This is a genomic window from Kitasatospora sp. MAP5-34 (genome assembly GCF_029894335.1).
GTDB lineage: Bacteria > Actinomycetota > Actinomycetes > Streptomycetales > Streptomycetaceae > Kitasatospora.
Genome location: NZ_JARXZC010000017.1, coordinates 57492 through 114525 on the forward strand (window position 1 = coordinate 57492; position 57034 = coordinate 114525).

Consider the following 57034-nt stretch of genomic DNA (forward strand, 5'->3'; position numbering starts at 1 on the left):
AGCCAGACCGTCGGCCGGATGGAGCGCGACGGCCTGCTGCAGGTCGCGGGCGACCGGCACCTCGAACTGACGGGGGAGGGCCGACGGCTCGCCGTCCGGGTGATGCGCAAGCACCGCATCGCCGAGTGCCTGCTCGTCGACGTGATCGGCCTGGAGTGGGAGCAGGTGCACGAGGAGGCCTGCCGCTGGGAGCACGTGATGAGCGAGACGGTCGAGCGCAAGGTCCTCGCCATGCTCGGGCACCCCACCCAGTCCCCGTACGGCAACCCGATCCCGGGCCTGGACGAGCTGGGCGACACCAAGGCCGAGGGCGAGGGCTTCGACGCCGCCCTCGTCACGCTGGACGCCGTCCGGCCGGGCGATGCGGGCCTGGACGTGGTCGTCCGCCGGATCGGCGAGCCGATCCAGACCGACGAGGACCTGATGCGCACCCTCAGCCGGGCCGGTGTCCGTCCGGGCGCGACGGTCCGGGTGTCGGCCGGCGTCGCTGCCGGTGGCATCCAGGTCGGTGTGGGCGTGGGCGCGGCCGAGCTGGGCAAGGACATCGCGGTACACGTGTTCGTGGCCCGCGTCTGAAGCCTGAAACTGAAGTCTGAAGTCCGGAGCCGCTGACCCCGCACGGCCCGACCCGGAACGGCCGGGCGGCCCGGTGCGTCCCCACGCACCGGGCCTGCCGCCCCCTCCCGTTCCCTCCCCGACCCCCTCTTTCGCGACTCCGGCCGCCCCGAGCGCAACCGGTGTCACACCCTCCCCAGTCCTCCCCTGTCCTCCCCGCGCCACACTCGGCTTCCCCGTCCGAGTGCCCCTCCGGCTTCCCCCGGGTGTCCCCCGGTTCTGGTGAGTGCCGCTCCTTCCGTCCTGTTTTCGCCGTCCCCGCTCGGAGCAATTCCTCCCCTCGGCAGATCATGGCAATCCTTGAGCGTTGTCACTCGTACGAGGGGCTTTCGGAGTTGGCGATCGGGTAGACCGATCTCTTATTCCGTACATGCGTCTGACGGACCCCGCCTCCGGTGGGAGACAAGGCCCGTCAGCTTCCGCGCTGGGTTTCGCGCGGTGCCCGCCCTCACCCGATAGGCGTAGGGCGGCAACTCATGGGGATACGAATCGCCGTCAGCGAGCCACCACCGGTTGGCCCTGCGGAGCCCGGACCAGCGCGGGGGCCTCGCGGCCGCAGGCGTACGCCAGTGGGTTGATCAGCTCGGCGGCGTCCGGCAGCCAGCGGTTGAGCGCGGACGGCGGCCGGGCCCACTGCGCGAAGCTGTACGGGCCGACCCGGGACGGCGGGGCGACGATCCAGTCGCCCTCGCCGCGTGCCACCAGGTCGAGCCGGCCGGGCGCCCAGCCGAGCTTGCGGAGCATCTCCGGGAGCTTCGCCAGCACGCCGGGCAGGACCAGGAAGAGCAGCCGCCGCCCGGTCTGCCCCGCCGAGGCGGGTACCGCCACCACCGGGCCGAGCGTCAGGCCCATCCGCTCCATCCGGGCCAGCGCGAGGCAGCCCGCCGTCTCCGGCACGTCCAGCGCGTCGAACGAGCGGCCGGTCGGGAGCAGGATCGAGGAGCGCGGGTTCTCCGTCCACCACCGGCGCACCACACCGGGCCCGGCGCTGGCCTTGCGGTGCCAGTCCTCGGTGGTGGGGTGCGCGCCGGGCAAGGGGCAGCTCCGGTCGCCGCACGAGCAGCGGGCCGGGCCTTCGCCCTCGACCAGCCAGCTGCCGGGCGTGACCTCCCAGTGACGGTCCTCTGCGTAACTGACGGCTTCGACGAGCAGCGGGGGCAGGCCCTGCTCCTGGGCTCCGGGGGTGTCTTCCACGTGCTGCTCAACTACCGTCCGTGAGTGGGGTTACGGCCGGACGAGGGGGCGGTCACCGCGCGGGCCGCAATGTCACCCGTACCGGTGAAGACGGTCGCTCTCAGGCCGACCGGGGGTCGCGACCGGCGCAACAGGGGGCGCACGGGGGCATTTGGCAGGGCGCGTGGGGAGTGGGGTCGTCACCGTGGGTATCCCGCTGGTGGTGCTGATCGCTAACGTGGGGTCAGAAGCCCCAACCGGTCGGTACGTCGGCAACCGAGCAGCAGAATCGTCGCCCGCCGGTCAGGGCCGGGGGGCGTGGGGAGGCGAAGCCCATGGCCGCTAGACCACTCGTCGCACGACAGCCCAACGAGCGTCTGCAGCAGTTGATCCAGGAAGCGAGCTGCTCGAACGCGGGCCTCGCTCGCCGGGTGAATCTCTGCGGCGCCGAGCACGGGCTCGACCTGCGCTACGACAAGACGTCCGTCGCGCGTTGGCTGCGGGGACAGCAGCCGCGCGGACAGGCACCAGCAGTGATCGCCGAGGCACTCGGCCGCAAACTCGGCCGGGGCGTGACGGTCGACGAGATCGGCATGGCCGACGGCAAGAACGTCAGCTCCGGCATCGGCCTGCAGTTCGCCGCCACCCTCAGCGGCGCGCTCGACCAGGTCTGCGAGCTCTGGCGCAGTGACGTCGGCCGCCGCGAGTTCCTGGCCGGTGCCACCGTCGCCGCCTCCGCGCTGGTCGAGCCCAGCCGGGACTGGCTGATCACCCCGCCGGATCCGGTGGTGGCCCGGGCCGGCGGTGCCCGGGTCGGGATGGTGGACGTGGCCGCGATCCGCGCCACCACCCAGATGCTGGTCGAGCTGGACCACCGCTTCGGCAGCGGACACGTCCGTCCGGTCGTCGTGCACTACCTCAACAGCGTGGTCTCCGGGCTGCTCAGCGGTGCGTACCGGGAGGAGATCGGGCGTCAGCTGTTCGGCGCGGTGGCCCGCCTGACGGAGCTCGCGGGCTACATGGCGGTGGACACCGGGCAGCCCGGCCTGGCCCAGCGGTACTACATCCAGGCACTCCGGCTGGCCCAGGCGGCGGACGACCGGGGTTACGGCGGCTATGTGCTCGCCGCCTCGATGAGCCACCTCGCCGCGACGCTCGGCAACCCGCGCGAGATCGCCCAACTGGCCCGCGCCGCCCAGGAGGGCGCCCGCTCGGTGGCCACCCCGACGGCGATGGCGATGTTCTACGCGGCCGAGGCCCGGGGGCACGCCCTGCTGGGTGACGCCCGGTCCTGTGAGGCGGTCGCCGCCAAGGCGCTGGCCGCGATGGAGCAGCGCAACCCCGAGGAGGACCCGGACTGGATCGTGCACTTCGACGAGGCCTACCTCGCGGACGAGTTGGCGCACTGTCACCGCGACCTCGACCAGGCCGACCAGGCGGAGAAGTACGCCCGCACCGCACTCGAACTCCACCCGCCGACCCGAGTCCGGCGCCGCGCGGTGGACTTGGTGCTGCTGGCGACGGCTCAGCTCCAGCAGCGGGACGTGGAACGGGCCTGCGAGACGGGCGCGCAGGCGGCCCGGCTGCTCAGTGGTCTGCGGTCGAACCGTGGGGTGGAGTACCTGGACGACTTCCGCCGCCGCCTCGAGCCGTACCGGGACTACCGGGCGGTACGGGAGTTCCAGGCCCGTTCGGAGGTGGAGGCCGCGTGAGAGAACCCCGGCCCGCGTAGTCACCTGTACCGGTGAACGGGTAGCGTGGGCGTGATATTCGGCGTCACTGCGTTACCGAGGTTGCCGAGCAGTCGTGGTCCGCCGTCAACGAGCGCGCGGAAGAACCGAGGAAGGCCCGGGTGCGGACACGGGAGAGACGGTGCGGGCGGCCGCAGGCCGTCCGGTCGCTGTCCGCTGCCCTCGCACAGCCGGTGCCGTACACAGGTGAGGAATCGCGTTGAGCCAGCGCCGCTCGTACTCCAGCTCCAACGATTTCAACATGGACGACCTGTTCCGGCCGGAACCGGACGTCCAGCCCGGCGTGCCGCAGCCGGGGACCCAGCAGCCGGGAGCCCAGCAGCCCCCGCAGCAGCAGGCGGTCCAGACGGGCCAGTTCCAGGGTGCTCCGGAGTACCTGGGCCAGCCCCAGCAGTACGGCCAGCCGCAGGCCGACCCGGCGCCCGAGACGCAGTTCCTCCCGCCGTACCCCACCGGCAACCCGACCATGGGCGGCCAGCAGTCCTTCGGCGGGCAGCCGTCCTTCGACCCGCAGCCTTCGTACGGCGGGCAGCAGTCCTTCGGGGGCCAGCAGTCCTTCGACGCGCAGCCGTCGTACGGGGGCCAGCAGAGCTTCGGGCCCCCGCAGCCGCCGCAGCCGTCGTACGGCGGGCAGCAGAGCTTCGGTGCGCCGCAGCAGCCCTCGTACGGTGGCCAGCAGTCCTTCGGGGGGCAGCAGCAGCCGTACGGGACGCCGCCCGGGTACGCCCCCGCCGGTCAGGGGTACGACCAGGTCGGGCAGGGGTACGCCCCGGAGGGTGACGGGCGGCGCTCGAACAGCAAGATGATCATCGGTGGGGTGGTGGCGGGCTGCGCGGCCGCCGCGATCCTGGTCGGCGTGCTGATGAGCGGCGGTGGCGCCTCGAAGAGCACCACCACGACCCACCCCAAGACCACGCCGGTGGCCAAGACCGATACCTCCGCCCCGACCGCCACGGCCGGCGGCTCCCAGGTGAACCCCGCGATGCAGGCGCAGGCGCAGGCGCTCTCCGACCTGCTCGGCACCGCCAACGCCAGCCGGCAGGCCGTCGTCGGGGCGGTGGCTTCGGTCAAGAAGTGCGAGAAGCTGCCGGACTCTCAGCAGGCGCTCACTCAGGCGGCCTCCCAGCGCGGCGACTTGGTCACCAAGCTGGCCGCGCTCAAGGTCGACCAGCTGCCGGGCGGCCCCCAACTGGCCGAGCAGCTGCAGAAGGCCTGGCAGGCCTCGGCCAGCGCCGACCAGGCGTACGCGGGCTGGGCCGCCGACGCGGTGGCCGCCTGCGACCCGAACAAGCAGGACGACCCGCACCTCAAGGACGCCGACGCCGCGAGCGGCACGGCGACCCAGGCGAAGACCCAGGCGTCCAGCCTCTGGAACACCATCGCATCCCAGACCGGCCTGACGCCCAAGGCCCCCGGAGAGCTGTAAGCGAGCTGTAGGAGAGCACAACAGGGGCGCGAGGCTTCAGCCTCGCGCCCCTGTTGTGCTCTCCCGACCCCCCTGGAAAACCGCCCAGGGTCACGCCGGGGGTTTGCCGCCCGCCAGCACCCAGCGCACGTCCACGAAGGTGCTCTGCTGCTCGACCAGCCGCCCGCCGCGCACCTGCTGGAAGGTCACGGAGGTGTTCACCAGGCGGGGGGAGTCCGCGCTGGCCAGCATGTTGGTCATGGTCCAGCTCAGCGGCGGGGTGGCGCCCGAGGTGTCGATCGGGTCGCCCCGGTCCAGTACGGCGCGCAGCGACCTCGCGGTCAGCGGTGTGCCCGGGGCGATCCGGCCGGCGGCCTGGCGGAGCACCTCGTACGCGACCCAGGTGGTCTCCACCCCCGGGTCCGAGACGTCGATCACGTTGCCGTCGCCGTACCCGAGGATGGTGGCCCGCAGCGGGTCCCAGACGTGCGAGGGCTCGGGCGGGTACCAGCCGGTCGCGTACGCGCCGCCGAGCGGCCCGGAGTCGCCGCCGGTGGAGTCGACCACCGACTGCTGGACGCTGCCGATCACCGACGCGAACACGGTGTTCTTCGGTTGGAGCCGCCGGTACGGGTCGAGCAGGTTGGAGGTCGGCTCGGCGCCGAGCGCGCTGGACACGCAGTGGCCGGGCTGGTCGCTGCCGATCGCCTGCTGTGCAACGGCGGAGTAGTCGTTGGACTTCTCCGGTGCCTTGATGTCGGTCAGCTCGACGCCGGAGGGCGTCAGTGCCCCCGACAGGTAGCCGGCCAGGGTGTCCCCGGCCTGGGTGTTGGGGCGGATCAGGGTGACCGTCCGGCACCCGGCCGCGACCAGCTGGAGGCCGCTGCCCGCGATCAGCGCGGGAGTGCCGCCGGCCACCGGGTAGGAGAGCGGGCTGCTGAACTCCGGTGTGGAGAGGCCGTATCCGCCGATGTACGGGATGTCCGCGATCTCCAGGGCGGGCATGAAGCTGTCGGCGTACTGGCTGTACGCGCCGACCACCGCGATCACGTGCGCGGCGACGGCCTGGCGCACGCAGTCGGAGGCGCCCTCGGCGGTGTTGTGCTCGTTGCAGGTCAGCACCTGGACGTGGTGTCCGCTCAGGCCGCCCTTGGCATCGAGCTCACGGCCGATCGCGTCGGCCAGCCTGGTCATGCCCGGCCGGTCGGCCGACCCCGTCCCGGAGGGCGCCCAGGTCATCACCGTGACGTCGCCGTCCCCGGCGGCGGCGTCCGCCGGACCGGCGCACGCGGAGGCGGCGAGCAGGGCGGGCAGCAGCGCGGCGGCGGCCAGTCCACCCGCCGTCCGGCGGTGGCGGTGGCGCTGCGATCCCTGGAACCGTGCGGTGCTCGACTGCGGCTGATCCTCGCGTTCTCCGGTCGACCTCATGAGCTGAAATCCCTCCCCAGGCGCCTGGCCACATCGGTCGGCCACTCAGCCTCGACCGGGCCGGGTGCGGCGAGAGGGACGAAAGCTGAACGGCGGACCAACGTGGGTGGAACTCCGGTGCGGAACAAGTGTGTGACGCGTGTAGAAGACGCGGGTAGAGGGCAGTCGGCCCGGGAACGTACGATCGGACCTCATGTCGGCCAGTAGCGATTCCGCCAGTACAGGTTCTTCCGGTACCGATTCTTCGAATCGGTCTGCTCGAAACTCTTCTCGTGCCGGGCACCGCTCCAGCGCGACGGGCGGCCAGCCGCTCAACGACCTGCCCTGGTGGCGCTGGCGCGCCCGCCTGCGCTCGGCCCTGCACATGCTCTCCGACCCGGCGTTCCAGCAGCAGACCTGGCTGGCCGGGCGTCCGGGCTACGGCGACGCGACCGACGCCGTCTACCGCCTGGTCGAGGACACCTGGCTGGACCGCTGGCCCGCCGAGAAGTACGTGGGCACGGTCTTCCGGGACACGGAGGAGGCCGTCCTGGTGGACGCCGTGGTGCTGCGGGTGCTGCGCGTCCTGCACGAGGTCGGCGCGGACGCCTCCGCCGCCGCGTACCTGGACCACCCGGACTGGCCGGACGCCGTCCGGGCGGCCCGCGAGGCCCACATACGGTTGGCGGTCTCCGACGGGGACAGCCCGGACACCGAGCCGCACGCGCTGGAGCTCGTCCGCAAGCTGACGCGGATCAACTGACCCGCACCGGCCGGCCCGGCCGCAGGCCGTCCCGCAGTGCGGTCGGATCGGCGGGCGGTGTCCGGTATGTGAAACCCTGGACGCCCCCGCGCGACCCCCGACCCCAGAATGGACCCGCCCCACCGTGGAAGAGCAGACGGCCAGCGCCCAGTACGTCCTCACGCTGTCCTGCCCCGACAAGCAGGGGATCGTGCACGCGGTCTCCAGCTACCTGTTCATGACCGGCTGCAACATCATCGACAGCCAGCAGTTCGGGGACAGCGACAGCGGCCTGTTCTTCATGCGGGTGCACTTCTCGGCGGAGGGACAGGTCGGCACGGAGAAGCTGCGGGCCAGCTTCGCGGCCATCGGCGCCTCGTTCCGGATGGACTGGCGGATCCACCCGAGTGCCGAGCGGATGCGGGTGATCCTGATGGTCAGCAAGTTCGGCCACTGCCTGAACGACCTGCTCTTCCGCACCCGGATCGGCGCGCTGCCGGTGGAGATCGCGGCGGTGGTCTCCAACCACACCGACTTCCGCGAGCTGACCGAGTCGTACGGCATCCCGTTCCGGCACCTCCCGGTGACCAGGGACACCAAGGCCGAGGCGGAGCAGCAGCTGCTGGACCTGGTCGCGGAGCAGCAGGTCGACCTGGTGGTGCTCGCCCGCTACATGCAGGTGCTCTCGGACGACCTCTGCCGGGCGCTGTCCGGACGGGTCATCAACATCCACCACTCCTTCCTGCCCAGCTTCAAGGGCGCGAAGCCGTACCACCAGGCGCACGCCCGGGGCGTGAAGCTGATCGGCGCCACCGCTCACTACGTCACCGCCGACCTGGACGAGGGCCCGATCATCGAGCAGGAGGTCGCCCGGGTCACCCACGACGTGACCCCCGATCAGCTGGTCGCGACCGGACGGGACGTCGAGTGCCAGGCGCTGGCCCGCGCGGTGAAGTGGCACAGCGAGCACCGGGTGCTGCTGAACGGCAGCCGCACGGTCGTCTTCGCCTGAGCCTGAGCCTGAGCCTGAGCCCGAGCCCGGGCCCGAGTCCAGGCAACTGACAGCAGGAGCGCTACGGCCGCGACAGCAGTGGTGCGGCCCGCAGCACCTCGCGGACGGCGTCCCGGTCGCCGTACTCGCCGACCGGGACTCGGCCGGGGTCCCGGTGGGCGGCGGCGAGGTAGCAGAACTCCAGGCCGTCCAGCACCATCGAGGCCACCGGCTCGCCCGTCCCGGCCGGGCTGTCGGGTCCGTCGAGCGGGACGAGCCACTCACCGGCGGCCGGGCCTTCGACCACCAGCCTGAGCAGCCGCCCGGGCCGTGCCGGGGCCTGCGGTCCGCGCAGGGCGGCGAGCGCCGCCGGGAGCATCCGGGCGGCCAGGTCGATCATCAGCCGGAGGTGGGCCGGGGTGGGCGGCGGGTACGGGTAGTCGACCGCGCGGGCGACGTCGTCGCCGTGGATCCAGCACTCGAAGGCGCGGTCCACGAAGGCGTCGCGCAGCGGCAGGGCGGCGAAGCCGTAGTCGACCAGCACCGATCCGCCGGCACCCGACGCGGCGGCGCGGACCAGCCCCTGGCTCTGCCGCCGCCAGAGCGTCCGTACCACCGCCGGGGCGGACCCGGCGTGGGCGGCGGCCAGCGCCTCGGTCCGCTCCAATACCCCGTCCGGGCCGGGCGGCACGGTGGGGACCGGGTCGGGCAGGCCGAGCGGCCGGGCGAGGTAGCCGTCCACCGCCGTGAGGTGGCAGAGCACTTCCCTCGGGCGCCACCGCTGCACCCCGCCGTACCAGGGGAGTTCGGCGATCTCCTGCCACTCGGTGGGGCTCAGGTCGCGGAGCAGGTTGTCCAACTTGGCGCTCTCCGCCGCGTACGGCGCCGCCCAGGCCGGGAGCGGGAACACCGGCGTACGCCGGGTGAGGCAGTGGTTGAGCACCTGCCGTCGCAGGGTGCCGTCCGGGTCGATCGGGTCGTCGGCGTCCAGCCGGAGGTGACCGTTGCCGGGAGGCCGGCTCACCTGGTCCGGGGCGAGCCGGTGGGTCAGGGCTTCGAGCCGGCGGCCGAGCGGGCTCGGGCCGGACTCCTCGGGGCCGGACTCCTCGGGGTGGGCCCAGAGCCGGTGGAAGACCTCGCGGGCGAGGCGTTCGGCGGCCGCTGCGTCCGGCAGGAGTCGGCCGGCCAACTCGTGCACCGCAGGTGCGTACCGGTCGTACAGCTCACCGAGGGCGGTCTCCTCGCCGCGGGCCAGCCGGGCCCGGATGTCCGCGTCCCAGCTCGCGGCGGGACCGGCAGCCGACATCGGCCCTCCCTCGTCCGCAGGCCCGGAGCCGGGCGTCCCGGCCCACGCTATCCCGAGGTGTTTCGCGGTTGTGCGGAAATCGTACGAAGAAGGGAACAGAAAGTTTTTGATCGTCAGATCGGGATAAACGGAAGGCCGCTGTCGTTCGACTGCCGGTGGACACATGTAGGAAGGGTGGTTCGCTCGTGGCGGTGGCCCCTTGCGGGGTGGGGGGCGGTACGTTCGTTACGCTCGGGCCGCAGGGCGTAACGCCAGGCCGGACCGGGTAGCGGGACGATCGCCGGTGCGAAGCTCGGCAGGGTGAGCGGGACAGTATGCACTGCCCTGTCCCCCGATCGCTGGAATATGCCCGAAGCGCTTGCTCCGACCCACCCATCGGATCATCCTGAGGCGTATTCGTGACGAAGGCATGGGCAGTCATCAGAGACGGTCCGAATGAGCCGGTCGGCCGGCCGGACCGGCGAGATCAAGTCCCCGGTCGCCCCGGTTCGGGTGGTCGGGAGTATGGCCGAACTGCGAGTGCGGGTGGTGGAGCGGTGCAGGTACTTCAGGTGCAGCTGGCGGTCCAGGCGGATCCGGCCGAGGTCGCCCGGGCGCGCCGGTGGGTGCGGGCACGACTGCAGGGCCACGGACTCGCCCCGGACGCGCCGATCGCCGAGACGCTCGTCCTGGTGGTGTCGGAGCTGGTCACCAACGCGGTGGTGCACACCGGCTGTCCGGCCGTGCTGAGGCTGTCCATGCCGGTGGCCGGGCCGGGACCGGACCTGGGCTGCCGCCTGGTGCGGGTCGAGGTCGCGGACGCCAGCCGGACGGCCCCCGCGCCCCGGCACGCGGCCGGCGACGCGACCAACGGGCGCGGGCTGGAGCTGGTGGAGCTGCTCTGCGACCGCTGGGGCTGGTACCCGGACGGCTCCGGCAAGCGGGTCTGGTGCGAGATCGGCGCCGACCCGGCCGTACAGCTGTCCGTCGAGCAGGAGCCCGCCGCAGGCGCGTACGCCAGCTGAGGGCCGACTGAGGCCGGCTGAGGGTCGGCGGAGGGTCGGCTTCGCCGGTCGGCCGAGCGGCGCCGAGCGGGGGTCGACGCGCATCCCGGCCAGGGCGTACGCCGGTTGACGGGGGCGCATTCGGCGATCACATCTGAGCCCCTCGGGACGTAAGTGCGCGGCAACCATTCCGAATTTCCGACAACCCATTGACGTGACGTATCCGACTGATCACTCTTGGGTGCAGCTCTCCGTTGTGTGAGGGGACGTCGAGGCAACACCCGCACGGTGTCAGCATGGGGGACCTTCAGCTGCCGCCCGTGCCGAGGTGCGTCCTTGGCGAGTACGGAGCGCTCGCGCGCGGCTTCAGGGCCCGTGCGCAGGGGGTCCGGACGGTGGCTCGTCGCAGCGCGCTCGTGGCGCGTGCGGTGCGCCGCCGTCCGGATCGGGGGGTCGGGTCCGAGGTGCCGAAGTGGCGGAAGTGGCCCGATCCCGACGAAACCTGGCAGTCAGGCCACTCGTCCGCCGGGCCCGGCATCAGCAGACTCGGGCTGTGAACGAAGCTCCAGTGAACGAAGCGCCAGCTGACGCAGCGCCGGCAAGCGAAGCCGGAGCCCCAGCGGTCCCCACAGCCCCACCGATACCCATGACGACCAGGGCTCCCCGGCTGCACTACGCCTGGGTGGTCGCGGCCGTCGCCCTGCTCGTGCTGCTCGGTTCGGCGGGCTTCCGCTCCACGCCGAGCCTGATGATGGACGCCCTCAACAGCGAGTTCGGCTGGTCGCACGCGACCATCTCCGCTGCGGTCTCGGTCAACCTCACCCTGTACGGGCTGACGGCGCCCTTCGCCGCCGCGCTGATGGACCGGTTCGGCGTGCGGCTGGTGGTGGTCTGCGCGCTGCTGACCATCTCCACCGGCGCCGGGCTGACCGTGCTGATGACCCAGAGCTGGCAGTTGATGCTCTGCTGGGGCGTGCTGGTCGGCCTCGGCAGCGGCTCGATGGCGGGGGCCTTCGCCACCACCGTCAGCGGGCGCTGGTTCACGGCCCGGCAGGGCCTGGTCACCGGGGTGCTGACCGCCGCTGGAGCGGCGGGCAACCTGGTCTTCATGCCGCTGCTGGCCTGGCTGGTGGAGGCGCACGGCTGGCGGACGGCGGTCGTGGTGGTCTCGCTCTCTGCCACCGTGGTCGCCGTCCCGGTGCTGCTGCTGATGCGCGAGCGCCCCGCCGATCTCGGGCTGCTCCCGTACGGCGCGACCGAGGCGCCGCCGCTCCCGGAGACCCGGGGCAGCGCGCTGGCCCGCAGTCTGCGGGTCCTGCGGGACGCCGCGCACCACCGGGCGTTCTGGCTGTTGGTGGGTTCGTTCGCGATCTGCGGCGCGACCACGGCGGGCCTGGTCGGCACCCACTTCATCCCGGCCGCGCACGACCACGGCATGCCCGTCACCACCGCCGCGAGCCTGCTCGCGCTGGTCGGCGTCTTCGACGTGCTCGGCACCATCGCGAGCGGCTGGTTCACCGACCGCTTCGACTCCCGGGGCCTGCTGATCGCCTACTACGCGCTGCGCGGCATCTCGCTGCTCTTCCTCCCACAGCTGCTCTCCGGCTCGCTGAAGCCGCCGATCCTGGCCTTCGTGATCTTCTACGGCCTGGACTGGGTCGCGACCGTCCCGCCGACCGTAGCGCTCTGCCGCCAGCACTTCGGGGCCGACGCGCCGATCGTGTTCGGCTGGGTGCTGGCCGGCCACCAGATCGGTGCCGCCATCGTCGCCGGGCTGGCGGGCCTGGCCCGCGACCGCTTCGGCGACTACGACCTCGCCTGGTACTCGGCGGGCGGCCTCTGCGCGGTCGCCGTACTGCTCTGCCTCGCCCTGGGGCGACGACCGGGTGTTGCGCCGGTGGTCGCGTAGGGCGCTCGCAGGGTGTCCGAGCCGGGCCGAAGCCCGTCCGGGGCGCTGTTCCGGTGGGGCCTGCCGGAGCGCCGTGCCGGGCATGCTTCACTGGGAGACCCGCGCACCTCCCACCAGCGCCGTCGGCCGTACCCCTGCAGTAAGGACGTTCCCGTGAGCAGCAAGTCGCACGCCACGCTCCGCTACACCTCCATGCGGGCCACCATCTTCCTCGGCTGCCTGCTGGTCGCCGTGCTGCTGGGGCACTTCGGGATCATCCCGGTCGCGGGCGCGGCAGGTTACGTCTTCCTGGTCCTGCTCGCCGCGCTGGCCTCGGCGCCGCTCAGCTACGTCCTGCTGAGCAAGCAGCGGAACGAGATGTCCGCCCAGATCGAGGCGAAGCTCTCCGGCCTGCGCTCCCGTACGGCGGACCGGATCGCCGGCCAGAACGCCGAGGAGGACGCGGCCGACGACGCGGCCCGCGCGGCGGCGCCCCAGCAGAGCTGAACCCGTGACCCTCCCCGAGCCCTCCGCGCCCGAGCCCCCCGCACCGGGGCGCCGGCCCACCGGGCGGGACGTGGCGGCGCTCGCCGGGGTCTCCCAGGCGACGGTCTCGCTGGTCTTCTCCGGCTCCGAGGCCGGGCACCGGGTCTCCGAGGCGACCAGGCAGCGGGTCCGCGAGGCGGCCCGCAGCCTGGGCTACCGGCCGCAGGCCGCCGGGCGGCAGCTCCGGCTGGGCCGGAGCGGCATGATCCTGCTGGCCGTCCCCAACATCCTCGGGCCGTTCTTCGGGCGGGTGCTGGTCGGCGTCCACGAGGAGGCCGGGAAGCACGGCCTCGCGGTGGTGGTCAGCTCCGGCTGGGGCAGTTCGACGCTGGCCGAGGCCGCCACCACCAGCCGCTTCGACGGGCTGCTGATCTGCTCCCCGGACGACAGTCAGCTCGGTGAACTGCCCGCCGACACCCCGGTCGTCTTCCTGGACGCGGACCCGGCCGCCGCCCGCGCCAGGCCGACCGTCGAACTGGACGTCGCGGGCGGCATGCGGCAGGCCGTCGAGCACCTCGTCGTGCTCGGCCACCGCCGGATAGGCCACCTCCGCTCCACCCACTCGGCGTACACCTTCCGGGTCCGGCAGGCGGCCTTCGAGTCCGCCGCGCGCGGCCTCGAGGTGCTGGAGGTCGGCGTCACCCTGAACGAGGGGCGGCGCGCGGCCAGGACCGCCGCGTACCGGCTGCTCGACCGCCCGGACCGGCCGCACGCGGTGGTCTGCGACGACGACGTGGTCGCCTCGGGGCTCTACCAGGCCGCCGCCGAACTCGGGCTGCGCATCCCGGCGGACGTCTCCGTGGTCGGCATCGACAACATCCCGGTGGCCGACCTGCTCGCCCCGCCCCTGACCACCGTCGACCTGCCGGGTGAGGAGCTGGGCCGGGTCGGGGTGGCCGCGCTGGCGGCGCTGCTCGGCGGCGAGGCCGTCCCGCCGGTGGCGCCGCTGACGACGAGTCTGGTGATCAGGGCGTCGACGCGCGGCACCACCGGCTGACTTTCCGGCCCCGCGCCGCACCCGCACCCAGGCCTGGCGCAGTGATCTGTAGTGCTATCGGATGAAAGTCCGTCACTTCGAGTCGGTGCAACGTCATATGTGCAGCCCGCCGGGCTCAACTGTGAGCATGCGGAAGACCATCCCCCGGGGCCTGACCCGAACATCACGCGTGGTGACCGCCTTCGCCCTGCTCTGCGGCACACTGCTGAGTGGTTCGATCGCGGCACAGCCCGCTCAGGCGGCGACCACCTTCTCCAAAACGGTCGACAAGGCCAATCCTGCCCCGGGTGAGAACGTCACCTACACGCTCAGCTACACCTGCTCGGTGACGGAGTGCGACAACGCGAAGATCGTCGACGAGCTCCCGGCGGGCATGGAGTTCGTCGGCTGGACTCCGGACGCCGCCACAGTCGACGTGGCCGGATCGACCATCCCGACGCAGGGCACGCTCGGCGGTACCGCCACCATCAAGATGAAGAGCCCGATGGCTCCCGGCACCACGGCCTCCATCACGGTCGTCCTCAAGTACCCGAACTTCACCACCGCCAACGGCGCCAGGGCCGTCAACACCGCCACCCTGACGGCCGACGGCGAGCCGCCGAAGACCGGCACGGCGACCACGACGGCCGTCGTCCAGCCCGCGTACACCGTCACCAAGGGCGTGCAGACCAGCAGCGCGGACGGCCGTACGGTGACGTACCAGTTCAGCGCCTGCTCCAACGCCCCCGGGCCCAACGTCGACCTCGACGCCAGCCGGCTGGTGGACACCCTGCCGCCCGGCGCGGTGGTGGACACCGGCCGTTCGCCGGGGTGGACGGAGAACCCGCCGGGGAGCAACACCTGGGGCTACGACATCGGCGAGTTCCGGGCCGGGAACGGCCAGGCGGGCTGCCGCTACCCGAGCGTGCTGGTGGTCCACTACCCGGACCCGCCCTTCCCCAGCGGTACCACCTCGACCAACTCGGTGACGCTGAAGGGCGATCCGCTCGGCCCCTCGCCCGAAGAGGACCTCTCCACCGCCGACGCCAGGACGCCGGTCTTCCAGCCGCCCACTACGGGCATCGTCGTCGGTGTCCGCAAGACCTGGGGCCCGACCGTCACCTCGGGTGACATCAACGGCTTCAGCCTCTTCCCCGAGAACACCTCGGGCCCGGCGACCAGCCTCGTGATGACCGACCCGGGCGCCGGGACGACCACCAACCTCTACAACTGGCTCGAATTGCAGAGCATCCAGCTCGACGCGTGGGCCCCGACCAGCATTCTGATGACCCTCGAATACCGCCTGAACGGCGATCCGGCCTGGCAGACCTTCACCCCCGGCACCCCGTTCAACGGCTCCGCCGCCCGCCGGGTCTTCATCGACCACGGTGCCGGGGACCCGGCGAACGACCGGCTCGGCGTCCCGGTCGGCCGCTGGCCGGACGGCCTGCGGTTCAGCTGGAACGGGCCGATCCCGGGCGGTTGGAGCCCGGGCAACTCGATCCAGGTGCTGTCGCAGGTGCTCTACACCGGCCACGACGGCACCACCGCGCCCGACCCGCTGCACAACTGCGTCGACGCCGTCGGCACCAACGCGGCGGGCGAGCAGTCCAGCAGCAACGCCTGCGCCGACAGCAGGGTCACCGACGGAACCAACCTCGGTGCGGCCAAGACCACCACCGCCGGCGCCGTGCTCTCCCCGGGCGGCACCGCGACCTTCCAGGTCGTCCCCTACAACCGCACCGGCCACGTGCTCGACAAGCCGCTGGTCCTCTTCGACCTGCTGCCCCCCGGCATGGTCTACGTCGACGGTTCCGTCCGGACCGACCCGAGGTACCCGGACAGCAAGGCCCCGCAGGAGGTCGTCGTGCTGCCCGGCAGGGACGGCCGCCAGCTGATCCGGATGACCTGGGCCGCCCCGGCCCCCGACATGACGTACCTGCACGACGCGAACGCCAACCGCGTGCTCTTCGACGCCCAGGTGGCCGGCAGTGCCAAGTCGGGGATGCTCACCAACGACATCTTCGTGACCGTCGACAACCCGTCACCGCCGGTCACCTGCTTCTACTTCGGCACCGACACCGGCGTGCCGGACGCCTTCGACCTGAACGGCAACGGCAACACCACCGAGAAGCTCTGCAAGGCCAGCTCCCAGGTGCAGATCGACGCGCCCGCCGTGCTGCACGCGTACAAGGAGGTCAAGGGCGACAAGGACGCCGGCTTCGGCAGTACCGCCACCACCTCCCCGGGCGGGGACATCTCGTACCGGATGACCGTCCAGAACGACTCGCCCGAGGCCGTCACCGACTTCATCGCGTACGACCGCCTGCCCGCCCCCGGCGACGGCTACGTGCTGAACCCGGGGACCTCGCGCGGCAGCAGCTGGACGCCGTCGCTGACGGTGCCGCTGACCAGCAGCGACCCGTCGGTGGTCATCGAGTACGCGACCGACCCGAACCCCTGCCGCCCGGCCTCGCTGCCCACCACGCCCGCGAACGCGCCGTGCAACGCGGGTGCGCAGTGGAGCGCCACCTTCCCCGGCCCCGGGCTGGCGACCTGGTTCCGGGTGCGGCGGCCCGGGGCCCTGCCGCCCGACGGGACGTTCACCCTTGAGTGGCAGATGGTCGCCTCGGTCGACGCGCCCGACGCCGGGTTCGCCTGGAACAGCTTCGCCTACACCGCCACCGACAGCAGCGGCCAGCAGCTGCTGCTCGCCGAGCCCGCCAAGGTCGGCGTCGCGGTGGAGTGGCCGACCACGCCGTCCAACTCGCTGGGCGACTTCGTCTGGAACGACCTCAACCGGAACGGCCTCCAGGACCCGGGCGAGCCCGGCGTGCCCGGCGTCCGCGAGTACCTGATCGACGGTCAGGGCCGCCAGGTCCGGGACAAGAACGGCAAGCCGGTCAGTACCGTCACCGACAGCACCGGCCACTACCTCTTCGCCAAACTCCCGAACGGCACGTACGCCGTCCACTTCGACCTGACCACCGTTCCCGCCGGAGCCGTCGTCACCAAGCAGCACGCGCTGCGGGCCGTCGCCGACCCCGCCGGCGACTCCGACGCCGACCCGGTCACCGGCCTCACCCAGACGGTCACGCTCACCGGCGGCACCAGCTACCTCGACCTGGACATGGGCCTGATCCTCCCGGTCAAGCCCACCCCGCCGCCGTCGCCGTCGCCCACCGTGACTCCCACCGTTCCCCCGGCCCCCAGCCCGACCGGTGGCCTCCCCAGCACCGGCACCGACCTCCCGGCGGGCCCGCTCTCGGCCCTCGCCGCCGCCCTCACCACCTTCGGCCTGCTCCTCGCCCTGACTACCCGGCGGCGCAGGGGCCGCCACAGCTGACCTGAAGCGAACGACAGTGGAGCCCGCAGTGACACTGCGGGCCCCACTGGTTTTGGGCGGTCCGGCGGGTCAGCGTCCGTAGCGGGGCAGCCGGTCGGTCGTCAGCGTCAGTCCGTCGAGGGTGGGGAGGGTGATGTCCTCGCCGTACTTGCCGGGGAGGACCGTCCGGTACGCGCCCTTCTCGGGGTCGCTGTACAGCAGCCAGGTCCCGTTCCGGGGGTCGACGAGCAGGTAGACCGGGAGCCCGGCGGCGGCGTACCACTCGACCATGGTGACGGTGTCCTTCAGGCTGTTGCTCGTCGAGACGACCTCGACCACCAGCTCGACATCGGCGGGGTCGGCCAGCCAGTCGTCCGACTCGCCGAAGGCCTCGGGCAGGACGGCGAGGTCAGGGGTCGCGTAGTCGCTGTCGTCGTCGGGCATGGCGACGGACACCATCTGGAAGGGTTCCAGGTGGTGCGGAACGGCCGGTCGCAGTTGGTCGTAAATGCGGTTGATGGTTCCGGCGTGTGCCCCACGGGGGCTGGGCGACATCATCAAGACCCCTCGGATGATCTCAACGCGGAATCCGGTGGCCTGCTCGGCGAGCTCGGCGGTCTGCCGGAGAGAAGTCATCTGCTGCTCGGGGTGGGCGAGAGTCATGCTCAGCCTCCTTCGGGTGCCACCATCGTAGGCGCGAGGTGGGCTCAGGAGACGGATACCGGTTCCGCCACGCGATCGAGTGAGACGGCCGCCGCAGGCCGGAACAGGCCCCGGGCGCCGAACAGGAGCAGCCCGCCGAGGGTGATGCCGCCGACCGCGCAGAGGGCGACCGACTGCAGGGAGCCGGCGACCAGCGCGCCCGAGACGGCGTACCCGGCGGCGTTGCCGGTGGCGAAGAGGGTGACCAGCCAGGCGAAGGCCTCGGTGACCGTGCCGGTCGGGGCCAGTTCGGCGACCAGGACGAAGGCGGCGGCCAGCAGCGGCGCAAGCCCGATGCCGGAGAGCAGGGCCAGGCCGGCCATCGCGGCCGGGCTCGGGAGGAGCAGCAACGGCAGGTAGCTGACCGCCATCCCGAGGGCCATCACCCAGGTCCGGGTGGCGGTGCTGCTGCGCCACTTGACCGCGCCGTACGCGAGCGCGCCGAGCAGCCCGCCGAGGGCGGCGAGGGCGAGCAGCAGGCCCGCGCCGCCGGGGAGGGTGCCGTGGTACTGCTCGGCGTAGGCGATGAAGAGGACGTTCTGCGTGCCGACGGTCCAGCCCGCGCCCGCCAGCCCGATCAGCAGCAGCACCAGCCCGGGGGAGCGCAGCGGCCCGAGCAGCCCGGACGACTCGCCGCGCGCCGGGGCCCGCCAGGCCCGGGCGGGGGCGGTGGTGGCGACCACCAGCGCACCGGCGAGGCCGAGCCCGGCGGCCACCCAGAGGGCGCTGGCCGGGCCGAAGGCGGCCGCGATCCCGGCCACCGCGAGCGGCCCGGCGACGTACAGGATCTGCTGGGAGGCGGAGTCGAAGGCGTACGCGGTGTCGAGCTGCTCCTCCTCGACCACGGCGGGCCAGAGCGAGCGCAGGCAGGGTTCGAGCGGCGGCATGGCCAGCCCGGCTATCGCCGCGCCGAGCGGTGCGGCCAGCGGCGAGCCCGGGGCGAGCGCGAGCAGCGCGTACCCGAACCCGGTGACGACGGCCGCGCCGATCAGCACCCGGGGCTGCCCGGTGCGGTCGACGATCCGGCCGAGTACGGGACCGCCGACGGCGGCGGCGATCGCGTACGCGGCGGTGGCCAGGCCGATCCTGCTGTACGGGGTGCCGGCCTCGCGCAGCGCGAGGGCGATGACCAGCGCGGTCATGCCCGCCGGGAGGCGGCCGAGCAGGGTGCCCAGCAGGAGCCGGGTGACGTGCGGGGCGCGGAGCAGGGCGAGGTAGCCCATGGGGCGGTCTCCCGGAGGGCAGGGGGCGGCGAGGGGATCGTCAACCAAGTTATACGTATAACTTCTGGTCGGTCAATCGGGCCGCCGGTCGCTGCGGGCTCGGATCACACGTCGCGGCGTCGTACGACGAGCAGGGCGAGGCCGATCGTGGCGAGGGGCCAGATCGCGTACACGGCCCAGGATTCGGCGACCGTCGCGATGTGGACGGGGTTGCCGGGGAACTGTCCCCAGGTCTGGACCAGGCGCTTCCAGGCGCTGGTCACCATCAGCTGGAAGATGTCGGCGGACCACTGCTTGGACTGGGAGAAGACGGTGGGCAGCAGTAGCAGGATGAAGAGGGTGGTCACCATGCCGGCCGCGATGTGCCGGACCAGGATGCCGATGCCGAGGCCGACCAGTGCGCTGACCGGGGCCACCAGCGCGGACGCCACCATGGCCCGGAGTGCGCCGGGGTAAGTGATCGGGACGCCTGCGTGCTGTCCGCTCAGGATGGCTTGGGAGACCAGGAACGAACCGAGGGAGATGGCCGTCCCGACCACCGCCCAGATCGCCGCGACGACCACTGCCTTGGCCAGCATCACCGACTCACGGGCCGGTACTGCCACGGTGGTTGTGCGAATGAGGCCGCTGCCGTACTCGCTGACGACGGCGATCGTGCCGACGCTGCCGGCGGCCAGCACCAGTGTCATCCAGCCGGCCGGCGGATAGGCGTCGAAGCAGAGGAAGCCGTCGAGCCGCCGCGCGCCCGGGCCGGGATGCGCGAGGTTGTTGTAGTCCGCCATCGCCGCCAAGGCGGAGGAGCCGATGGCGAACAGGGCGGTGAAGGTGAGCGTCCACGGGGTGGAGCGCAGCGAGCGGATCTTGATCCACTCGGCGGCGAGCAGGTCGCCGAAGCGGGCGCGCGGTTCGGCGACGATGGGGGAGGGGTCGGCCTGGGTCGTTCCAACAGCGAGATCGCGGCGGAACTCTTCATCACGGTGGCCACCGCCAAGTCGCACCTGGCGCGGCTGCTCGCCAAACTGGACGCCCGGGACCGCGTCCAACTCGTGATCCTCGCCTACGAGATGGGGTTGGTCGCACCGAATCGCTGAAGTCGGTGTGCCAACTGCCGCTGCAACGAGAGACAGCAGGGGGCCTGCTCGCCGGGCGACTTGGGCCGGCGGCCTTCGGGTGCCGGACGCGGAGGTGGTGCCGGTTCCGGAAACCGGGAGGCTCGACCGGGCGTCAGTTAGTGTGCACGACTCGGGGAGTAGTAGTGCACGAACAGGGGTACGCGTGTGGATGATCTCTGGTTCTCGGTGCTCGGTCCGGTTCGTGGGGGCCGGGGTGAGGCCGCGCTGCGGTTGGGAAGTCCGCAGCAGCGGGCGACGCTGGCCGTGCTGCTCCTGAGGCCCGGCCGGTCGGCGGGCGCGGCGGACCTGGTCGACGCGCTATGGGGGGAGGAGCCGCCCAACGCGGCCGTCAGCACGATCCGCACCTATGTGTGGCGGCTGCGGAAGATCCTGCGGACCGCCCCCGATGCACCGGACACCGTGATCTCCCTCGGCGACGGCTACCGTCTCCAGCTGTCCGAGCTGTCGGTGGACTCCTTGTGGGCCGAGGAGTTGGCGGCCCAGGCCGATCGTACGAAGGCCGAGGGCAAGCCCGGCCAGGCCCGCGAACTGCTGAACCGGGCGCTGGCCCTCTGGGAGGGCGAACCGCTGGCCGGACTGCCCGGCCCGTTCGCCGAGCGCCAGCGCCGGCGCCTGGCCGATCTTCGGCTCACGCTCGCGGAGGAGCGGCTGGCGCTCGACCTGGCCCTCGGCGACTCCTCACGCTGTATCTCGGAGCTGACCGCGCTCACCGCCGAGCACCCGCTGCGCGAGCGGTCCTACGGGCTCCTGATGCGGGCGCTCTTCCAGGCCCAGCGGCCCGCCGACGCACTCGCCGTCTACCGCACGGCCCGGCAGTTGCTGATCGACGAGCTGGGGGTGGAGCCCGGGCCGGAGCTGGGCGTGCTGCACCAGCGGATCCTGGACGGGGATCCGGGGCTGCTGACACCGCCGCCGCACACCGCCGCCCTCCCGGCCGGCACCCGGGCGACGGTGCCGCCGCGAGCTGCGGAGCACGAGCCGCCCGCCGACGACCAGGTACTCCCGCGCCCGTCCCAACTGCCTCCGGACACGTCGGATTTCACCGGCCGTGAAGCCGAAGTGGACGCCCTGCTCGCCGTGCTGCGCGGCACCGGGCGGTCCGCGCTGGCGGTCGCGGCGGTGGCCGGTATGGGCGGGGTGGGCAAGACCGCGCTGGCCGTTCACGTCGCCCACCGGGCGCGGACGTCGTTTCCCGACGGGCAGTTGTACGCGGACCTGCGGGGTGGCGACCCGGCACCCGCCGCTCCGGAGGCCGTCCTGGCGGGATTCCTCGGCGCGCTCGGAGTCCCCGCCGAGGCCGTCCCGGACGGTCTGGACACCAGGTCGGCCCTGTTCCGCTCACTGGTCGCCGACCGCCGACTGCTGATCCTCCTGGACAACGCCAGGAACAGCGCCCAGCTCCGCCCGCTGCTCCCAGGAGCAGCGGGGTGTGCGGTGCTGGTGACCAGCCGTACCCGCCTGGCCGGGCCGTCCTGCGCCCTCCAGGTCGACCTGCCGGTGTTCCAGCCCGTCGAAGCCGTCGAGCTGCTCGGCAGGACCATCGGCGCGGATCGGCTCGACGGGGAACGCCACGCGGCCATCGGCTTGGTCTCGGCCTGCGGATTCCTCCCGCTGGCAGTGCGGATCGTGGCCGCCCGCCTGACGGCCCGGCCCAGCTGGACAATGCACGCCCTGACCGTCCGACTCGCCGACGAGCTGCGGCGGATCGACGAGCTGCGGATCGGCGACCTGGGGGTCGAGGCCGTGTTCGAGCTCGGCTACCGCCAGCTCGCGCCCGACCAGGCCGAGGCGTTCCGACTGGTCGCGACGGTGGACGGGACGGACATCGCGCTGGCCTCGGCGGCGGCCCTGCTGGCGATGGACGAACTGGCCGCCGAGGACCTGATGGAGTCCCTGGTGGACGCCGCGATGCTGCAGTCGCCGTCCCCCGGCCGGTACTGCTACCACGATCTGCTCCGGAACTTCGCCCGCCGCAAGTCCGCCGCCGCAGGGCCGGCCGCAGCCGTCGAGGCCCGGTCCCGGCTGCTGAGCTCCCTGCTCGGCACCGCCTGTGCCGCGTTCCAGCACGCGGTGCCCGGCGACCCGGTCGGCAGCGTGCTGGGCTCCGGGAATCCCGCCGGCCCGGGCTTCCCGGACCTCGGGACCGCTCGGGCCTGGGCGATCGGGGAGGCCGGGAACGCGGTGGCGCTCGCGGCCCAGGTCGCCCGGTCGGGTTCGGCGACGGGGCTGGAGGTGGTGGCCCACCGTACGTCCGGTGCGACGCCCGGTGCGACGTCTGACGGCGGCTCGGCGGCCGAGCCCGTCACGGCCTCGGGACAGCAGGACGAACTCCGGGCCGCGATCGACCTGCTCATCGCGCTCAGCCCGTTCGGCCCCGATCCCCGGCAGGGGCAACTAGTCGACACCGCAAGGGAGTTGGTGAACACCGCAGTACTCTGCGGGGACCGCCACGCCGAGGGGCGGGCCCGCTTCCTGTGCGGGAACATCGCCGTCCCCGCCACCCGGTTCGCCGAGGCCGAGGTCGAGACCCGGCTGGCCATCGAGGCGTGCCGCGAGGTGGGCGACACGGTCATCCTGCGCCAGGCCCTCAACGACCTGGGGCTGCTCACCCAGTACCTGGGCCGGTACGACGAGGCGATCGACCACTTCGACGAGGCCATCGCCATCGCCCGGCAACTCGGCCACCGCTCCGGCGGGGTGACCTCCACGATCAACGCCGCCCTGGCCCGGGTCCGCAGCGGACGGGCCGCCGAGGCGCTGCCGACCTGCCGGAGCCTGCTGGCGGGGCTCCGCGCCGAGGGCGACGAGGCCGGTACGGCGTACGCCCTGTACGTCCTCGGGCTGGCCTCGCACGAACTGGGCTGCTACCCGGCGGCGGCCGGCCACTTCACCGAGTGCCTGCGGCTGTCGGAGGAGGCCCGCCTCCCGCTGCGCGCCCTGCACGCCCGATACCGGCTCGCCGACACCCTGCGCGCTCTGGGCGAACCGGAGCAGGCTGTCGCCCAGGCCGAGCGGGCGCTGGAACTCTGCGACGAGATAGGGACCGAGCGGGACCGTGGGCACATCCTGCTGGCCCTGGGCCGGGCGCTCTCCGAGATCGGCCGCACCGAACCGGCCTGTCAGCGCCTCGGGCAGGCCCAGGCGGTGTTCGCCGCCCTGGGCCTGCCCGACGCGGAGGGGGCGGCCAGGTCCCTGGAGAACCTGACCGCCCCCTCCGTCGTACTCGCGTCCGCTCCAGCCGCCGGTTGAGCGCACAGGGCCCGAGGAGATGAGGGCCTGAGCGGCGGTCGGCGGGAGCCCTGCGATCCGTCCTCGGCCCGCTCGCCACGGCGACTGGCGTTCGGTCGGCGAAGCGGGCGAGGGCGGGTGTTCAGGAGCCGGTGTTGTTCCATTCCGTGATCTCGCCCGAGCGGTGGTGGTGAGTCACGGGATCCGCCCGAACACTGGTGTCCGCCGGCCCGCCGACCAGGGCCGCTGCCAGACCGATCAGCACGGCCGACAGGCCGAGGCCTCCGTGGACAACCCGAAGGCGGGTGCGGCGGCTCTGGTTACGGAACGTCATCGGATGCTCCCCTTGCTTGGTGCTGTGCCTGTGCGGCGAGCTTGCCAGGCCGGGATCAACAGCCGATCAACGCCCTCGGCCGCTGTCAGGCGGCACCTCTACGCGGGCTGGCCGTCCCAATAGGCGGTGACGAGTGTGGTGCTCCAGTCGCCGTTGGTCGCGACGACGAGCGTCAGCAGGCCGCCGTCCATCCCACGGCTGATCGTCCATATGCCCCGTCGGTCGCACGAGTGGTTACTGCCTCCTAGCGCCCTCTGGACCTCGTCCACGGAGATATTGCGCTCGGCCATGCGATCCCTGGCGTGCTGTGAGTAGTAGTCGATCGAAGTCGGTACACCTGCCGCGCAGATCTCCGCCGGAGTGATCGGGCAGTCGAAGTCGCAGTGAATCGGCGGGCCGAACGCGTTGGCGACGGCGGCGGGTGTGGCGGTCGGCGTGGCGGCCATGGCGGGCGTGGCGCCGAGTGCCAGTGCGGAGGCCGTTACGGCCAGCAGTACGAGGCGAGCGCTCTTACGGATGATCACGGGGGTTTCCTTCCGGGGACTGTGTGAACCAACAGGCGATCCGAACTGGCAGCAGCCTGCTCGAAGGCGATCGACGTTCGATGGACACGGGATCAACCCCGGAGCGGTCGAGGGCCATGCGCTCCCGCGAGCGGGTGAACGCACCCGTCGGCGAGAGGCAGAGCTGTCGGTGGGAGAGCCCGTCAAATCTCCCGAGTAGCAGGGCATTTACGCGGCCAGGACGGCTGCGAGCGGTCGGCCGTGCGGTGGTCGGGCCATCGTCGGGCGTATTGATCGCGCGGTGATCAGACGACGCTTCCGGTCCGGACGGCCCGCCGGGATCACGTCCGAGGTGCCGGTCCTGCCGGTTCCGCCGGCGGCGGGCCGGGGCTGGTCGCATCCTCGGCCTCGGAACGCCGCCCCCAGTGCTGGGCCAGGACGGTGCAGACCATCAGTTGGAGTTGGTGGAAGAGCATCAGCGGCAGCACCGTCAGGCCGACCGACGCGGCGGGGAAGAGGATGGTGGCGAGTGGGAGCCCGTTCGCCAGGCTCTTCTTGGAGCCGCAGAACTGGATGGTCACCCGGTCGGCCCGGTCGAAGCCGAGCCGCCGGGAGAGTACGCCGCTGAAGAGGAGCACGAACGCGAGCATCACCAGGCAGACGACCGCCAGCCAGAGGACCTGGCCGACCGTCACCCGGCCCCAGATGCCCTCCCGGACGCCCTCGCTGAAGGCGCTGTAGACGATCAGCAGGATCGAGCCCCGGTCCACCGCCAGGGTCACCGCGCGATGCCGGGTGACCCAGGGCGCGAGCCATCGGCGCAGCAGCTGCCCGATCGTGAAGGGCACCAGCAGTTGGAGCAGGATGTCCAGGATCTGCCCGCCGTTGACCTGTACGCCGGCGCCGCCGGTCAGCAGCCAGGTGGCGAGCAGCGGGGTGAGGACGATGCCGAGCAGGCTGGAGAAGGTGGCGGCGCAGATCGCGGCGGCGACGTTCCCACGGGCCATCGAGGTGAAGGCGATGGACGACTGCACGGTGGACGGCAGCAGGGTGAGAAAGAGCACGCCGGTGTAGAGCTGCGGTGAGAGCACGCTGCCGGGCAGGAAACGGGCGGCCTCGCCGAGCAGCGGGAAGAGGACGAAGGTGCAGCCGAGGATCAGCAGGTGCAGGCGCCAGTGCCGGGCGCCGGCCAGTGCCTCCTGGGGTGAGAGCCGCACGCCGTACAGGAAGAACAGCAGCCCGACGGCGACCTTCACGGACCAGGTCACGGCGGTGGCGGCGGGTCCGGTGGCCGGCAGCAGGGTGGCCAGGCCGACGGTGCCGAGCAGCAGCAGGATGAAGCCGTCGAGGCCGATCCGGTGCAGGGCTCGGTCGACGGACCCGAACGCGGTACGGAGGCGGGGCGGATCGGACATACCCACGATCATGCCGCTGGATGCCCCTGACGGAGAGTGCGGGGGGCAGAGGCAGGGGGCCCGGCCGCGTACGAGACGCGGTGGGCCCCCTTGGTGTTTCTCGTCATGCTCTCTGCGCCGGCCCGGACGGCCGTCGGCGGACCCTACTGGGGTCCCGAGCGATCAGATCATCAGAGGAGATGAACTCAGACCGGGGTGACGTTCTCCGCCTGCGGGCCCTTCGGACCCTGCGTGACGTCGAAGTTCACCTGCTGGTTCTCCTCCAGCGAGCGGAAACCGCTCGCGTTGATGGCGGAGTAGTGGACGAAGACGTCGGGGCCGCCGCCATCCTGCGCGATGAAGCCGAAGCCCTTCTCTGCGTTGAACCACTTGACGGTTCCCACAGCCATGCCGTTCTCCTTGCGAGGGACGTATTGGACACCACACCTCGTGGCATCCGGTCCGCTGCGCTGATCGCCCCGCCTCCGGAGTGGGTCCGGAGTTTTTCGATAAAGCTGAAAAACTACAAAAAGCCTGCGGTTACATGCTCCGCAGGCTTCAAGTACTGCAAGGGGAATCAAACTGCAACTGGGTGGAACGGTAGCACGCGAGCGCGGACCCGACCAGGGGTCACCAGAGGTGCGCCGGGAGTGTGTCGGCGGTGTGTCGCGGACCGGATGAAGGGTCATCGGAAGCACGGGCATACCCTGCGGAGAGAGTACGAACGGCAGGCAGAGGGAGCACGTGATGACCGGTCGGGATACGAGTCCAGCAGGGCCGAGAGGACACGAGGGAGCGGGACAGGACGGCACCGGCCAGGAGCCGGGTGGCCTGGTGGCGGTCCGGCCGAGGGTCGGCCACATCGAGTTCCTCAACTGCGTCCCCCTCTACTGGGGGCTGGCCAGGACCGGCAACCTGCTCGACCTCGACCTGACCAAGGACACCCCGGAGAAGCTCAGCGACCAGCTGGTGTCCGGCTCGCTCGACATCGGCCCGATCACCTGCGTGGAGTACCTGCGGCACGCGGACGAGCTGGTGGTCCTGCCGGACATCGCGGTCGGCAGTGACGGGCCGGTGATGTCCTGTGTGATCGTCAGCCGGGTGCCGCTCGCCGAGCTGGACGGGCGCCGCGTCGCCCTCGGCTCGACCAGCCGTACGTCGGTACGGCTCGCCCGGCTGCTGCTGGAGGAGCGTGAGGGCGTCCGGCCCGAGTACTTCAGCTGCCCGCCGGACCTCGACGCGATGCTGAGCCAGGCCGACGCCGCCGTACTGATCGGCGACCCCGCGCTCCGCGCCTCGCTGGAGCAGGCGCCGCTCCAGGGTCTCGCCGTGCACGACCTGGGCGAGATGTGGAAGGAGTGGACGGGCCTGCCGTTCGTCTTCGCCGTCTGGGCCGCCCGCCGCGACTTCCTCGCCCAGCGCCCGGAGGCCGTCGCCGCCGTGCACCGCGCCTTCCTGGAGTCCCGCGACCTCTCGCTCGCGGAGGTCGCCAAGGTCGCCGAGCAGGCGGCCCGCTGGGAGGCGTTCGACGCGCCGGTCCTGGAGCGGTACTTCAGCGAGGCGCTGGACTTCTCGCTCGGCGAGCGTCAGCTCGCCGGCATCGCCGAGTTCGCCCGCCGGGTCGGCCACGACAGCGGCTTCGCACCCGACGTGAGGGTCGGTCTGCTGGAGCCGGTGCCGGTCGGCTAGGGCCGGGCGCCGGGCGTCAGCCACGGACGGGGGCGCGGGGACTGCGCGGGTCGAGCAGAGCCCCGCGCCGCTTGCTGTGCTCACCCGCCTGCCCGGCGGCCCGAAGGGCCTGGCGTACGCTGGATCGGTCAAGTCGGCCGGGGCTGCCCCCGGCCGTGAGGCGACCAGACGTTGGAAAGAAAGAAGGCCCGACAGGTGTCCGAGCAGACCCTCCCCCAGCCTTCGGCTGGGGGGACCCCCATCTCCGCAGACCTGCAGGCCGTCCTCGACCGTGCGGCCGCCGGAGGCCGGATCACCCCCGCCGAAGCGCTGGAGCTGTACCGCTCCGCGCCGCTGCACGCGCTCGGGTCCGCCGCCGATGCCGTCCGCCGCCGCCGGTACGCCGGTACCGAGCACATCGCGACGTACATCATCGAGCGGAACATCAACTACACCAACGTCTGCGTGACGGCGTGCAAGTTCTGCGCCTTCTACGTCGCCCCGAAGAGCGACAAGGGCTGGTCCCGCGACCTCGACGAGATCCTGCGCCGCTGCGCGGAGACGGTCGAGCTCGGCGGCACCCAGATCATGTTCCAGGGCGGGCACCACCCGGACTACGGCGTCGAGTACTACGAGACCGCGTTCGCCGCGATCAAGAAGGACTTCCCGCAGCTGGTGATCCACTCGCTCGGCGCGTCCGAGGTCGACCACATGGCCCGGCTCTCCAAGGTCTCGGTCGAGGAGGCCATCACCCGGATCCACCGGGCGGGTCTGGACTCCTTCGCAGGCGCCGGCGCCGAGCTGCTGCCGGCCCGTCCGCGCAAGGCCATCGCGCCGCTCAAGGAGTCGGGTGAGCGCTGGCTGGAGATCATGGAGACCGCTCACGGCCTGGGCGTCGAGTCCACCTCCACCATGCTGATGGGCACCGGCGAGACCAACGCCGAGCGGATCGAGCACCTGAGCATGATCCGCGACGTGCAGGACCGTACGGGCGGCTTCCGCGCCTTCATCCCGTACACCTACCAGCCGCAGAACAACCACCTCAAGGGCTCCACCCAGGCGACGGTGTTCGAGTACCTCCGGATGATTGCCATCGCGCGGCTCTTCCTCGACAACGTCGCCCACATCCAGGGCTCCTGGCTGACCACCGGCAAGGAGGCCGGCCAGCTGTCGCTGCACTACGGCGCCGACGACCTGGGCTCGGTCATGCTGGAGGAGAACGTCGTCTCGGCAGCCGGTGCCAAGCACCGCTCGAACCTCACCGAGCTGATCCACCTGATCCGCGCCGCCGACCGCACCCCCGCCCAGCGCTCGACCACGTACGAACACCTGCGAGTGCTGGACGACCCGGCCAACGACCCGGTCGACCCGCGGGTGGCCTCGCACATCGCCTCCACCGCGATCGAGGGCGGCACGGCGCACCCCGAGCTGAAGATCCTCTCCACCACCTGATGCTCACGCTGCACCGCGCCGCGCTGCTGCTCGCGGACCCTGCCGCCCCGTCGATCACCGACGGGGCGGTGCTGGTCGACGGCGCCGTCGTCGTGGCGGTCGGGTCGTACGCGCCGGTCGAGGGAGCGCGGATGCGGGAGTGGGACGGGCTGCTGACGCCGGGCCTGCTGAACCCGTACGGGCACTGGCTGCTGGAGACGGCGTACCACCCGGACCCCCGGGAGGAGCTGGGCGTCGAGCCGCTGCTGCCGGACTTCGAGGTCGACGACCAGCGGCGCGGCGGCAGCGCCCGGCGCGGGCTGCAGCGGATGCTCGGGTACGGGACGACGGCGGTGGCCGGGCCGTTCTCGCAGGCGGCCGTCCGGACGGCGGTGGCGCGCTCCGGGCTGGTGGCGCTGCCGGGGGAGGGCTTGGCCGGCGGGCTGGACCCGCTGGCGTCGGCGGGGCCGACGAGGCCGGCGGGGCTGGCGGGTGCGGTGCATCGCCCGCTGACGGTCGGTGGGCGGGCCGACTTCGCGGTCTTCGACGTGCGGTCGGTGGCGGAGTTGGAGAGCGGCGGTGCGGGGAGCTGCCTGGCGACCGTACTGGGCGGAAGGCTGCTGTACCGGCGCCGATGAGCCATCGCCCGGGGAGCGGTTGTGGCGGCGGGGGACGGTGGCTGACGGGCCGTGGCGACTGGTGGGCCGTGGTGGTTGACGGGCCGTTGTCCGGAAGATGGCCGGTGGCGATACGGTGAATGGCTGAAACCACGGAACTTTTGGCAATGGTCATACAAACTGATAGATCCCTGCCGTGACCTGAGGCACCGCCAGCGGCTACGATCCGGACAGCCCACTCCGGTGACAGCCCGAGTCGGCGCCCTCACCACCGGCAAGCCAGGCAGGAACCATGCGACCCGCGATCATCCCCCGCCTGCGCGACACGCGCCTCGGCCGAGGCTGGTACCTCGCCGCCGTGCTCAGCGCGGCGCTGGCGGTCGGGATGTGCCTGCTCGGCTGGCGCCAGGCCGACCAGGCGGACCGGATCGCCGCCCACCCCGTCCGGGTCGAGGGCACCGTCACCCAGCTCCCCTCCGGCAGTGCCACCTACAGCGCCGTCAGCTACCGCGCCGACGGACAGCTCCGATCGGCGGCCGACCTCTGGCTGCCGCCGGACGTCAAGGTGGGCGACCCGATCTGTCTGGAGCACGCCGAAACGGACCCGGGCGCCGTCCGGGTCTGCGGCAAGCACTACCCGCAGCCGGTGGGCGTCAGTCTGGCGCAGACCAGCGTGCCGGTCGCACTGCTGCTCTTCGCCGCCTGCGTGGCCCGGATCTGGCGCTACCGCCGCAACCGGCCCGTCCGCAGCCGCGTCCGGGCCCGGATCCGCACCACGGTCGCCTTCGCGGCCGAGGGCATGCCGGCCATCACGCACGGTTCGCGGTCCCGCCGCCGCCGTAAGGGTGGGCGCCGGGCGCTCCGGTAGGGGCGGGGTGGCCGGCCTCTTCGGCACCGCAGGGCTGGCCCCCTTGCCCGGGTTGTCCGGGGGAGGGTGAACAATGGGGGTGTGACCCGAGCCTCCCTGGACAAGCAGCCGCACGAAGTCGCCGCGATGTTCGACGATGTCGCGGCCAAGTACGACCGTACGAACGACGTGCTCTCCCTCGGCCAGGCCCGCGCCTGGCGCCGCGCGGTGGCCGAGGCGGTGGACGCGCAGCCCGGCCAGACCGTACTGGACCTCGGCGCCGGCACCGGCACCTCCTCGCTGCCGTTCCACGAGGCGGGGGCCGACGTCGTCCCGTGCGACTTCTCGATCGGCATGCTCGCCGAGGGCAAGCAGCGCCACCCCGAGCTGGCACTGACCGCCGGGGACGCGACCAGGCTGCCGTTCGCCGACGGCTCGTTCGACGCCGTGACGATCTCCTTCGCGCTGCGCAACGTGCAGGACACCGACCTGGCGCTGCGCGAGCTGTACCGCGTCACCAAGCCGGGCGGCAAGGTCGTCATCTGCGAGTTCTCCACCCCGACCTGGACGCCGCTGCGCACGGTCTACACCGAGTACCTGATGCGCGCGCTTCCCCCGGTGGCCACCGCCGTCAGCAGCAACCCGGACGCGTACGTCTACCTCGCCGAGTCCATCCGCGCCTGGCCCGACCAGCCCGCGCTGGCGGCCAAGCTGCAGGGCGCGGGCTGGACGAAGGTGGCCTGGCGCAACCTCACCGGTGGGATCGTCGCTCTGCACCGAGGCTTCAAGGCCTAACTAGACTCGTCCCCGTCCTTGCCCCAGCCCGACCGCCGTTGCAGGAGTGTGCCCCCGTGTCCGAGACCGCCGTCGACCTGAGCAGCGAGAGCAGCGACACCAGCGACACCAGCGAGACCGTGGAGAGCAGCGCCGACGTCATCGTGGTCGGCGCGGGTCCGGCCGGTGCGACCACCGCGTACTACCTGGCCCAGGCCGGGCTGGACGTCCTACTGCTGGAGAAGTCCGAGTTCCCGCGCGAGAAGGTCTGCGGTGACGGTCTGACGCCGCGTGCCACCAAGCAGCTGGTCGACATGGGCATCGACGTCTCGACCGACAACGGCTGGCTGCACAACAAGGGCCTGCGGATCATCGGCGGCGGCGTCCGGCTGGAGCTGGACTGGCCCGAGCTGTCCGCCTTCCCCGACTACGGCCTGGTCCGCAAGCGCGCCGACTTCGACGAGATCCTCGTCCGGCAGGCGCAGAAGGCGGGCGCGCGGCTGTACGAGCGCTGCAACGTCTCCGGCCCGGTGCTGGACGACCGGACGGGCCGGATCGTCGGCGTGACGGCCAAGTTGGGCGAGGAGAAGCGTCCCGTCACCTTCCGCGCCCCACTGGTCGTCGCCGCCGACGGCAACTCGACCCGGCTCTCGCTCGCGATGGGCCTGCACCGGCGCGAGGACCGCCCGATGGGCGTCGCGTACCGGACGTACTTCACCTCGCCCCGACACGACGACGACTACCTCGAGTCCTGGCTGGAGCTCTGGGACACCCGGGGCGGCGAGAAGAAGCTGCTGCCCGGCTACGGCTGGATCTTCGGCATGGGCGACGGCACCTCCAACGTCGGCCTCGGCATCCTCAACTCCTCACCCGCGTTCGGCGAGCTGGACTGGCGTGAGGTGCTCAAGTCCTGGTGCGCCAACATGCCGGCCGAGTGGGGCTACACCCCCGAGAACATGACCGACCCGATCCGTGGCGCCGCCCTGCCGATGGCCTTCAACCGCCAGCCGCACTACACCCGTGGCCTGCTGCTGGTCGGCGACGCGGGCGGCATGGTCAACCCGTTCAACGGCGAGGGCATCGCCTATGCGATGGAATCCGGCCAGCTCGCGGCGGGCGTCATCGTCCAGGCCCACGCCCGCCTGACCCCGGCCGGCCGCGAGAAGGCCCTCCAGGCGTACCCGGCCGTCCTCAAGGACGTCTACGGCGGCTACTACACCCTCGGCCGTGGCTTCGTGAAGCTGATCGGCAACCCCAAGATCATGCAGCTCGCCACCCAACGCGGCCTGACCCACCCGATCCTGATGAAGTTCGTCCTCAAGATGCTCGCCAACCTGACCGACCCCCAGGGCGGCGACGCGATGGACCGCATCATCAACGGGCTGGCCAAGGTCGCACCCGACGCATGATGTGCAACGGGGTGGAGCAGTAGCGCCCATTGACGCCAATGCCTGCTGACCTGCAGGCATTGGCGTGGGTAGCGTGCTCGCAGCGCATGAAGCCGCCCACCCCGGGGGCCGGGAGTCGGTCCGGCAGGGTGGGCGGCCCTGTGCTTGGTGTTCGCCGAAAGGTCAGAGGGGCCAGCGACTGACCGAGCCGTCGGGGGCGGCATAGCTGATGCTCTGCCCCGCAGTGGTTGCGTCGATGGTGAGCCACTCGCGGCGCGGGCGGTTCTGTCGGCGCCAGTGTTCGTGAGCGGCCTCGATCGACTTCCAGAGGTCGCGTGGACCCGTGGTCGTCACAGCGGGCGGCCCGTCCGCACGGTCACGGATGAAGGCGGCGGAGCTGTCCGCGTGGTCGTAGAGCGTGGTCACGTGCTGGCCGTCCACGAGCCGTCCGCGTCGCACGGTGGTCGGATTCATGTGCAAGTGGGCCCAGAACGAGAACCCGTAGTCGTCGAGGACCCGGCCGCTGGTCTCGGTCGTGCGCTGGGCGCCGTCGATCTGATCAGGCATGGCGAACAGGGGCTCGGGGCCGGACAACAACGGCATGAAGGCTGCTGGAGTGTGAAGAAATCGGCCGGCGGCACCGCCGTCGGGCAGCTTCGTCAGGCAGGCGACCGCACCCCCATCAAGGGTTCCCTTGATGGGGGCTACGATCACGCCGCCTGGTGCGCACTGGTCGAGCCAGGATTGCGGGATGCGGCGGACGGAGCAGGTCGCAATGATTCGGTCGAAGGGCCCACCGTCCGGCTGTCCAGCCGCACCGTCCCCCCGGAGCACCTTCGGTTCGAGCCCGGCCTCGCGCAGTCGAGTTCGCGCTGTCAGCACCAGCGGCGCGGTGTAGTCGATGGTGGTCACGTTCTCGGCACCGGCGAGATAGGACAAGAGCGCGGCGTTGTATCCGGTGCCGGTGCCGATCTCCAGCACCCGAGCACCGTGGTGAACGTCGAGTGCGTCAAGCATGTCAGCCATCAGGCTGGGCATGGTCGAGGACGATGTCGCCGCGCCGGTCCGGCCGTTGGGTGCGGCGTCTTCCGCGAGCATGCCGTCGACTTCGGTGATCAGCGCCTGGTCGGTGTAGACCTGACGCAGCCACTCGGCATCGGTGCCGTCTGTGACGCGCCATGGGACGTAGGCAGAGCCGACTCGGCGGTAGAACACCGGGACGAACGGGTGTCGGGGCACATTGAGGAATGCCTCGGCCACGCGGGAGGACAGGACGATGCTGCCACGTTCGATCTCGGTCACGAGCTCGATCCGCGCGCGCATGAGGAGCTGCTCGTCGTCGAGAATTTCGATCACGCGTTGATTCCTTCCAGGTGGTCACAGATGGTGGCCGTGATGGGCAGGCCGGTTGCCTGCTCGACGAAGGCGTATTGCCCGTTGGGGTTGACCTCGAGAAACCACCATTCGCCCGATGGCGTAACGACGAAGTCGAACGCGCCGTAAGGCAAGCCGAGTTGGGCGAGCATCCGTAGGACACCAGCGGCTACGGTGGGCGGGGGATCGCACGACTTGCAGGTGAGACTGTCGTAGTCGCTGCGCCAGTCGACGCGGGCGGCCGCAGAGCCGGCGTGGATCTCGGCGGCGAACAGCCGTTGGCCAACAACGGTTAGCCGTACCTCATACGCCTTGGGTACCCACTCTTGGAACAGATGAGCGGTGGTGGCGATATCGGGGTGCGGTAGATCGCTCGGCTGTAACACGTTGGCATACACGGCAACTGAGTGACCGTCGACCGTCCCCCGGATTGGGGTGAACGGCTTGTAGACCACGGGCGCTCCGAGGCCGTCCGCGAACTGTTTGGCCGCATCGGGATCGTTGGTGATCAGCGTCCGGGGGACGCCGAGGCCGCACTCGATGGCTACGCGGAGCTGCAGGGGCTTGTACTCGGCGTCAGCAGCGCGGCCGGGAGGCGGGAGCCATCGGCACGGAAGCGCAGAGAGTAGGCCGCCGAACCCTCGTCGGGCCTCTGCGGTGGCCACTGCTCGGGCTTCGGGCGGCATGTCGTCGGGGAACTCGGGGGATGTCGGGCGGCGGTAGTAGACCGCGCGGACCGTGGACAGGTCGAGTGCCCGACGGTCGGTCGTCAGCGTGCCGCGCCAGCCGGTCCCGTCGAGGCCGGCCGCAAGGGTCAGCCTCGACGGGAACCATGCCATGTCGGCCCGGAACACGGGCACAGCACGCCGGTTCAGTTCCTCGATCACGAGATCCGCTGTCGGGTCGAACGTTCCCGTGATCACGAGGACAGCACCGGAAGTTGGCAGCATGTCAGTCGTTGCTGCTTCCGGGGTCGTCCGGCGCGTCCATCTCGCCGGTCGGCGCGGTCGGCCCGTACGTCTTCGGCGGGGCACTGGTCATGTAGACGCCGGATGGAAGGCCTTCGTACGTGCAGGTCTGGGAGTCCTCGTTGTATCCGATGTCAGCCGGCAGGATGCCGTCGGCACCGGTGACGGGGGAGAGGAAGCGGAAGGCGAACGGGGCCGGCCCCTGGAGGTCATCCAACTCGGGCAGGGGCGTCGGGCCGGCCGTGCTTAGCGGCAGACGCGACTCGGGCCGGTCGAACACAAGATCGTGCGGGGTCTTGCGATCCATGGTTGTGGTAGGCATTGCTTTCCCTCTCATGGTTGATGGGGTGCATGTGCCATCCCCGCTCGCTGAGGGCGGGGAAGTCCTACTTGGTCTCGCGCGAGGGACCCCTGTCATCGGCTGCATCACGACGAGGCTCGCCAGGCGCTCTGTCAGGCGGAGGTAGCTCCTATGGCGGAGTGGGGCGCCCGGGCGCGACCGATTCGCTGGTTGGCATGGGTCCGGGGGGAGTTGAGGACACGGCGAAGCACCACCTCGCATCGGGCCGCCATCATCGGCAGCGCGTGCCGTTACCGTAGACCCACTCTCCGTAAGGTAGCAAGACTGAAACGCAAGCAGCCCCCCGGGGGGAACCGGGGGGCTGCTGTTTTGGCAGGTCAGAGCAGGTGGTCGAACTCGCCTGCCTTGACGCCGAGCACGAAGGCGCGCAGGCGGGCCCGATCAGTGGTGACAATCTTGTCAGGGTCGAGTGACTCGCGGATGTGGATCATGTCGGCGTCGCCCTGTGCCAACTCGACGGAGTTTCCGTCATTGCTGCCGCTGAAACTGGACTTCTGCCAGGTGAGCATTGCGCGATGGCCTTTCAGAGTTGGTACATGATGTGCTGGATCAGGCCCCATGAATCGCGCGCTGCGTGCGCACGAGGTGAGGTGCTCGCATCTACCGGAGGTAGGGAGATGCCACTCAGGTGGGCAAATGTCTTGCGGTACTCGGCTAGTTCAGCCTGGCTGCCAAGAAACTCTGACCTGTTCGGGTGATCGACGACCACGGTAGCAAGGTCGGCATGTCCAGGTTCGCAGATCAGAAACGGGCTCGGATACGGCGATGATTCCTCGACGGCCGACGGGAGGACCTGAATTTTCACATTCGGCAATGCCGCCATCTCCAGCAAGTGGATGAGCTGTTCGCGCATCTTCTGGGCGCCGGCGAAGCGCATGTGCAGGGCTGCCTCGTGAATTACGAACCGGAAGTCGGGAGCGCCGTCTTTGGTTAGCACAGACTGTCGCTCGTGCCGGAACTGCAGTGACATCTCCGGGTCGCTCACGGTTCTTCCGTACCGGTGCTCGTAGACCCTATTTGTGTACGCGGGTGTCTGTAGGAGTCCGGGCACGTAGAACGTCTCGTAGTTGTGGACGCTCTGTGCGACGCCTTCCATCTCCGCGAGATCGAGCGAGAAGTCGGGCATCTGGTTTTTGTAGCTCGTCCACCAGCCTTTGCCGTCGCTGGCTCCCATGTCGATGAGGGCATCGACGTACGGGGCATCTGTGCAACCGCATGCCACGGCGAGGGCGCGGACTCGGCCCGCGTCCAAACTGGTTCGCGCAGCCTCGATATGACTCAGCTGCGGACTGCCCATGCCGACGCGCTCGGCCGCTTCCTTGACGGTGAGCCCGGCTTCTTCGCGCAGTCGACGATACTCAGCGCCGATGCGCCGTTGCCGCTCGCTGATCTGGGTCCTGAGTGCCAAGGCCCACCCTTCCCTTCCGTGATGGGTGCAGTCTCGCCCGAGGGTGACCCCTGGCGCTACTTGCCCACCTGAAGCATGACGGGTGGGGCGCGCCAAGCCGAGAAGGGGTTGCAATGTTGAAACTCTATCTCTGCCGTAAGTGTTGCATCGCTCACTGACGTCACGTCAGGAGGCCGGAAGTGCACCCCGGACGAGCACGACGGCTTGCACGTCCGGCCGAGGGTTGTGCCTGGTCGACCAACTCGCCGACGAATGAGGAGTCGAAGAGATCGGGACGTACGGGAAGGCCGTGTGGGCGACCACGGCCGCCGTTGTGGCGACGGCAGCCTGACGCTCGCGGGCCGGCGGTGAGTGAAAGCCAGCCTTGCTGTCGGCCCGACCGACAAAGCATCTGGTGAACAAGGGAGGGTGACCGATGGCCAGTTGCGGGATTCCGCGCCGAAGGCGGTCCTAGTCGACCGTATGTCGTCCGACGCCTCGTTACCCGGGCTACATCGGGACATCCGCCCGTCCAGAGCTACGCCATCACCGACGCGCGATGCAACGGCCTGGAGCCTGACCGACGTTGTGTTCGGGAGGGGCATGGTGTCGTTGCGTGCGGTGGGGTCGGGGCCAATGAACACGCAGCTGCCGCCTGGCCCTTGGCGTACGGGTCGGGTGTGATCGTGATCCCGAACCCTTCCGGGTGCGGCGAGCCTTCGCGTTGCCAGGCTTCGACGGCGTGCTCGCGGCAGAGGATCAGGCGGAGAAGTCGCCGCAGTGATCGAACTCGCCGTTTCGCGCACCAAGTAGGGAGCCCGCCCACTTCCGTGGCGTGGTGCGCACGATGACGTCCGCGGAGTCTGACTCGCGGACTTCAATGAAGCCGTCGACGGTTCGAATCTCGACGCACTCATTGGAGTTCCCGCTGAATGACGACTTCTGCCAGTCGCTCATCTTGGTTGCCAACCTCTCAGGCCTTCCTTGATGCGGCGGATGAGGTCGCGGGCCGCGCTGGGACGGGATTCATCCGGGGTCATGTTTCGTCTTGCTTGGGAACCAGGAAGAAGGCGTCCCAGACCGCCGCCACCTGCGCATCCGGCGTTAGTTCGGCGGGGGCTTCGTCGTCCGGCCAGCGACTGGAGTCGATCGCGGCGATCTGCTCGTCCATGTCGCGGAAGACGTTTCCACTCCGCAGGACGACGTGCTCGTTGTCGAGTGAGATGGAAAAGCGCTGCTTGACCATCTGCTGAGTGTATGGCGCCGGGTACTGCCAGGCCGAGGAACACGGTTGTCCAGGTGGAGTTGGCCCATGGCTGAGCGGCCACTGCCGTCACCAGCCGCAAGAGTCGACGGAGGGGGCGTGAGCAAAGCTCACGCCCCCTCCGTGCTGCTGTCAGACCCGCGCAGCGACCTGCGCCGGTGCGGGGTGCTCGGGGCCGTCGGCGGGTGCCGCTGGGCGGCGGAGGAGGAGTAGGACGGCGGCGCCGCCGAGGAGGCCCAGGGCGCCCGAGACGAGGAAGGCGTCGCGGAGGCCGGTGGCGAAGGCGGAGTCGACGGTGTGGGCCAGGGTCGGGGTGTGGGCGATGAGGGGGCCCGCCTGGCCGCCGGTCAGGGCGTCGGCCGTGCGCTGCGGGTCCGGGAGGGAGTGGTCGGAGCGGAGGGAGTCGAGCAGGCCGGACTGGAAGACCGCGCCGAGGACGGCGATGCCGAGGGCGTTGCCGAGTTGGCGCGACGTGTTGAGGGTGCCGCCCGCCATCCCGGCGCGGGTGTGCGGGACGGCGGCCATTGCGGCGGCGGCCATCGCGGGGGTGGCCAGGCCGACACCGGCGCCGGTCACCGCCAGGCCGAGGACCAGGGCCGTCCAGGTGGAGTCGGCGCCGATGGTGGCCAGCAGCAGGGCGCCGACGCCGATCAGCAGCAGGCCGCCGCCGATGGTGAACCGGGGCGGGACGCCGTGCAGCTTCTTCCCGGCGACGGCCGAGGCCACGAAGGCCACGATGCTCATCGGCAGCATCGTCAGACCGGCTGTCACCGGGCCCATGCCGCGTACCGACTGGAGCCAGAGCGAGGTGTAGACGAGGTACGAGAAGGCGGCCACCGAGAGCAGCAGCCCGCCGATCATGATGCCGACGAAGGCCGGGCTGCGGAACAGCCCGAGGTCGAGCATCGGCCGGGTGCTGCGCAGTTCGATCAGGACGAAGGCGAGCAGCGAGAGCGCGCTCAGGGCGAACAGGCCGAGGGTGGTGGTGGAGGTCCAGCCGTTGTCACCGACCCGGATCAGCGCGTACGTCAGCGCGCCGGCGGCGAGGGTGAAGCTGATCAGGCCGGGCAGGTCGACGCCGCGTGCCTGCGGGTTGCGGGACTCCTTCACCACCCGGAGGGTGACCAGCACCGCCAGCACGCTGACCGGCAGGTTGACGAAGAAGATCCAGCGCCAGTCGAGGTGCTCGGTCAGCAGCCCGCCGAGTACCGGACCGGCCGCCGCCGCAGCGCCGTTCACCGCACCCCAGACACCGAACGCGATGCCCCGGTCCTTGCCCTGGTACGCGCCGCTGAGCAGCGCCATCGTGGTGGCGAACATCGCCGCGCCGCCGATGCCCTGCAGCCCCCGGAAGGCGATCAGCATCCCGGGCCCGGTCGCCAGACCGCAGGCCAGCGAGGCGACGGCGAACAGGACGAGCCCGCCCAGGTACACCTTGCGGCGTCCGATCAGGTCGGCGAGCGAGCCGGCGCCGAGCAGCAGGGCGGCGAGTGCCAGGGCGTAGATGTCCAGCACCCACTGCAGGTCGGCGAAGGTGGTGTGCAGGCTGGTGGCCATGTCGGGCAGGGCGACGGTCACGATGGTGACGTCGACCAGCAGCATGAACGCGCCCAGGCACACCGCTGTGAGCGGTAGCCACTTACGCATCAGAGTTCTCCTCGGTCGTTCCGGTTCCGCCGGACAACCCCTGCCCGCGCTCTACGAAAGTCGCAGCCGGTGGACGGATCGGACCATCCAGCTCGGTATGAACGGCGGATTCCGATGTCGTGGGGCTCTGTAATGATGGAAACCATGAACGAAGAGGTGGAGCTGGACGAACTCGACCGGGCGATCGTGCAGGCGCTGATGATCGACGGCCGGGCCGCGTTCAGCCGGATCGCCGAGCTGTTGGAGGTCTCGGACCAGACGGTGATCCGCCGCTACCGGCGGCTGCGCGGCGGCGGGTGGCTGCGCGTGGTCGGGCTGCCGCTGGGGCACCGGCTCGGGCTGTTCGAGTCCTGGCTTCGGATCCAGTGCGTCCCGGACGCGGCGATCGCGGTGGCCGACGCGCTGGCCCGGCGGCCGGACATCTCCTGGGTGACGCTCAACTCCGGCGGTACCGAGATCCACTGCATCACCAAGGCCCGGACCGCGCAGGACCGGGACACGCTGCTGCTGGAGAAGCTGCCCGGCACCCGCCGGGTCACCGCGATCTCCGCGCACACCATCCTCCGGATGTACATGGGCGGGCCGGGGCGGTGGGGTGGTCTCGACGTCCTCACCGGGCCGCAGGTGACGGCGCTGGAGCACCCTCTCACCGACGCCGGCGGTGGCCGGGTGCGGTTGGACGAGGCCGAGCTGGCGATGCTCGCCGTACTGGCCCGGGACGGCCGGGCCGGCTACCCCGAACTCGCCCGCGCGGCCGGTCTCTCCGAGTCCACCGTCCGCCGCCGCCTCGACCAGCTGCGGGAGAGCGGCGCGCTCTACTTCGACGTCGAGATCGACCCGCTGCTGCTCGGCTTCCAGACCCAGGCCGTGCTGCTGGCCACCGTCGCACCCGCTGACCTCGCGGCAGCCGGTGCCGCGCTCGGTCGGCATCCGGAGGTCCCGTTCGCTGCGGCGATCACCGGCTCGGCGAACCTGCTCGCGGTGGTGACCTGCCGGGACACCGACGCGCTGTACGAGTACCTCACCGAGCACATCGGCGCGCTCAAGGCCGTCCAGCACGTCGAGTTGGTACCGCTGATCCGTACGGTGAAGCGGGCCGGGATGCTGATGGAGGGCTCCCGCCTGGTCGACCCGCCCGGTCAGGCTTCCTGAGGCCCGGGCGGGCCGACTCGTAACGGAGGCCGGTTCAGTGGGCGCTGATCCGGACCTGCTTGATGTTGACCGGGAGGTTCGGGAAGCCGTCGCCGGGGCCGTTCTGGCCGTCCTCGCCGCCGGCCGCGATCTTCTGCAGGACGTCCATCCCGGCCGTCACCTTGCCGAAGGGGGTGTAGGCGGGGGAGAGCTTGGTGTCCTTCCAGACGAAGAAGAACTGGCTGCCGTTGGTGTTCGGGCCGGAGTTGGCCATCGCGACCGTACCGGCGGGGTACGTCGCGCCGGTCAGGTTCTCGTCCGGGAAGGAGTAGCCGGGGCCGCCGCTGCCGGTGCCCGTCGGGTCGCCGCACTGCAGGACCCAGAGCCGCTGGGTGGTCAGCCGGTGGCAGTGGCTGCGGTTGAAGAAGCTGTGCTCGGCCAGGAAGCGGAACGAGAAGGTGGTGCACGGCGCCTGGGCCGTCAGGGCCTCGAACCTGACAGAGCCTTGACTGGTTTGCAGGGTCGCGCTGTACGGCTTGGCGGCCTTCTTCGCGTCGAAGACCGGTATGCCCTTGAAGTTGTCGGCGGGCACAGCCGGTGTGTACACGCAGGTCGAAGGCGTGGCGGGCGCTGCGGGGGCGGCGACGGCGGCGCCGGCCGACGTGGTCAGGCTGAGCGGCAGCGAGGTGGCTGCCACCAGCAACGACCAGTGTTTTCTTCTCATCTGAGGGTACCTCCGGAGCGTGTTGTCATGGCGCCCTCATCCCTGCCCCAAGTCGGGGACGCCATGCGGCGGCACGGGAACAAATCGATTGATCGCCGGTGCTCCGGTACGCGAGGATGGTTCGCCACTTGGACCGACCGGTCCTACAGTGAGCGAGATCCGTCCGACGGTGTACGGGCCTTTCAGCCAACTACCCCGGAGGGAACCGCTATGCGCGCGACTTCACAGAGCGTCCGTGATCTGCCCGTACTCGCCGTCGCCGTGGTCTGGGGCTCCAGCTTCCTGGTCCTGAAGCAAGTCGCCGACCAGAACACCGTACTTGGCACGCTGGTGCTCCGATTCGGGCTGGTGATACCGCTGTTGGCGGTGTTCGCCTGGCGCTCGCTGCGCAGGCTGAGCCGGCGGGAGTGGCTCGGCGGGGCGTCGTTGGGCGTCATCCTCGCCGCGATCTTCCTGCTGGAGACGTACGGTGCCGTGCACACCTCGGCGACCCACGCCGGGCTGATCGTCAGCCTCACCATGGTCTTCACCCCGCTCGCCGAGAGCGCTGTCCGGCGGACGTCGTTGCCACGGGTCTTCCTCGGGGCGGCCGGGCTCTCGGTGCTGGGCGTCGCGCTGCTGACCGGGGGCGGCGGGCTCAAGGGCCCGAACCTCGGCGACCTGCTGATGCTCGGATCGGCCCTGGTCCGGACGGTCCACGTACTCGCGATGTCCCGCACCAGGTCGATCAAGGGGACGGACGCGCTCGCCCTGACCTGGATCCAACTCGCCACCGCCGGACTGATCTTCCTGCTGGTCTCCCCGCTGGCCGGCGCCTCGCCGCTCGCCGTGGCGGAGTCGTTCGGGCCGCGCGAGTGGACGGGCCTGCTCTACCTGTCGGTGCTCTGCACGGTGTTCGCGTTCCTGGTCCAGATGTGGGCGGTCAGGGCCACCTCGCCGTCACGGGTCAGCCTGCTGCTCGGCACCGAGCCGCTCTGGGCCGCGCTCTTCGGCACGGTGGTCGGTGGTGACCGGCTGAGCGCCCTCGCCATGTTCGGCGGGGTGCTGATCCTGGTCGGCACCGAGTGGGGGCGCCGCACGATGAAGCCCGGGGCCCCAGCGGCGGCGGAGCCAGTGGAGTCGGTGGAGGCCGCCGAGGACCGGGCCGAGGTCACCGTCTGACCGTTTCGGCCGCAGCGAGGGGCGCGGGGAACCGTGCGAAGCGGAAGGCCTCGCGCGGTTCCCCGCGCCCCTGTTCGTGCTTGGGCACGTGCGCTTGTGAACGAAAGGTCAAGCGCACGTACGAGGGGTGCCACCCGGGAGGGTGAGGTCCTCTATCACGTCAACCTGAAGCCCAAAAATTTGCGATACGCGACGCATGATTGATATAGGGCCAAGGCTCTGACCAGTCGCTTCGCAGATAAATGCGACTGATTGTGGTCATTTGCCTTCGCTGCGTAGATAGATCGCGACTTGATCGCCTTGGTGATCGTTTGTCAGGTGGCGCAGATCACAAAGATCGTCCAGAACTGCGTGTCGCAGATCACAAGCGGACGGGCATAGGATGCGCACGTTCCGGGCTTTGTGAACTGCCTCACATGGGGTGGATCTCAGGAACTGGATCACGGGTCGACCAGAGCGTGACCTGTTGATTCCGATCTGCAGTCAAGGACGACTGGACGGAGGGAGCGGGGCCTCATGAATGCCTACGCGCCGATCCTCGTACTCGGTGCCATCGCGGCGGCGTTCGCGGTCGGTTCCGTCGTGATGGCCTCACTGACCGGCCCGAAGCGCTACAACCGGGCCAAGTTGGAGGCGTACGAGTGCGGCATCGAGCCGACCCCGCAGCCGGTGGGCGGCGGTCGGTTCCCGATCAAGTACTACCTCACGGCGATGCTCTTCATCGTCTTCGACATCGAGATCGTCTTCCTCTATCCGTGGGCGGTCAGCTTCGACGCCCTCGGGATCTTCGGGCTGGTGGAGATGCTCCTGTTCATCGCCACCGTCTTTGTCGCGTACGCCTACGTCTGGCGTCGCGGCGGTCTGGAGTGGGACTGACGCTCCTTGTGAACACGGGGGCAAACCACCGGACTTGAGGGCCGGACCTGCGAGCCGGACTTGAGAGGCTGAGAGGGATCTGATGGGAATCGAGGAGAAGCTGCCGAGCGGCTTTCTGCTCACCAGCGTGGAGACGGCCGCGGGGTGGGTGCGCAAGGCGTCGCTCTTCCCGGCCACCTTCGGGCTGGCCTGCTGCGCGATCGAGATGATGACGACGGGGGCCGGCCGCTACGACCTGGCCCGGTTCGGCATGGAGGTCTTCCGGGGCTCGCCCCGGCAGGCCGATCTGATGATCGTGGCAGGCAGAGTCAGCCAGAAGATGGCCCCGGTCCTGCGCCAGGTGTACGACCAGATGGCCAACCCCAAGTGGGTCATCTCGATGGGCGTCTGCGCCTCCTCGGGCGGGATGTTCAACAACTACGCGATCGTCCAGGGCGTGGACCACATCGTCCCGGTCGACATCTACCTGCCCGGCTGTCCGCCGCGTCCGGAGATGCTGATGGACGCGATCCTCAAGCTCCACGACAAGATCCAGCACGAGCCGCTCGGCGTGAACAAGCGCCGTGCGGAGGAGCTCGGCGAGGCCTTCGCCCTGCAGGCCACCCCGGTCAGCGAGATGCGGGGGAAGCTGCGATGAGCGCCCCAGTACCTGAGAGCGGCTTGCCCGTGGCCCGCAAGGAGCTCCCGATCGAGGTGGTCGGCAAGCGCCAGGGCATGTTCGGCGCCCAGGGCACCGGCGACACCTCCGGCTTCGGCGGCCTGACCGCGCCGATCGCGCTGCCCCCGGCGAGCGTCCGCCCGTACGGTGGCTGGTTCGACGAGGTCGCCGACGAGTTCGAGGGCGCGTTGGAGGAGCAGGGGCTCGACCCGGCCGACGTGATCGACAAGACCGTGGTGGACCGGGGTGAACTCACCTTCCACGTGGCCCGCGAGCACCTGCTGAAGGCCGCCCGGACGCTGCGCGACGATCCCGCCCTGCGCTTCGAGCTCTGCCTCGGCGTGGACGGCGTGCACTACCCGCACGACAAGGGGCGGGAGTTGCACGCGGTGTACCAGCTGCGCTCGATCACCCACGGCCGCCTGCTGCGGGTCGAGGTCTCGGCGCCGGACAGCGACCCGCGCGTCCCGTCGGTGGTCAGCGTCTACCCGACCAACGACTGGCACGAGCGCGAGGCGTACGACTTCTTCGGCCTGATCTTCGAAGGCCACCCCGCCCTCACCCGGATCATGATGCCGGACGACTGGCTGGGCCACCCGCAGCGCAAGGACTACCCGCTCGGCGGCATCCCCGTCGAGTACAAGGGTGCCCAGATCCCGGCTCCCGACCAGCGGAGGTCGTACTCATGAGCACCACCGACTACGAGCACGCCGGTGCCCGCGACACCACCGAGGGCCGGGTCTTCACCGTCACCGGTGGCGACTGGGGCGAGGTGGTCGAGGCCATCGGCCGGGCCGACGACGAGCGCATCATCGTCAACATGGGCCCCCAACACCCCTCCACCCACGGGGTGTTGCGCCTGATCCTGGAGATCGACGGCGAGACGGTGAAGGAGGCCCGCTGCGGCATCGGCTACCTGCACACCGGCATCGAGAAGAACATGGAGTTCCGGAACTGGGTCCAGGGCACCACCTTCGTGACCCGGATGGACTACCTGACCCCGCTGTTCAACGAGACCGCGTACTGCCTGGCCGTCGAGAAGCTGCTCGGGATCACCGACCAGATCCCCGACCGGGCCACCGTCATCCGGGTCATGATGATGGAGCTCAACCGGATCTCCTCGCACCTGGTCTGCCTGGCCACCGGCGGGATGGAGATCGGCTCCACGACACTGATGATCTACGGCTTCCGGGACCGTGAACTGATCCTGGACGTCTTCGAGTTGGTCACCGGCCTGCGGATGAACCACGCGTACGTCCGGCCCGGCGGCCTGGCCCAGGACCTGCCGCCGGGGGCCGTCGACCAGGCCCGCGAGGCCGTCAAGCTGCTCCGCGCGCGGATGCACGAGTACGACAAACTCGCCACCAACAACCCGGTGTTCAAGGCCCGTCTGGTCGACGTCGGCTTCCTCGACCTGGCCGGCTGCCTGGCGCTCGGCGCCACCGGCCCGATCCTGCGGGCCACCGGCCTGCCGCACGACCTGCGCAAGTCCGACCCGTACTGCGGGTACGAGACCTACGACTTCGAGGTCGCGACTGCCGACACCGCCGACTCCTACGGCCGGTTCCTGATCCGGCTGGAGGAGATGCGGCAGGCGCTGCGGATCGTCGAGCAGTGCCTGGACCGGCTGAAGCCCGGCCCGGTGATGGTCGCCGACAAGAAGATCGCCTGGCCGGCCCAACTCGCGGTCGGCCCGGACGGGATGGGCAACTCGCTCGACCACATCCGGAAGATCATGGGCACCTCGATGGAGGCCCTGATCCACCACTTCAAGCTGGTCACCGAGGGCTTCCGGGTCCCGGTCGGCCAGGCGTACGTGGCGGTCGAGTCGCCGAAGGGCGAGCTCGGGGTGCACGTGGTGAGCGACGGCGGGACGCGCCCGTACCGCGTCCACTTCCGCGACCCCTCGTTCACCAACCTGCAGTCGATGGCGGCGATGTGCGAGGGCGGTCAGGTCGCCGACGTGATCGTCGCGGTGGCCGGGATCGACCCGGTGATGGGAGGCGTGGACCGGTGACCAGTACTGAACTCGGCCTGCCGGCACTGCCGGCCAAGCCGTACCCCGCAGAGGTGCACGCCCGACTGGCCGAGGACGCCGCCGAGTTGATCGGCCGCTACCCCGTCGCCCGCTCGGCGCTGCTGCCGCTGCTGCACCTCGTGCAGGCCGAGGAGGGCTTCGTCAGCCCGAGCGGAATCCGGTTCTGCGCCGAGCAGTTGGAGCTGACCACCGCCGAGGTGACGGGCGTCGCGACCTTCTACACGATGTACCGGCGCAGGCCCGCCGGGACGTACCACGTAGGTGTGTGCACCAACACGCTCTGCGCGGTGCTCGGTGGCGACCAGATCTTCGACGAGTTGCAGCAGCACCTCGGGATCAAGAACAACGAGACCACCGCCGACGGCGAGATCTCGATCGAGCACATCGAGTGCAACGCCGCCTGCGACTACGCCCCCGTGGTGATGGTCAACTGGGAGTTCTTCGACAACCAGACGCCCGAGAGCGCCAAGCAACTGGTCGACGACCTGCGCGCGGGCCGGGACGTCCTGCCGACCCGGGGCGCCAAGCTCTGCTCGTTCAAGGACACCGCCCGTGTGCTGGCCGGCTTCGCCGACGAGCGCCCGGGCGTGGTGGACGCGTCCGGCGCGGGCGGCGCCCCCTCGATGGCCGGGCTGCGGCTCGCCAGGGGCGAGACCCTGCCGGGTACTCCGGGCACCAAGGTCGTGGCCCCCCGGCACGAAGGGACGGAAGCGTGATGACCTCCGCAGAGCCGGCCGAGAAGTTGCTCTCCCCGGTACTCTCCGACTGCTGGGACGACGACCGCCCCTGGACCCTGGACACCTACCTGCGCCATCAGGGCTACCAGGGCCTGCGGGCCGCCCTCGCCATGCCGCCGGACGACGTGATCGCGCTGGTCAAGGACTCCGGGCTGCGCGGCCGTGGCGGCGCGGGCTTCCCGACCGGGCTGAAGTGGCAGTTCATCCCGCAGAACGACGGCAAGCCGCACTACCTGGTGGTGAACGCGGACGAGTCCGAGCCGGGCACCTGCAAGGACATCCCGCTGCTCTTCGCCAACCCGCACTCGCTGATCGAGGGCATGATCATCGCCTCGTACGCGATCCGCTGCGACCACGCCTTCATCTACCTGCGCGGCGAGGTCGTCCCCGTGCTGCGCAGGCTGCAGGCGGCCGTGGCCGAGGCGTACGCAGCGGGTTACCTCGGCAAGAACATCCTCGGTTCGGGTATCGACCTCGACATCACCGTGCACGCGGGCGCCGGGGCGTACATCTGCGGCGAGGAGACGGCGCTGCTCGACTCCCTGGAGGGCCGGCGCGGCCAACCCCGTCTGCGCCCGCCCTTCCCGGCCATCGCAGGCCTGTACGCCTGCCCGACGGTGGTCAACAACGTCGAGTCGATCGCCTCGGTGCCGCCGATCCTGACCCGGGGCAAGGAGTGGTTCAAGTCGCTCGGGACGGAGAAGTCCCCCGGCTTCACGCTCTACTCGCTCTCCGGGCACGTCACCAACCCCGGGCAGTACGAGGCGCCGCTCGGGGTGACGCTCCGTCAGATCCTGGACATCAGTGGGGGAGTGCGAGCTGGGCACCGGCTGAAGTTCTGGACCCCCGGTGGGTCCTCGACGCCGATGTTCACCGACGCGCACCTCGACGTGCCGCTCGACTACGAGGGGGTCGGCGCGGCCGGCTCGATGCTCGGGACGAAGGCGCTGCAGATCTTCGACGAGACCACCTGCGTGGTCCGCGCCGTCACCCGCTGGACGGAGTTCTACGCGCACGAGTCCTGCGGCAAGTGCACCCCGTGCCGTGAAGGCACCTACTGGCTGGTGCAGTTGCTCAGGCGGATCGAGGCGGGCGAGGGTGTCCAGGGCGACCTGGAGAAGCTGCTCGACATCGCCGACAACATCAACGGCAAGTCCTTCTGCGCGCTCGGCGACGGTGCGGCCAGCCCGATCGTCTCCTCGCTGCAGTACTTCCGGTCCGAGTACGAGCGGCATCTCACCGAGCGGCGCTGCCCGTTCGACCCGGCGGCCTCCACCGTCTGGGCCCACCGCTCCACCCACGAGTCCGCCACCGAGAGGGAGGTGCACGCATGACGGTCACCGAGCCAGCCAGGACCGCCACCGACCTCGTCACGCTCACCATCGACGGCGTGGAAGTCCAGGTCCCCAAGGGGACGTTGGTGATCCGCGCAGCCGAGCAGATCGGCACCCAGGTCCCGCGCTTCTGCGACCACCCGCTGCTCGACCCGGTCGGCGCCTGCCGGCAGTGCATCGTGGAGATCGAGGGCCAGCGCAAGCCGGTCGCCTCCTGCACGATCCCGGTCACCGAGGGCATGGTGGTCCGTACCCAACTCAGCTCGCCCGTCGCCGAGAAGGCGCAGCGCGGCGTGATGGAGCTGCTGCTGATCAACCACCCGCTGGACTGCCCGGTCTGCGACAAGGGCGGCGAGTGCCCACTGCAGAACCAGGCGATGTCCACCGGCGGCGCGGACTCCCGCTTCGAGGGCATGAAGCGGACGTACCAGAAGCCGATCCCGCTGAGCACCCAGGTGCTGCTGGACCGCGAGCGCTGCGTGCTCTGCGCCCGCTGCACCCGCTTCTCGCAGCAGATCGCCGGTGACCCGTTCATCGAACTGCTGGAGCGCGGGGCGCTGGAGCAGGTCGGCATCGGCTCGGACGAGCCGCTGAGCTCGTACTTCTCCGGCAACACCATCCAGATCTGCCCGGTCGGCGCGCTGACCTCGGCGGCGTACCGTTTCCGCTCCCGCCCGTTCGACCTGGTCTCCTCGCCGAGCGTCTGCGAGCACTGCTCGTCGGGCTGTTCGCTGCGGACGGACCACCGCCGGGGCAAGGTGCTGCGGCGGCTGGCGGGCGACGAGCCCGAGGTGAACGAGGAGTGGAGCTGCGACAAGGGCCGCTTCGCCTTCCGCTACGGCCAGTCGCGCGAGCGCCTGAGCACGCCGCTGGTCCGTGACTCCCGGACCGGCGAACTCGCCCCCGCCTCCTGGCCGGAGGCGCTCGCCAAGGCCGCCGCCGGGCTGCTCGGCAGCCGGGCCGCCGTGCTCAGCGGGGGCCGGGTGACGGTCGAGGACGCGTACGGCTACGCCAAGTTCGCCCGCGTCGTGCTCGGCACCAACGACGTCGACTTCCGGGCCCGCCCGCTCAGCGGCGAGGAGGCGGACTTCCTGGCCGCCGCCGTCGCCGGGCACGGGGTGGACCTGGACGGTGACGGGGTCACGTACCAGGCGCTTGAGGTCGCACCGGCCGTGCTGCTCGCGGGCTTCGAGCCCGAGGAGGAGTCGCCGATCGTCTTCCTGCGGCTGCGCAAGGCCAACCGCGCGCACGGGATGCCGGTGTTCTCGATCGCCTCGCACCGCTCGCGCGGGCTCGGGAAGTTGCACGGCGCGCTGCTGCCCGCCGCGCCCGGCACCGAGGCCGAGTGGCTGGCCGCGCTCGCGGACGACGAGGGCCTCGCCGACGAGGCCGGGCGGGCGGCCGGACTGCTGCGTGAACCCGGTGCGGTGATCCTGGTCGGCGAACGGCTGGCCACCGTCTCCGGTGCGCTCACCGCCGCGCTCCGGCTGGCCCACGCCACCGGCGCCCGGCTCGCCTGGATCCCGCGCCGGGCGGGTGAGCGCGGCGCCGTCGAGGCGGGCGCGCTGCCCGGCCTGCTGCCCGCCGGCCGTCCGGCCTCGGTGGCGGCCGCTCGGGCCGAAGCCGCCGCCGTCTGGGGCGTCGCCGACCTGCCCGCCCGCCTCGGCCGGGACACCGACCAGATCCTGGCGACCGCCGCCCACGGCGATCTGGACGCGCTGGTGGTCGGCGGCCTGGACCTGGACGACCTGGCCGATCCGGCGCTCGCCGAGGAGGCGCTCGCCCGGGTGCCGTTCGTGGTCGCGCTGGAGCTGCGCCCGTCCGCCGTCACCGAGCACGCCGACGTGGTGTTCCCGGTCGCGGCGGTGGCGGAGAAGGCCGGCACCTTCCTGGACTGGGAGGGCCGGGTGCGGATGTTCGAGGCCGCGCTCAAACCGGACCAGCTGATGCGAGCCCAACCGCACTCGGACGTAAGGGTGCTGAACATGCTCGCCGACGCGCTCGGCCACTCGCTGGGCCTGCCCGACGTCCGCGCCGCGCGCCTGGAGCTGGACCGCTTCGCGCCGTGGACGGGCGACCGCCCGGCGGCCCCGACCGCACACCCCGCGCCGCTGCCCCGCCCGGCCACCGGCCAGGCCGTGCTGGCCGGGCACCGGCTGCTGCTGGACAACGGCTCGCTGCAGGCGGGTGACGACCACCTGGCCGGCACCCGGCACCCGGCGGTCGCCCGGCTCTCGGCCGGCAGCGCGAAGGAGATCGGCGCCACCAGGGCCGTACGCGTGACCGGCCCGGCCGGTTCGCTCGTCCTGCCGCTGGAGATCACCGCCGAGCTGCCCGACCGTACGGTCTGGCTGCCGCTCAACTCCACGCCGGGCGGCGCCCATCGCACCCTCGGCACCACGGTCGGGCACCTCGTCACGATCGCTTCGGCAGACTCGGCGCACTCGCCGGAGGTGGCCTCATGACGTCCGTTGCCGCCTACGAGACCCTCGGGTTCTTCGGTCACGACCCGTGGTGGCTGGTCCTGCTCAAGGCGGTGTTCGTCTTCGCCTTCCTGGTCCTCACGGTGCTGATCGCGATCGTCTGGGAGCGCAAGGTCGTCGCCTGGATGCAGCTGCGGATCGGCCCGAACCGGCACGGCCCCTGGGGTCTGCTGCAGTCGCTCGCCGACGGCATCAAGCTCGCGCTCAAGGAAGACCTGGTGGTCGCCGGAGCCGACAAGGTGGTCTACGTGCTGGCGCCCGTGATCGCCGCGATCCCGGCCTTCATGGCCTTCGCGGTGATCCCGTTCGGCCCGGCCGGCGACGAGGTCTCGATCTTCGGGACGCGTACGCCGCTGCAGCTCACCGACCTGCCGATCGCGCTGCTCTACATCCTGGCGACCGCCTCGATCGGCGTGTACGGGATCGTGCTGGCGGGCTGGTCCTCCGGTTCCACGTACCCGCTGCTCGGCGGGCTGCGGTCGGCGGCACAGGTGATCAGCTACGAGATCGCGATGGGCCTGTCGTTCGCGGCGGTGTTCATCTACTCGGGCTCGATGTCGACCTCGGAGATCGTCTCCGCCCAGCAGCCGAAGTGGTTCGCGGTGCTGCTGCCGGTCTCGTTCATCGTCTACATCATCGCGATGGTCGGCGAGACCAACCGCGCGCCCTTCGACCTCCCCGAGGCCGAGGGCGAGTTGGTCGGTGGCTTCAACACCGAGTACAGCTCGCTGAAGTTCGCGATGTTCATGCTGGCGGAGTACGTCAACATGGTGACCGTCTCGGCGCTGGCGAGCACGCTCTTCCTCGGTGGCTGGCGGGCTCCGGCCCCGATCAGCACGTTCTGGGCGGGGGCCAACCACGGCTGGTGGCCGATGCTCTGGATCATCATCAAGATCCAGCTGCTGCTGTTCTTCTTCATCTGGCTGCGCGGCACGCTGCCCCGGCTGCGCTACGACCAGTTCATGAAGCTGGGCTGGAAGGTCCTGATCCCGGTCTCGCTGGTCTGGCTGGTGATGGTCGCCAGCGTGCGGGCCCTGCGCAACGAGGGCTACGACTTCAGCAAGGTGGTCCTCTACGTCGGGGCGCCGATCGGCGTGATCCTGCTGCTGGTGCTGCTCCGGGACTTCTTCAAGCACCAGGCCGAGCCTCCTGTCGAGGCCGAGCCCGAGCCGGAGTTCGACCCGATGGCGGGCGGGTACCCGGTGCCGCCGCTGCCCGGGCAGGAGCTGCCGCCCGTCCCGCGCCGGCCCAGCCGGGCCCCGCAGTTGCAGGAAGCACTGAACGCCGGTGCCCTCCCCCAGCCTTCGGCCGGGGGGACCCCCATCGCCGACCATTCCGAAGGGAGCTGAACCGACATGCCAGACTCCGACACCGGCCCTGACACCCCCGACAGGCCGTCGATCCTGGGCCCGGCCGCAGGCTTCGGCGTGACCTTCAAGGCCATGTTCAAGAAGCGGCTGACCGAGCAGTACCCGGAGCAGAAGAAGCCCACCGCCCCCCGCTTCCATGGCCGCCACCAGCTGAACCGGCACCCGGACGGCCTGGAGAAGTGCGTCGGCTGCGAACTCTGCGCCTGGGCCTGCCCCGCCGACGCGATCTACGTCGAGGGCGCGGACAACACCGACGAGGAGCGCTACTCGCCCGGCGAGCGGTACGGCGCGGTCTACCAGATCAACTACGCCCGCTGCATCCTCTGCGGGCTCTGCATCGAAGCCTGCCCGACCCGGGCACTGACGATGACCAACGAGTACGAACTCGCCGACTCCTCCCGCGAATCCCTGATCTTCACCAAGGAACAGCTGCTGGTCGGCCTCACCGAGGGCATGGTCGACGTCCCGCACTCGATCTTCCCGGGGGCCGACGAAGGCGCCTACTACCGGGGCGAGATCAACGCGGCGGCGCCCGGCACCGTCCAGCAGGAGCGCACGGACCGGGAGAAGGAGGTGCACTCATGACCCCCACGGGGATGACCTCCACCGGCGAAGCCGTACAGTTCTGGATCCTCGCCGTGATCGCCGTCGGCGGCGCGCTCGGCATGCTGCTGATGAAGAAGGCCGTGCACAGCGCGCTCTGCCTGGCGGCCACCATGATGGCCCTGGCGGTCTGTTACCTCGCCCAGGGCGCGGTCTTCCTGGGCATCGTGCAGATCGTCGTCTACACCGGCGCGATCATGATGCTCTTCCTCTTCGTGGTGATGCTGGTCGGCGTCACCTCCGAGGACTCGCTCAAGGAGCAGCTGAAGGGCCAGCGGGTGGCCGCCGTGATCTGCGGCCTCGGCTTCGGGGTGCTGCTGGTCGCGGGCATCGCGAACGCGAAGCTGAGCCAGTTCACCGGACTCTCGGCGGCGAACGCCGAGGGCAACGTGCAGGGGCTGGCCCGGCTGATCTTCACCAAGTACGTCTGGGCCTTCGAGGTCACCGGCGCACTGCTGATCACCGCCGCCATCGGCGCGATGGTGCTCACCCACCGCGAGCACGTGAAGCCGCCGGCCACCCAGCGCGAGCTGGCCGCCAAGCGGGTCAGGGACAACATCCAGGTGCCGCCGCTGCCCGCCCCCGGCGTGTACGCGCGGCACAACGCGGTCGACATCCCCGGCCTGCTGCCGGACGGCACCATCGCCGAGGACTCGGTGATGGCGACCCTGCGCGAGCGCGGCCAGATCCGCGACGTCAGCCAGGAGATGCTGCACCGGATGGCCGAGTTGGAGGGAAGTACGGCGGAGTGGCTCGGGCGTCCCCCGTCCGCGCGGCCGCCCGTGACGGGCCCGCGCAAGCAACTGGAGACCGTCCCGAACGCCGCGACATCGAACAACGCCGGCAACTCCGCCGAGAACGGGGAGGGTGGGGAGTGAACCCCGTCAACTACCTCTACCTGGCAGCTCTGTTGTTCACCATCGGTGCCTCCGGCGTGCTGATCCGGCGGAACGCGATCGTGCTGTTCATGTGCGTCGAGCTGATGCTCAACGCCTCGAACCTGGCGCTGGTCACCTTCTCCCGGCTGCACGGCAACCTGGACGGCCAGATCATCGCGTTCTTCACCATGGTGGTCGCGGCGGCGGAGGTCGTCGTCGGCCTCGCCATCATCGTGAGCATCTTCCGGACCAGGCACTCGGCTTCGGTCGATGACAGCAACCTGATGAAGCTGTAGGCGGAGGGCCCACGGTGAACTCTCTCATTCCGCTGCTCGTGGCAGCGCCGCTGGCCGGTGCTGCCCTGTTGCTGCTGGGCGGTCGCTACCTCGACCGCTTCGGCCACTGGCTGGGTACGGCTGCGGCCGCGCTCTCCTTCGCCTTCGGGCTGGTGCTGTTCGCGCAGATGTTGGGCCGGTCGACGGACCAACGCGCCATCCACCAGCACCTGTTCAGCTGGGTACCGGTGAACGGCTTCCAGGCCGACGTCTCCTTCCAGTTGGACCAACTGTCCATCACCTTCGTGCTGTTGATCACCGGAGTCGGCTCGCTGATCCACCTCTACTCGGTGGGTTACATGGCGCACGACGAGCGCCGCCGCCGCTTCTTCGGCTACCTCAACCTCTTCCTGGCCGCCATGCTGCTGCTGGTGCTGGCCGACAACTACCTGCTGCTGTACGTCGGTTGGGAGGGCGTGGGCCTGGCCTCGTACCTGCTGATCGGCTTCTGGCAGCACAAGCCCAGTGCCGCGACGGCCGCCAAGAAGGCCTTCCTGGTCAACCGGGTCGGCGACATGGGCCTGTCGATCGCGATCATGCTGATGTTCGCCGAGTTCGGTAACTTCACCTTCAGCGGGGTCTTCGGGACGGCTCAGCAGGCGAGTTCGGGCAAGCTGACGGCCATCGCGCTGATGCTGCTGCTGGCCGCCTGCGGCAAGTCCGCCCAGGTGCCGCTGCAGTCCTGGCTCGGCGACGCGATGGAGGGCCCGACCCCGGTCTCGGCCCTGATCCACGCGGCGACCATGGTGACGGCCGGCGTCTACCTGATCACCCGGTCCAGCGCCATCTTCAACCTCGCCCCCGACGCCCAGACGGTCGTGGTCGTGGTCGGCGCGGTCACGCTGCTCTACGGTGCGATCGTCGGTTGCGCCAAGGACGACATCAAGAAGGCGCTGGCCGGCTCGACCATGTCGCAGATCGGCTACATGGTGCTGGCCGCCGGGCTGGGCCCGATCGGGTACGTCTTCGCGATCATGCACCTGGTCACGCACGGCTTCTTCAAGGCCGGGCTCTTCCTCGGCGCCGGGTCGGTCATGCACGGTATGAACGACGAGGTGAACATGCGTCACTACGGCGGCCTGCGGAAGTACCTGCCGGTCACCTTCGTGACGTTCGGTCTCGGCTACCTGGCGATCATCGGCTTCCCGGGGCTGTCGGGCTTCTTCTCCAAGGACAAGATCATCGAGGCGGCCTTCGCCAAGGGCGGTACGGAGGGCTGGATCCTCGGCCTCTGCGCACTCGTCGGCGCGGCCGTCACCGCGTTCTACATGACCCGCGTGATGCTCATGACGTTCTTCGGCGAGAAGCGCTGGCAGGCCGACCCGGCGACGGGCGAGCAGCCGCACCCGCACGAGTCGCCGTCCACCATGACGCTGCCGATGATCGTGCTGGCCTTCGGCTCGGTCTTCGCGGGCGGGCTCTTCGCCTTCAACAGCTCCTTCGTCGACTGGCTGGCGCCCGTCACCGGCCACACGGAGGGCCACTCCCCGCTCTCGTCGATCGTCGTCACCCTGCTCACCTCGGCGGTCATGCTGGCGGGCGTCCTGCTCTCGTACCTGATGTACGGTCGCGCACCCGTCCCGGTCACCCCGCCGGTCGGCTCGCTGCTCACCCGGGCGGCCCGGCGCGACCTGATGCAGGACGAGCTCAACCACGCGCTGCTGGTCCGGCCCGGGTCCGCGCTCGCCGCCTCGCTGGTCTACCTGGACAGCAAGGCCCTGGACGGCTTCGTCAACGGCCTGGCCGCCACCGTCGGCGGCATCTCCAGCCGCCTGCGCCGCATCCAGACCGGCTACGTCCGGTCGTACGCGCTCTCCATGCTCGGCGGCACGGTCCTCCTGGTCGCCACCACTCTCCTGATGAGGTCCGTCTGATGGATTGCCGAAACCCACGGCAGGAGGGAAGGCCATGAGCTACCTGCTGACCGCCACCTGCGCCCTCCCGGCGGCCGGCGCGGTGCTCACCGCCGCGCTGCCCGCCGGATCCGACGAGGCGCGCCGCCGCACCACCAAGGCCGTCGCGCTCACCGTCTCGCTGGCCACCCTGGCGCTGGCCGCCGTCGTCGCGGCCCGGTTCGAACCGGGCGGGGCGCGCTACCAACTCACCGAGTCCTACAGCTGGATCCGCTCCTTCGGGATCAACTTCTCGCTCGGCGTGGACGGCATCGGCGCGGTGCTGATGCTGCTCACGGCCGTGCTCGTCCCGGTGGTGATGCTCGCCTCCTGGCACGACGCGGACCCCGCGCAGAACCCGGACGGCACCTTCGAGAACCGGCGGCGTACGCAGGCGTTCTTCGCGCTGATCCTGGCGGTGGAGGCGATGGTGATCGTCTCCTTCCTCGCCACCGACCTGTTCGTGTTCTACGTCTTCTTCGAAGCCATGCTGATCCCGATGTACTTCCTGATCGGCGGCTTCGGCGACCGCGCGGGCGGCCCGGACTCGGGCGCCCAACGCTCGTACGCGGCGGTGAAGTTCCTGCTCTACAACCTGCTCGGCGGCCTGGTGATGCTGGCGGCCGTGGTCGGGCTGTACGTGATCGCGCAGGGTCAGGGCTTCGCCACCTTCGACCTGCCGACGCTGACCAGTGCCATCGCGGACGGCAAGCTGGTCATCGACCCGACGGCCGAGAAGGCGCTCTTCCTGGGCTTCTTCTTCGCCTTCGCCGTCAAGGCCCCGCTCTGGCCGCTGCACACCTGGCTGCCGAACGCGATGGGCGAGGCGACCGCCGGAACGGCCGTACTGATCACGGCGGTTGTGGACAAGGTCGGCACCTTCGCGATGCTGCGGTTCTGCCTCGGCCTCTTCCCGCACGCCTCGAAGACCTTCGGCCCGGTGATCCTGGTGCTGGCGCTGATCGGGATCGTCTACGGCGCGCTGCTGGCGGTCGGGCAGAAGGACATCAAGCGCCTGGTCGCGTACGCGTCGATCTCGCACTTCGGTTTCATCATCATGGGCATCTTCGCCTTCACCAGCCAGGGCCAGACCGGCGCGACCCTCTACATGGTCAACCACGGCATCTCCACCGCCGCCTGGATGCTGGTCGCGGGCTTCCTGATCTCGCGGCGCGGCTCGCGCCTGATCGCCGACTACGGCGGCGTGCAGAAGGTCGCCCCGGTGCTCGCCGGCACCTTTCTGGTCGGCGGCCTGGCGACGCTCTCGCTGCCGGGCCTGGCGCCCTTCGTGAGCGAATTCCTGGTCCTGGTCGGGACGTTCACCAAGTACCCGGTGATCGGCATCATCGCTACCTTCGGCATCGTGCTCGCCGCGCTCTACGCGCTGCTGCTCTACCAGCGCACCATGACCGGCCCGGTCAAGGCCGGAATCGAGGGCATGGCCGATCTCAAGGTGCGCGAAC

At 70.7% G+C, this 57034-nt stretch carries 51 protein-coding genes and 1 pseudogene (2 of these 52 only partly in view); 33 read left to right on the forward strand and 19 right to left on the reverse strand.

Annotated features, from left to right (window positions below; genetic code table 11):
- On the forward strand, positions 1 to 576 hold the 3' portion of the coding sequence (locus tag P3T29_RS16285; protein ID WP_280717176.1) for a metal-dependent transcriptional regulator. 123 nt of this gene lie to the left of the window's left edge; 576 of the gene's 699 nt are visible here — the last part of the coding sequence; its start codon lies beyond the left edge, outside the window; it ends in the stop codon at positions 574 to 576.
- Between the two features lie 534 nt (positions 577 to 1110).
- On the opposite strand, the gene P3T29_RS16290 is transcribed toward P3T29_RS16285, so the two are convergent.
- On the reverse strand, positions 1111 to 1809 hold the full coding sequence (locus P3T29_RS16290; RefSeq protein ID WP_280717177.1) for a bifunctional DNA primase/polymerase: 699 nt from the start codon (positions 1807 to 1809) through the stop codon (positions 1111 to 1113).
- Between the two features lie 314 nt (positions 1810 to 2123).
- Here P3T29_RS16290 and P3T29_RS16295 point away from each other — a divergent pair, with 314 nt between their 5' ends.
- Positions 2124 to 3500 (forward strand): transcriptional regulator, encoded by a 1377-nt coding sequence (locus tag P3T29_RS16295; RefSeq protein ID WP_280717178.1) that lies wholly within the window; start codon positions 2124 to 2126, stop codon positions 3498 to 3500.
- A 238-nt stretch (positions 3501 to 3738) separates the two neighbouring features.
- Positions 3739 to 4965, forward strand: a complete 1227-nt coding sequence (locus tag P3T29_RS16300) for a hypothetical protein (protein ID WP_280717179.1) — start codon at positions 3739 to 3741, stop codon at positions 4963 to 4965.
- Between the two features lie 90 nt (positions 4966 to 5055).
- Here the strand turns inward: P3T29_RS16300 and P3T29_RS16305 are convergent, their stop codons facing one another.
- Positions 5056 to 6372 (reverse strand): ABC transporter substrate-binding protein, encoded by a 1317-nt coding sequence (locus P3T29_RS16305; RefSeq protein WP_280717180.1) that lies wholly within the window; start codon positions 6370 to 6372, stop codon positions 5056 to 5058.
- 193 nt (positions 6373 to 6565) lie between these two features.
- Here P3T29_RS16305 and P3T29_RS16310 point away from each other — a divergent pair, with 193 nt between their 5' ends.
- On the forward strand, positions 6566 to 7114 hold the full coding sequence (locus P3T29_RS16310) for a hypothetical protein (protein WP_280717181.1): 549 nt from the start codon (positions 6566 to 6568) through the stop codon (positions 7112 to 7114).
- A gap of 124 nt (positions 7115 to 7238) precedes the next feature.
- Positions 7239 to 8105 (forward strand): formyltetrahydrofolate deformylase, encoded by an 867-nt coding sequence (gene purU, locus P3T29_RS16315; protein ID WP_280717182.1) that lies wholly within the window; start codon positions 7239 to 7241, stop codon positions 8103 to 8105.
- Between the two features lie 61 nt (positions 8106 to 8166).
- Here the strand turns inward: purU and P3T29_RS16320 are convergent, their stop codons facing one another.
- Complete coding sequence (locus P3T29_RS16320) at positions 8167 to 9390, reverse strand: maleylpyruvate isomerase family mycothiol-dependent enzyme (protein ID WP_280717183.1); 1224 nt, start codon at positions 9388 to 9390, stop codon at positions 8167 to 8169.
- A 536-nt stretch (positions 9391 to 9926) separates the two neighbouring features.
- Here P3T29_RS16320 and P3T29_RS16325 point away from each other — a divergent pair.
- The 5 genes from P3T29_RS16325 (at position 9927) to P3T29_RS16345 (ending at position 17129) form a co-directional block, all read left to right on the forward strand.
- A complete protein-coding gene (locus P3T29_RS16325) occupies positions 9927 to 10394 on the forward strand; it encodes an ATP-binding protein (protein ID WP_280717184.1) in 468 nt (155 codons plus the stop codon).
- A 625-nt stretch (positions 10395 to 11019) separates the two neighbouring features.
- Positions 11020 to 12282 (forward strand): MFS transporter, encoded by a 1263-nt coding sequence (locus P3T29_RS16330; RefSeq protein ID WP_280717185.1) that lies wholly within the window; start codon positions 11020 to 11022, stop codon positions 12280 to 12282.
- 153 nt (positions 12283 to 12435) lie between these two features.
- Positions 12436 to 12768: a DUF4229 domain-containing protein gene (locus tag P3T29_RS16335; RefSeq protein WP_280717186.1), complete on the forward strand. Its 333-nt coding sequence runs from the start codon at positions 12436 to 12438 to the stop codon at positions 12766 to 12768.
- A gap of 4 nt (positions 12769 to 12772) precedes the next feature.
- Positions 12773 to 13804, forward strand: coding sequence for a LacI family DNA-binding transcriptional regulator (locus P3T29_RS16340; RefSeq protein WP_280717187.1), 1032 nt, complete (start codon positions 12773 to 12775; stop codon positions 13802 to 13804).
- 127 nt (positions 13805 to 13931) lie between these two features.
- The gene (locus P3T29_RS16345) at positions 13932 to 17129 is read left to right on the forward strand and encodes an SdrD B-like domain-containing protein (RefSeq protein ID WP_280717188.1); all 3198 of its coding nucleotides are present in this window, start codon (positions 13932 to 13934) and stop codon (positions 17127 to 17129) included.
- A 69-nt stretch (positions 17130 to 17198) separates the two neighbouring features.
- On the opposite strand, the gene P3T29_RS16350 is transcribed toward P3T29_RS16345, so the two are convergent.
- The 3 genes from P3T29_RS16350 to P3T29_RS16360 form a co-directional block, all read right to left on the reverse strand.
- Positions 17199 to 17771 carry a Uma2 family endonuclease gene (locus P3T29_RS16350; protein WP_280717189.1) on the reverse strand — a complete coding sequence of 191 codons (573 nt, stop codon included), beginning with the start codon at positions 17769 to 17771 and terminating at the stop codon, positions 17199 to 17201.
- A 44-nt stretch (positions 17772 to 17815) separates the two neighbouring features.
- Complete coding sequence (locus tag P3T29_RS16355; protein WP_280717190.1) at positions 17816 to 19033, reverse strand: MFS transporter; 1218 nt, start codon at positions 19031 to 19033, stop codon at positions 17816 to 17818.
- A 104-nt stretch (positions 19034 to 19137) separates the two neighbouring features.
- Entirely contained in the window at positions 19138 to 20031 is an 894-nt protein-coding gene (locus P3T29_RS16360) for an ABC transporter permease (RefSeq protein WP_280717244.1), read from the reverse strand.
- On the opposite strand from P3T29_RS16360, the pseudogene P3T29_RS16365 reads away from it, so the two are divergent.
- A pseudogene (locus tag P3T29_RS16365) lies at positions 19960 to 20124 on the forward strand (LuxR C-terminal-related transcriptional regulator); the annotation flags it as partial. The gene P3T29_RS16360 and the pseudogene P3T29_RS16365 sit on opposite strands and share 72 nt — an antisense overlap.
- Before the next feature lie 186 nt (positions 20125 to 20310).
- Positions 20311 to 23415 carry a BTAD domain-containing putative transcriptional regulator gene (locus P3T29_RS16370; RefSeq protein WP_280717191.1) on the forward strand — a complete coding sequence of 1035 codons (3105 nt, stop codon included), beginning with the start codon at positions 20311 to 20313 and terminating at the stop codon, positions 23413 to 23415.
- A gap of 121 nt (positions 23416 to 23536) precedes the next feature.
- Here the strand turns inward: P3T29_RS16370 and P3T29_RS16375 are convergent, their stop codons facing one another.
- The 4 genes from P3T29_RS16375 to P3T29_RS16390 form a co-directional block, all read right to left on the reverse strand.
- Positions 23537 to 23728, reverse strand: a complete 192-nt coding sequence (locus P3T29_RS16375) for a hypothetical protein (protein ID WP_280717192.1) — start codon at positions 23726 to 23728, stop codon at positions 23537 to 23539.
- 98 nt (positions 23729 to 23826) lie between these two features.
- Positions 23827 to 24252: a DUF4258 domain-containing protein gene (locus P3T29_RS16380; protein ID WP_280717193.1), complete on the reverse strand. Its 426-nt coding sequence runs from the start codon at positions 24250 to 24252 to the stop codon at positions 23827 to 23829.
- A 320-nt stretch (positions 24253 to 24572) separates the two neighbouring features.
- A complete protein-coding gene (locus P3T29_RS16385; protein WP_280717194.1) occupies positions 24573 to 25646 on the reverse strand; it encodes a bile acid:sodium symporter family protein in 1074 nt (357 codons plus the stop codon).
- Between the two features lie 185 nt (positions 25647 to 25831).
- Positions 25832 to 26035, reverse strand: coding sequence for a cold-shock protein (locus P3T29_RS16390; protein WP_280717195.1), 204 nt, complete (start codon positions 26033 to 26035; stop codon positions 25832 to 25834).
- A 337-nt stretch (positions 26036 to 26372) separates the two neighbouring features.
- Here P3T29_RS16390 and P3T29_RS16395 point away from each other — a divergent pair, with 337 nt between their 5' ends.
- The 6 genes from P3T29_RS16395 to P3T29_RS16420 all read left to right on the forward strand — a co-directional run bounded on the left by P3T29_RS16395 (position 26373) and on the right by P3T29_RS16420 (position 32371).
- Positions 26373 to 27314 carry a menaquinone biosynthesis protein gene (locus P3T29_RS16395; protein ID WP_280717196.1) on the forward strand — a complete coding sequence of 314 codons (942 nt, stop codon included), beginning with the start codon at positions 26373 to 26375 and terminating at the stop codon, positions 27312 to 27314.
- A gap of 240 nt (positions 27315 to 27554) precedes the next feature.
- Positions 27555 to 28745, forward strand: a complete 1191-nt coding sequence (gene mqnC / locus P3T29_RS16400; protein WP_280717240.1) for a cyclic dehypoxanthinyl futalosine synthase — start codon at positions 27555 to 27557, stop codon at positions 28743 to 28745.
- On the forward strand, positions 28745 to 29362 hold the full coding sequence (locus P3T29_RS16405) for a hypothetical protein (protein WP_280717197.1): 618 nt from the start codon (positions 28745 to 28747) through the stop codon (positions 29360 to 29362). The genes mqnC and P3T29_RS16405 overlap by 1 nt, the downstream gene beginning before the upstream one ends.
- A gap of 271 nt (positions 29363 to 29633) precedes the next feature.
- Positions 29634 to 30209 carry a hypothetical protein gene (locus tag P3T29_RS16410; protein WP_280717198.1) on the forward strand — a complete coding sequence of 192 codons (576 nt, stop codon included), beginning with the start codon at positions 29634 to 29636 and terminating at the stop codon, positions 30207 to 30209.
- Positions 30210 to 30290: 81 nt separating this feature from the next.
- Positions 30291 to 30983 (forward strand): demethylmenaquinone methyltransferase, encoded by a 693-nt coding sequence (locus tag P3T29_RS16415; RefSeq protein WP_280717199.1) that lies wholly within the window; start codon positions 30291 to 30293, stop codon positions 30981 to 30983.
- 119 nt (positions 30984 to 31102) lie between these two features.
- Positions 31103 to 32371 (forward strand): geranylgeranyl reductase family protein, encoded by a 1269-nt coding sequence (locus tag P3T29_RS16420; protein ID WP_348532835.1) that lies wholly within the window; start codon positions 31103 to 31105, stop codon positions 32369 to 32371.
- 162 nt (positions 32372 to 32533) lie between these two features.
- Here the strand turns inward: P3T29_RS16420 and P3T29_RS16425 are convergent, their stop codons facing one another.
- From P3T29_RS16425 to P3T29_RS16460, 8 genes are all read right to left on the reverse strand, one after another.
- On the reverse strand, positions 32534 to 33706 hold the full coding sequence (locus tag P3T29_RS16425; RefSeq protein WP_280717201.1) for a methyltransferase domain-containing protein: 1173 nt from the start codon (positions 33704 to 33706) through the stop codon (positions 32534 to 32536).
- Positions 33703 to 34674: an ATP-grasp ribosomal peptide maturase gene (gene tgmB / locus P3T29_RS16430; protein ID WP_280717202.1), complete on the reverse strand. Its 972-nt coding sequence runs from the start codon at positions 34672 to 34674 to the stop codon at positions 33703 to 33705. The genes P3T29_RS16425 and tgmB overlap by 4 nt, the downstream gene beginning before the upstream one ends.
- A gap of 1 nt (position 34675) precedes the next feature.
- Positions 34676 to 35014, reverse strand: a complete 339-nt coding sequence (locus P3T29_RS16435; protein ID WP_280717203.1) for a hypothetical protein — start codon at positions 35012 to 35014, stop codon at positions 34676 to 34678.
- A gap of 356 nt (positions 35015 to 35370) precedes the next feature.
- Positions 35371 to 35562, reverse strand: a complete 192-nt coding sequence (locus P3T29_RS16440) for a DUF397 domain-containing protein (RefSeq protein WP_280717204.1) — start codon at positions 35560 to 35562, stop codon at positions 35371 to 35373.
- Positions 35563 to 35576: 14 nt separating this feature from the next.
- Positions 35577 to 36461 (reverse strand): helix-turn-helix transcriptional regulator, encoded by an 885-nt coding sequence (locus tag P3T29_RS16445; RefSeq protein ID WP_280717205.1) that lies wholly within the window; start codon positions 36459 to 36461, stop codon positions 35577 to 35579.
- Between the two features lie 738 nt (positions 36462 to 37199).
- Positions 37200 to 37397 (reverse strand): DUF397 domain-containing protein, encoded by a 198-nt coding sequence (locus P3T29_RS16450; protein ID WP_280717206.1) that lies wholly within the window; start codon positions 37395 to 37397, stop codon positions 37200 to 37202.
- A 79-nt stretch (positions 37398 to 37476) separates the two neighbouring features.
- A complete protein-coding gene (locus tag P3T29_RS16455) occupies positions 37477 to 37686 on the reverse strand; it encodes a hypothetical protein (RefSeq protein WP_280717207.1) in 210 nt (69 codons plus the stop codon).
- Positions 37687 to 37836: 150 nt separating this feature from the next.
- On the reverse strand, positions 37837 to 39351 hold the full coding sequence (locus P3T29_RS16460; protein ID WP_280717208.1) for an MFS transporter: 1515 nt from the start codon (positions 39349 to 39351) through the stop codon (positions 37837 to 37839).
- 144 nt (positions 39352 to 39495) lie between these two features.
- Here P3T29_RS16460 and P3T29_RS16465 point away from each other — a divergent pair, with 144 nt between their 5' ends.
- Complete coding sequence (locus tag P3T29_RS16465) at positions 39496 to 40503, forward strand: AsnC family transcriptional regulator (RefSeq protein WP_280717209.1); 1008 nt, start codon at positions 39496 to 39498, stop codon at positions 40501 to 40503.
- A 34-nt stretch (positions 40504 to 40537) separates the two neighbouring features.
- Here the strand turns inward: P3T29_RS16465 and P3T29_RS16470 are convergent, their stop codons facing one another.
- The gene (locus P3T29_RS16470) at positions 40538 to 41206 is read right to left on the reverse strand and encodes a peptidylprolyl isomerase (RefSeq protein WP_280717210.1); all 669 of its coding nucleotides are present in this window, start codon (positions 41204 to 41206) and stop codon (positions 40538 to 40540) included.
- Between the two features lie 210 nt (positions 41207 to 41416).
- On the opposite strand from P3T29_RS16470, the gene P3T29_RS16475 reads away from it, so the two are divergent.
- The 14 genes from P3T29_RS16475 to P3T29_RS16540 all read left to right on the forward strand — a co-directional run.
- Positions 41417 to 42367: a DMT family transporter gene (locus P3T29_RS16475; RefSeq protein ID WP_280717211.1), complete on the forward strand. Its 951-nt coding sequence runs from the start codon at positions 41417 to 41419 to the stop codon at positions 42365 to 42367.
- Positions 42368 to 42883: 516 nt separating this feature from the next.
- Complete coding sequence (locus P3T29_RS16480; protein WP_014137597.1) at positions 42884 to 43243, forward strand: NADH-quinone oxidoreductase subunit A; 360 nt, start codon at positions 42884 to 42886, stop codon at positions 43241 to 43243.
- Between the two features lie 82 nt (positions 43244 to 43325).
- Positions 43326 to 43880 carry an NADH-quinone oxidoreductase subunit B family protein gene (locus P3T29_RS16485; RefSeq protein ID WP_280717212.1) on the forward strand — a complete coding sequence of 185 codons (555 nt, stop codon included), beginning with the start codon at positions 43326 to 43328 and terminating at the stop codon, positions 43878 to 43880.
- Positions 43877 to 44590 (forward strand): NADH-quinone oxidoreductase subunit C, encoded by a 714-nt coding sequence (locus tag P3T29_RS16490; protein ID WP_280717213.1) that lies wholly within the window; start codon positions 43877 to 43879, stop codon positions 44588 to 44590. Before P3T29_RS16485 ends, P3T29_RS16490 begins: the two co-directional genes overlap by 4 nt.
- On the forward strand, positions 44587 to 45918 hold the full coding sequence (locus tag P3T29_RS16495; RefSeq protein WP_280717214.1) for an NADH-quinone oxidoreductase subunit D: 1332 nt from the start codon (positions 44587 to 44589) through the stop codon (positions 45916 to 45918). The genes P3T29_RS16490 and P3T29_RS16495 overlap by 4 nt, the downstream gene beginning before the upstream one ends.
- Positions 45915 to 46655, forward strand: a complete 741-nt coding sequence (nuoE, locus tag P3T29_RS16500) for an NADH-quinone oxidoreductase subunit NuoE (protein ID WP_280717215.1) — start codon at positions 45915 to 45917, stop codon at positions 46653 to 46655. Before P3T29_RS16495 ends, nuoE begins: the two co-directional genes overlap by 4 nt.
- Positions 46655 to 48010, forward strand: coding sequence for an NADH-quinone oxidoreductase subunit NuoF (gene nuoF / locus P3T29_RS16505; protein WP_280717216.1), 1356 nt, complete (start codon positions 46655 to 46657; stop codon positions 48008 to 48010). Before nuoE ends, nuoF begins: the two co-directional genes overlap by 1 nt.
- Complete coding sequence (locus P3T29_RS16510) at positions 48007 to 50475, forward strand: NADH-quinone oxidoreductase subunit G (protein ID WP_280717217.1); 2469 nt, start codon at positions 48007 to 48009, stop codon at positions 50473 to 50475. Before nuoF ends, P3T29_RS16510 begins: the two co-directional genes overlap by 4 nt.
- On the forward strand, positions 50472 to 51842 hold the full coding sequence (nuoH, locus tag P3T29_RS16515; RefSeq protein ID WP_280717218.1) for an NADH-quinone oxidoreductase subunit NuoH: 1371 nt from the start codon (positions 50472 to 50474) through the stop codon (positions 51840 to 51842). Before P3T29_RS16510 ends, nuoH begins: the two co-directional genes overlap by 4 nt.
- 6 nt (positions 51843 to 51848) lie before the next feature.
- Positions 51849 to 52448, forward strand: a complete 600-nt coding sequence (nuoI, locus tag P3T29_RS16520) for an NADH-quinone oxidoreductase subunit NuoI (protein ID WP_280717219.1) — start codon at positions 51849 to 51851, stop codon at positions 52446 to 52448.
- Positions 52445 to 53344 carry an NADH-quinone oxidoreductase subunit J gene (locus tag P3T29_RS16525; RefSeq protein ID WP_280717220.1) on the forward strand — a complete coding sequence of 300 codons (900 nt, stop codon included), beginning with the start codon at positions 52445 to 52447 and terminating at the stop codon, positions 53342 to 53344. The genes nuoI and P3T29_RS16525 overlap by 4 nt, the downstream gene beginning before the upstream one ends.
- Positions 53341 to 53640, forward strand: a complete 300-nt coding sequence (nuoK, locus tag P3T29_RS16530) for an NADH-quinone oxidoreductase subunit NuoK (RefSeq protein WP_035798594.1) — start codon at positions 53341 to 53343, stop codon at positions 53638 to 53640. The genes P3T29_RS16525 and nuoK overlap by 4 nt, the downstream gene beginning before the upstream one ends.
- Positions 53641 to 53654: 14 nt before the next feature.
- Positions 53655 to 55553 carry an NADH-quinone oxidoreductase subunit L gene (gene nuoL / locus P3T29_RS16535; RefSeq protein ID WP_280717221.1) on the forward strand — a complete coding sequence of 633 codons (1899 nt, stop codon included), beginning with the start codon at positions 53655 to 53657 and terminating at the stop codon, positions 55551 to 55553.
- A gap of 34 nt (positions 55554 to 55587) precedes the next feature.
- A protein-coding gene (locus P3T29_RS16540; protein WP_280717222.1) for an NADH-quinone oxidoreductase subunit M crosses the window boundary here: on the forward strand, positions 55588 to 57034 show its 5' portion. 170 nt of this gene lie beyond the right edge of the window; only the first 1447 of its 1617 coding nucleotides appear in the window; its start codon is at positions 55588 to 55590; the stop codon falls past the right edge of the window.

Excerpts from the sequence above, each read along its gene's own strand:
- P3T29_RS16480 (WP_014137597.1), top strand. The coding sequence starts at position 42,884 with ATGAATGCCTACGCGCCGATCCTCGTACTCGGTGCCATCGCGGCGGCG.
- P3T29_RS16450 (WP_280717206.1), bottom strand. The coding sequence starts at position 37,397 with ATGAGCGACTGGCAGAAGTCGTCATTCAGCGGGAACTCCAATGAGTGC.
- P3T29_RS16485 (WP_280717212.1), top strand. The coding sequence starts at position 43,326 with ATGGGAATCGAGGAGAAGCTGCCGAGCGGCTTTCTGCTCACCAGCGTG.
- P3T29_RS16490 (WP_280717213.1), top strand. The coding sequence starts at position 43,877 with ATGAGCGCCCCAGTACCTGAGAGCGGCTTGCCCGTGGCCCGCAAGGAG.
- P3T29_RS16440 (WP_280717204.1), bottom strand. The coding sequence starts at position 35,562 with ATGCTCACCTGGCAGAAGTCCAGTTTCAGCGGCAGCAATGACGGAAAC.
- P3T29_RS16395 (WP_280717196.1), top strand. The coding sequence starts at position 26,373 with ATGACCGGTCGGGATACGAGTCCAGCAGGGCCGAGAGGACACGAGGGA.
- P3T29_RS16345 (WP_280717188.1), top strand. The coding sequence starts at position 13,932 with ATGCGGAAGACCATCCCCCGGGGCCTGACCCGAACATCACGCGTGGTG.
- P3T29_RS16350 (WP_280717189.1), bottom strand. The coding sequence starts at position 17,771 with ATGACTCTCGCCCACCCCGAGCAGCAGATGACTTCTCTCCGGCAGACC.
- nuoI (WP_280717219.1), top strand. The coding sequence starts at position 51,849 with ATGCCAGACTCCGACACCGGCCCTGACACCCCCGACAGGCCGTCGATC.
- P3T29_RS16525 (WP_280717220.1), top strand. The coding sequence starts at position 52,445 with ATGACCCCCACGGGGATGACCTCCACCGGCGAAGCCGTACAGTTCTGG.
- P3T29_RS16330 (WP_280717185.1), top strand. The coding sequence starts at position 11,020 with ATGACGACCAGGGCTCCCCGGCTGCACTACGCCTGGGTGGTCGCGGCC.
- P3T29_RS16435 (WP_280717203.1), bottom strand. The coding sequence starts at position 35,014 with ATGCCTACCACAACCATGGATCGCAAGACCCCGCACGATCTTGTGTTC.
- P3T29_RS16355 (WP_280717190.1), bottom strand. The coding sequence starts at position 19,033 with ATGGGCTACCTCGCCCTGCTCCGCGCCCCGCACGTCACCCGGCTCCTG.
- P3T29_RS16455 (WP_280717207.1), bottom strand. The coding sequence starts at position 37,686 with ATGGTCAAGCAGCGCTTTTCCATCTCACTCGACAACGAGCACGTCGTC.
- P3T29_RS16495 (WP_280717214.1), top strand. The coding sequence starts at position 44,587 with ATGAGCACCACCGACTACGAGCACGCCGGTGCCCGCGACACCACCGAG.
- P3T29_RS16465 (WP_280717209.1), top strand. The coding sequence starts at position 39,496 with ATGAACGAAGAGGTGGAGCTGGACGAACTCGACCGGGCGATCGTGCAG.
- P3T29_RS16410 (WP_280717198.1), top strand. The coding sequence starts at position 29,634 with ATGCGACCCGCGATCATCCCCCGCCTGCGCGACACGCGCCTCGGCCGA.
- P3T29_RS16405 (WP_280717197.1), top strand. The coding sequence starts at position 28,745 with ATGCTCACGCTGCACCGCGCCGCGCTGCTGCTCGCGGACCCTGCCGCC.
- P3T29_RS16320 (WP_280717183.1), bottom strand. The coding sequence starts at position 9,390 with ATGTCGGCTGCCGGTCCCGCCGCGAGCTGGGACGCGGACATCCGGGCC.
- nuoH (WP_280717218.1), top strand. The coding sequence starts at position 50,472 with ATGACGTCCGTTGCCGCCTACGAGACCCTCGGGTTCTTCGGTCACGAC.
- nuoF (WP_280717216.1), top strand. The coding sequence starts at position 46,655 with ATGACCTCCGCAGAGCCGGCCGAGAAGTTGCTCTCCCCGGTACTCTCC.
- P3T29_RS16475 (WP_280717211.1), top strand. The coding sequence starts at position 41,417 with ATGCGCGCGACTTCACAGAGCGTCCGTGATCTGCCCGTACTCGCCGTC.
- P3T29_RS16295 (WP_280717178.1), top strand. The coding sequence starts at position 2,124 with ATGGCCGCTAGACCACTCGTCGCACGACAGCCCAACGAGCGTCTGCAG.
- P3T29_RS16460 (WP_280717208.1), bottom strand. The coding sequence starts at position 39,351 with ATGCGTAAGTGGCTACCGCTCACAGCGGTGTGCCTGGGCGCGTTCATG.
- P3T29_RS16305 (WP_280717180.1), bottom strand. The coding sequence starts at position 6,372 with ATGAGGTCGACCGGAGAACGCGAGGATCAGCCGCAGTCGAGCACCGCA.
- P3T29_RS16375 (WP_280717192.1), bottom strand. The coding sequence starts at position 23,728 with ATGACGTTCCGTAACCAGAGCCGCCGCACCCGCCTTCGGGTTGTCCAC.
- P3T29_RS16385 (WP_280717194.1), bottom strand. The coding sequence starts at position 25,646 with ATGTCCGATCCGCCCCGCCTCCGTACCGCGTTCGGGTCCGTCGACCGA.
- tgmB (WP_280717202.1), bottom strand. The coding sequence starts at position 34,674 with ATGCTGCCAACTTCCGGTGCTGTCCTCGTGATCACGGGAACGTTCGAC.
- P3T29_RS16470 (WP_280717210.1), bottom strand. The coding sequence starts at position 41,206 with ATGAGAAGAAAACACTGGTCGTTGCTGGTGGCAGCCACCTCGCTGCCG.
- P3T29_RS16310 (WP_280717181.1), top strand. The coding sequence starts at position 6,566 with ATGTCGGCCAGTAGCGATTCCGCCAGTACAGGTTCTTCCGGTACCGAT.
- P3T29_RS16510 (WP_280717217.1), top strand. The coding sequence starts at position 48,007 with ATGACGGTCACCGAGCCAGCCAGGACCGCCACCGACCTCGTCACGCTC.
- P3T29_RS16390 (WP_280717195.1), bottom strand. The coding sequence starts at position 26,035 with ATGGCTGTGGGAACCGTCAAGTGGTTCAACGCAGAGAAGGGCTTCGGC.